This window comes from Sphingobium sp. AP50 (assembly GCF_900109095.1).
GTDB lineage: Bacteria > Pseudomonadota > Alphaproteobacteria > Sphingomonadales > Sphingomonadaceae > Sphingobium.
In genome coordinates, this window is the sequence record NZ_FNYZ01000012.1 from 115,344 (window position 1) to 173,014 (window position 57,671).

47 protein-coding genes (2 of these 47 cut by a window edge) are annotated in these 57,671 nt (G+C 58.4%); 27 read left to right on the top strand and 20 right to left on the bottom strand.

Translation table 11 applies throughout. The features are described 5' to 3' along the window. On the bottom strand, positions 1–1,658 hold the 5' portion of the coding sequence (locus BMY84_RS18385; protein WP_093085573.1) for an amidohydrolase family protein. It extends 460 nt beyond the left edge of the window; 1,658 of the gene's 2,118 nt are visible here — the first part of the coding sequence; its start codon is at positions 1,656–1,658; its stop codon lies beyond the left edge, outside the window. Between the two features lie 261 nt (positions 1,659–1,919). Between BMY84_RS18385 and BMY84_RS18390 the strand changes: the two genes are divergently transcribed. Then, positions 1,920–2,402, top strand: coding sequence for an Lrp/AsnC family transcriptional regulator (locus BMY84_RS18390; protein WP_093085574.1), 483 nt, complete (start codon positions 1,920–1,922; stop codon positions 2,400–2,402). A gap of 41 nt (positions 2,403–2,443) precedes the next feature. Here the strand turns inward: BMY84_RS18390 and BMY84_RS18395 are convergent, their stop codons facing one another. The 8 genes from BMY84_RS18395 to BMY84_RS29835 form a co-directional block, all read right to left on the bottom strand. After that, positions 2,444–3,955 (bottom strand): S10 family serine carboxypeptidase-like protein, encoded by a 1,512-nt coding sequence (locus BMY84_RS18395; RefSeq protein ID WP_256215308.1) that lies wholly within the window; start codon positions 3,953–3,955, stop codon positions 2,444–2,446. Further along, positions 3,952–5,553 carry a S10 family peptidase gene (locus tag BMY84_RS18400; RefSeq protein ID WP_177204071.1) on the bottom strand — a complete coding sequence of 534 codons (1,602 nt, stop codon included), beginning with the start codon at positions 5,551–5,553 and terminating at the stop codon, positions 3,952–3,954. Before BMY84_RS18400 ends, BMY84_RS18395 begins: the two co-directional genes overlap by 4 nt. 8 nt (positions 5,554–5,561) lie before the next feature. Next, positions 5,562–7,421, bottom strand: a complete 1,860-nt coding sequence (locus BMY84_RS18405) for a DUF885 domain-containing protein (RefSeq protein ID WP_093085579.1) — start codon at positions 7,419–7,421, stop codon at positions 5,562–5,564. A 28-nt stretch (positions 7,422–7,449) separates the two neighbouring features. Further along, on the bottom strand, positions 7,450–9,159 hold the full coding sequence (locus BMY84_RS18410) for a peptidase M61 (RefSeq protein ID WP_218146982.1): 1,710 nt from the start codon (positions 9,157–9,159) through the stop codon (positions 7,450–7,452). A gap of 52 nt (positions 9,160–9,211) precedes the next feature. Continuing rightward, positions 9,212–10,171 (bottom strand): ornithine cyclodeaminase family protein, encoded by a 960-nt coding sequence (locus tag BMY84_RS18415; protein WP_093085580.1) that lies wholly within the window; start codon positions 10,169–10,171, stop codon positions 9,212–9,214. A 3-nt stretch (positions 10,172–10,174) separates the two neighbouring features. Beyond that, positions 10,175–11,335: a pyridoxal phosphate-dependent aminotransferase gene (locus BMY84_RS18420; RefSeq protein ID WP_093085582.1), complete on the bottom strand. Its 1,161-nt coding sequence runs from the start codon at positions 11,333–11,335 to the stop codon at positions 10,175–10,177. A gap of 1,207 nt (positions 11,336–12,542) precedes the next feature. Beyond that, positions 12,543–13,484 carry an aldo/keto reductase gene (locus BMY84_RS18425; protein ID WP_093085583.1) on the bottom strand — a complete coding sequence of 314 codons (942 nt, stop codon included), beginning with the start codon at positions 13,482–13,484 and terminating at the stop codon, positions 12,543–12,545. An 80-nt stretch (positions 13,485–13,564) separates the two neighbouring features. After that, positions 13,565–13,750, bottom strand: a complete 186-nt coding sequence (locus BMY84_RS29835) for a hypothetical protein (protein ID WP_177204072.1) — start codon at positions 13,748–13,750, stop codon at positions 13,565–13,567. A gap of 157 nt (positions 13,751–13,907) precedes the next feature. Here BMY84_RS29835 and BMY84_RS18430 point away from each other — a divergent pair, with 157 nt between their 5' ends. From BMY84_RS18430 to BMY84_RS18485, 10 genes are all read left to right on the top strand, one after another. Further along, positions 13,908–14,879 (top strand): ChbG/HpnK family deacetylase, encoded by a 972-nt coding sequence (locus BMY84_RS18430; protein WP_177204073.1) that lies wholly within the window; start codon positions 13,908–13,910, stop codon positions 14,877–14,879. A 50-nt stretch (positions 14,880–14,929) separates the two neighbouring features. After that, positions 14,930–16,540, top strand: a complete 1,611-nt coding sequence (locus tag BMY84_RS18435; protein WP_093085586.1) for a carboxylesterase/lipase family protein — start codon at positions 14,930–14,932, stop codon at positions 16,538–16,540. A gap of 127 nt (positions 16,541–16,667) precedes the next feature. Further along, positions 16,668–17,609, top strand: coding sequence for a hypothetical protein (locus BMY84_RS18440; RefSeq protein WP_143075085.1), 942 nt, complete (start codon positions 16,668–16,670; stop codon positions 17,607–17,609). Between the two features lie 413 nt (positions 17,610–18,022). Continuing rightward, positions 18,023–20,863 carry a TonB-dependent receptor plug domain-containing protein gene (locus BMY84_RS18445; protein ID WP_177204075.1) on the top strand — a complete coding sequence of 947 codons (2,841 nt, stop codon included), beginning with the start codon at positions 18,023–18,025 and terminating at the stop codon, positions 20,861–20,863. A 4-nt stretch (positions 20,864–20,867) separates the two neighbouring features. After that, complete coding sequence (locus BMY84_RS18450) at positions 20,868–21,857, top strand: MBL fold metallo-hydrolase (RefSeq protein ID WP_093085591.1); 990 nt, start codon at positions 20,868–20,870, stop codon at positions 21,855–21,857. 218 nt (positions 21,858–22,075) lie between these two features. Then, positions 22,076–23,302: a lactonase family protein gene (locus BMY84_RS18455; protein WP_093085592.1), complete on the top strand. Its 1,227-nt coding sequence runs from the start codon at positions 22,076–22,078 to the stop codon at positions 23,300–23,302. A gap of 35 nt (positions 23,303–23,337) precedes the next feature. Beyond that, the gene (locus BMY84_RS18460) at positions 23,338–24,165 is read left to right on the top strand and encodes an NADPH-dependent oxidoreductase (RefSeq protein ID WP_218146983.1); all 828 of its coding nucleotides are present in this window, start codon (positions 23,338–23,340) and stop codon (positions 24,163–24,165) included. A gap of 243 nt (positions 24,166–24,408) precedes the next feature. Then, positions 24,409–25,464, top strand: a complete 1,056-nt coding sequence (locus tag BMY84_RS18465) for a lactonase family protein (protein ID WP_218146984.1) — start codon at positions 24,409–24,411, stop codon at positions 25,462–25,464. Between the two features lie 300 nt (positions 25,465–25,764). After that, a complete protein-coding gene (locus BMY84_RS18475; RefSeq protein ID WP_093085597.1) occupies positions 25,765–27,057 on the top strand; it encodes an MFS transporter in 1,293 nt (430 codons plus the stop codon). Positions 27,058–27,730: 673 nt separating this feature from the next. Next, positions 27,731–28,615, top strand: coding sequence for a LysR family transcriptional regulator (locus BMY84_RS18485; RefSeq protein WP_093085600.1), 885 nt, complete (start codon positions 27,731–27,733; stop codon positions 28,613–28,615). Between the two features lie 60 nt (positions 28,616–28,675). Here the strand turns inward: BMY84_RS18485 and BMY84_RS18490 are convergent, their stop codons facing one another. Further along, complete coding sequence (locus BMY84_RS18490; protein ID WP_093085601.1) at positions 28,676–30,397, bottom strand: UGSC family (seleno)protein; 1,722 nt, start codon at positions 30,395–30,397, stop codon at positions 28,676–28,678. Between the two features lie 45 nt (positions 30,398–30,442). Then, positions 30,443–31,360, bottom strand: a complete 918-nt coding sequence (locus BMY84_RS18495) for an NAD(P)/FAD-dependent oxidoreductase (protein ID WP_093085603.1) — start codon at positions 31,358–31,360, stop codon at positions 30,443–30,445. Between the two features lie 227 nt (positions 31,361–31,587). Here BMY84_RS18495 and BMY84_RS18500 point away from each other — a divergent pair, with 227 nt between their 5' ends. Together BMY84_RS18500 and BMY84_RS18505 are read left to right on the top strand one after the other, a co-directional pair. Beyond that, entirely contained in the window at positions 31,588–32,841 is a 1,254-nt protein-coding gene (locus BMY84_RS18500) for a LysR family transcriptional regulator (protein WP_177204076.1), read from the top strand. Between the two features lie 129 nt (positions 32,842–32,970). Further along, complete coding sequence (locus BMY84_RS18505; RefSeq protein WP_093085606.1) at positions 32,971–34,974, top strand: 3-hydroxyacyl-CoA dehydrogenase NAD-binding domain-containing protein; 2,004 nt, start codon at positions 32,971–32,973, stop codon at positions 34,972–34,974. Positions 34,975–35,021: 47 nt separating this feature from the next. Here the strand turns inward: BMY84_RS18505 and pcaF are convergent, their stop codons facing one another. From pcaF to BMY84_RS18535, 6 genes are read right to left on the bottom strand one after another with little or no spacing between them, the layout of a single operon-like run. Beyond that, complete coding sequence (gene pcaF, locus BMY84_RS18510; RefSeq protein WP_093085607.1) at positions 35,022–36,230, bottom strand: 3-oxoadipyl-CoA thiolase; 1,209 nt, start codon at positions 36,228–36,230, stop codon at positions 35,022–35,024. A 22-nt stretch (positions 36,231–36,252) separates the two neighbouring features. Next, positions 36,253–37,239: a thioredoxin-disulfide reductase gene (gene trxB, locus BMY84_RS18515; RefSeq protein WP_093085609.1), complete on the bottom strand. Its 987-nt coding sequence runs from the start codon at positions 37,237–37,239 to the stop codon at positions 36,253–36,255. Positions 37,240–37,254: 15 nt separating this feature from the next. Next, positions 37,255–38,463 carry a CaiB/BaiF CoA transferase family protein gene (locus tag BMY84_RS18520; RefSeq protein WP_093085610.1) on the bottom strand — a complete coding sequence of 403 codons (1,209 nt, stop codon included), beginning with the start codon at positions 38,461–38,463 and terminating at the stop codon, positions 37,255–37,257. Positions 38,464–38,474: 11 nt separating this feature from the next. Further along, complete coding sequence (locus tag BMY84_RS18525) at positions 38,475–39,644, bottom strand: CaiB/BaiF CoA transferase family protein (RefSeq protein ID WP_093085612.1); 1,170 nt, start codon at positions 39,642–39,644, stop codon at positions 38,475–38,477. A 7-nt stretch (positions 39,645–39,651) separates the two neighbouring features. Then, the gene (locus BMY84_RS18530; RefSeq protein ID WP_093085613.1) at positions 39,652–40,476 is read right to left on the bottom strand and encodes an enoyl-CoA hydratase/isomerase family protein; all 825 of its coding nucleotides are present in this window, start codon (positions 40,474–40,476) and stop codon (positions 39,652–39,654) included. Then, positions 40,476–41,723 (bottom strand): FAS1-like dehydratase domain-containing protein, encoded by a 1,248-nt coding sequence (locus tag BMY84_RS18535; RefSeq protein ID WP_093085615.1) that lies wholly within the window; start codon positions 41,721–41,723, stop codon positions 40,476–40,478. The genes BMY84_RS18530 and BMY84_RS18535 overlap by 1 nt, the downstream gene beginning before the upstream one ends. A 112-nt stretch (positions 41,724–41,835) precedes the next feature. On the opposite strand from BMY84_RS18535, the gene BMY84_RS18540 reads away from it, so the two are divergent. Next, positions 41,836–43,005 carry a lactonase family protein gene (locus BMY84_RS18540; RefSeq protein ID WP_177204077.1) on the top strand — a complete coding sequence of 390 codons (1,170 nt, stop codon included), beginning with the start codon at positions 41,836–41,838 and terminating at the stop codon, positions 43,003–43,005. A gap of 61 nt (positions 43,006–43,066) precedes the next feature. Further along, complete coding sequence (locus tag BMY84_RS18545; protein WP_093085618.1) at positions 43,067–43,738, top strand: GntR family transcriptional regulator; 672 nt, start codon at positions 43,067–43,069, stop codon at positions 43,736–43,738. Between the two features lie 4 nt (positions 43,739–43,742). Here the strand turns inward: BMY84_RS18545 and BMY84_RS18550 are convergent, their stop codons facing one another. Beyond that, complete coding sequence (locus tag BMY84_RS18550) at positions 43,743–45,167, bottom strand: MFS transporter (protein WP_218146985.1); 1,425 nt, start codon at positions 45,165–45,167, stop codon at positions 43,743–43,745. Positions 45,168–45,768: 601 nt separating this feature from the next. Between BMY84_RS18550 and BMY84_RS30510 the strand changes: the two genes are divergently transcribed. Further along, positions 45,769–45,891, top strand: coding sequence for a helix-turn-helix transcriptional regulator (locus BMY84_RS30510; protein WP_256215310.1), 123 nt, complete (start codon positions 45,769–45,771; stop codon positions 45,889–45,891). Here the strand turns inward: BMY84_RS30510 and BMY84_RS18560 are convergent. Continuing rightward, the gene (locus BMY84_RS18560; RefSeq protein WP_093085619.1) at positions 45,851–47,182 is read right to left on the bottom strand and encodes a tyrosine-type recombinase/integrase; all 1,332 of its coding nucleotides are present in this window, start codon (positions 47,180–47,182) and stop codon (positions 45,851–45,853) included. The two genes, BMY84_RS30510 and BMY84_RS18560, sit on opposite strands and share 41 nt — an antisense overlap. A gap of 733 nt (positions 47,183–47,915) precedes the next feature. On the opposite strand from BMY84_RS18560, the gene BMY84_RS18565 reads away from it, so the two are divergent. From BMY84_RS18565 to BMY84_RS18575, 3 genes are read left to right on the top strand one after another with little or no spacing between them, the layout of a single operon-like run. Continuing rightward, positions 47,916–48,302 carry a hypothetical protein gene (locus BMY84_RS18565; protein ID WP_143075086.1) on the top strand — a complete coding sequence of 129 codons (387 nt, stop codon included), beginning with the start codon at positions 47,916–47,918 and terminating at the stop codon, positions 48,300–48,302. Then, complete coding sequence (locus BMY84_RS18570) at positions 48,290–48,778, top strand: ImmA/IrrE family metallo-endopeptidase (protein WP_093085622.1); 489 nt, start codon at positions 48,290–48,292, stop codon at positions 48,776–48,778. The genes BMY84_RS18565 and BMY84_RS18570 overlap by 13 nt, the downstream gene beginning before the upstream one ends. A gap of 28 nt (positions 48,779–48,806) precedes the next feature. Further along, on the top strand, positions 48,807–49,922 hold the full coding sequence (locus BMY84_RS18575) for a beta family protein (RefSeq protein WP_177204078.1): 1,116 nt from the start codon (positions 48,807–48,809) through the stop codon (positions 49,920–49,922). On the opposite strand, the gene BMY84_RS18580 is transcribed toward BMY84_RS18575, so the two are convergent. Further along, positions 49,919–50,704 carry a sce7726 family protein gene (locus BMY84_RS18580; protein ID WP_177204079.1) on the bottom strand — a complete coding sequence of 262 codons (786 nt, stop codon included), beginning with the start codon at positions 50,702–50,704 and terminating at the stop codon, positions 49,919–49,921. The genes BMY84_RS18575 and BMY84_RS18580 overlap by 4 nt on opposite strands. A 409-nt stretch (positions 50,705–51,113) precedes the next feature. Between BMY84_RS18580 and BMY84_RS18585 the strand changes: the two genes are divergently transcribed. The 8 genes from BMY84_RS18585 to BMY84_RS18620 all read left to right on the top strand — a co-directional run. Next, the gene (locus BMY84_RS18585) at positions 51,114–51,815 is read left to right on the top strand and encodes a hypothetical protein (protein ID WP_143075088.1); all 702 of its coding nucleotides are present in this window, start codon (positions 51,114–51,116) and stop codon (positions 51,813–51,815) included. After that, a complete protein-coding gene (locus tag BMY84_RS18590) occupies positions 51,812–52,849 on the top strand; it encodes a hypothetical protein (protein ID WP_093085628.1) in 1,038 nt (345 codons plus the stop codon). The genes BMY84_RS18585 and BMY84_RS18590 overlap by 4 nt, the downstream gene beginning before the upstream one ends. A gap of 253 nt (positions 52,850–53,102) precedes the next feature. Continuing rightward, positions 53,103–54,209: a DUF262 domain-containing protein gene (locus tag BMY84_RS18595; protein ID WP_093085630.1), complete on the top strand. Its 1,107-nt coding sequence runs from the start codon at positions 53,103–53,105 to the stop codon at positions 54,207–54,209. Positions 54,210–54,214: 5 nt separating this feature from the next. Then, on the top strand, positions 54,215–54,859 hold the full coding sequence (locus tag BMY84_RS18600) for an MAE_28990/MAE_18760 family HEPN-like nuclease (RefSeq protein ID WP_093085631.1): 645 nt from the start codon (positions 54,215–54,217) through the stop codon (positions 54,857–54,859). Next, the gene (locus tag BMY84_RS18605) at positions 54,822–55,010 is read left to right on the top strand and encodes an excalibur calcium-binding domain-containing protein (protein WP_093085633.1); all 189 of its coding nucleotides are present in this window, start codon (positions 54,822–54,824) and stop codon (positions 55,008–55,010) included. Before BMY84_RS18600 ends, BMY84_RS18605 begins: the two co-directional genes overlap by 38 nt. A 157-nt stretch (positions 55,011–55,167) precedes the next feature. Continuing rightward, positions 55,168–55,899, top strand: a complete 732-nt coding sequence (locus BMY84_RS18610; RefSeq protein ID WP_143075089.1) for a GIY-YIG nuclease family protein — start codon at positions 55,168–55,170, stop codon at positions 55,897–55,899. Beyond that, positions 55,896–56,558, top strand: coding sequence for a hypothetical protein (locus BMY84_RS18615; protein WP_218146986.1), 663 nt, complete (start codon positions 55,896–55,898; stop codon positions 56,556–56,558). The genes BMY84_RS18610 and BMY84_RS18615 overlap by 4 nt, the downstream gene beginning before the upstream one ends. A 667-nt stretch (positions 56,559–57,225) precedes the next feature. Continuing rightward, on the top strand, positions 57,226–57,671 hold the start of the coding sequence (locus BMY84_RS18620; RefSeq protein ID WP_093085655.1) for a recombinase family protein. The gene runs 1,237 nt beyond the window's last position; the window shows 446 of its 1,683 coding nt (coding positions 1–446); the start codon lies at positions 57,226–57,228; its stop codon lies beyond the right edge, outside the window.

Below are 57,671 nucleotides of genomic sequence, written 5' to 3' on the forward strand. Positions count from 1 at the left end.
TTTTTGTCGACATAGCTACGCCGACGGAAGCGCTGCCAGCTGATCGGCATGTGCGAATAGAAATGCTCGGCAAAGCTCGGAATTTCTCCCGCATTGGACCGCATCAACATTTCCAGGATGACCAGCGTGGTGTCGAGAGCCGTGCCATGCGCCTTCATGAGATCGACCGTTCTGCGCACGCGCGGGGTATTGAGATCCAGCGCTCCGCCCCGCGCCATGGCAGTCAGGCGCAGCGGCGTACGGGTGTCTTCGCTCGGGTCGAGGATCCAGCCCAACATCAGCTGATTCATATGGGCAATGGCGTTATACCCGTCCTCAACGACACGATCGGGACTATCGAACGCCGGAACATGACCCGATACCCGCAGGCCCAACCGGTGCGCTTCCGCCGCGACCGGGCGGACCCAATCAGGGTTGAAGCTGTTGTAAATCTTGATTTCAGGATAGCCATGATCGGCGTACCAGTTCACGTCCTTGAGCGCATCTGGCAAGCTTTCAGGGATCACGCCGTAACGTGCGGAATAGGGACTGCGCCCTTCCATGAAGCCTGAAGGCGTGATGCGCGGCCAAGCCACCTTGCCTGCCTCAATTTCATCCAAGAGGGTTCGCATGAAGCCATTGTCATTGCCCATGTCGCGCGTTCCCGTCACGCCGACGGCCAGATAGAACAGACCCATGTCCAAAGTTGCGTGGGAATGCATGTCGTACAGGCCCGGATAGATGGTGCCGCCAGCCCCGTCGATGACCGTCTGGTCTGCCGGTGCCTGTGCGCTGCCCTGGGGTTCGACCCGCACGATCCGTTCACGCGAAACAACCACGGTCGATAGGCCAGACCGCTTGCCATCAACAGGATTGAAGACATGCACATTTGAGATTCGTACTGGCGTGTCGAAGTGATGCGCCAGCTTCTGTTGCAACTGACGGACGCGCTCGCCCTCCAGATCCTTCAGCAGGTCGTTCACAGCATCGTAATCGGCCTCCCGGCCGGTTCGGATCGCTCCGCCCCCACCCGCACCGACATCGTAGACGCCGAACAGCCCGCCATTGGAATCGAACAGAACATAGGTCGGCGCGAGTTGCACGCCGGTCAGGCGATAGATGCCGACCTTCACCATATTGGCGCCGGTGCCAACATTGGTGTCACGCACCTTTTCCACGCTGACCTTACCCCCGGGCAGGACCGAAAGGCTGTGACCTGGCGCGCTCAACGCCGCGCGGGCATAGACGGCCTTGGCGAACGGACTATCGTCATTGACAATGTAAAGCGCAGGCGCAGCCGATTTAACGGCGCCGGCATCAGCCTGACTCTTCCATTTGGCATTGCCATTGGTCCAGTTGAAGCTTTCTGCAACCGCCCCGCCCATCAGCGACGTCCCCGTGACCGTCCAACTGACCGGAATGCCGCCTGCACTCAGCCTGATGTCCTCCCGATGTTTGGGACCACGACCATTATTGTCGACCCGATAGTCGACCAGAATATGGTCGTCATCAATATCTGCCTTGACCGTGCCAATCACCTCCCCGGTGGCGAGGATCGACAAACTCTCCTGTGTCGCCGCATATGCCGTCAGCGTTGCCGCCGAACTGAGCAGTGCGAGCGCGAGAGCCGTGGCACGACCGATCACCTGTGTCGGGGCATAAACACGGTTAAGGCGCATCGTTCAGGATCCTTTTTCTCGGCGGACAGAACGATTGAAGCAACCGGCTGTGGCCATGACCACCCTTGGCTAGGCGAGGCGCATGGAAATGATTATTCAGATTTCGCTGCCCACGCTATTTCCGTGCATAAAAAATGCAAAGGGATGAGGAGGCTGGACGATGGCTATGAAGATAGAAAATTGCCAACCCAGGGCCATTATCTAGCGGATTTATGCCAATTATGCGTTACACAAGCATAGAAAAACAAGGATTGGCACGAAATGGCTGAAGAATTATCCGCGATAGATATTCGCATATTGGAGCAGATTCAGAAGGATGCCGGCCAATCCTCGGCCGAGCTTGCTGAGCGTGTCGGCCTCTCGCAGTCGCCCTGCTGGAGGCGGCTGCAACGGCTGCGCGAGGAAGGCTATATCAAGGGTCAAGTCGCGCTGCTTAACCGAAAGAGATTCGCCGACACGTTGCTGATTTTCGCCACGTTGAAAATGGGCTCGCTGACAGATGAAAAACGCGCGGAATTCTTTCGCAAGGTAGAGGTAACGCCAGAAATCATGGAATGCCATACCATCTTCGGCGAACGTGACATCATGTTGAAGATCGTGGCCCAATCGCTGGAATGGTATCAGCAATTTGTGTTTCGGGTGATCCTGAAACTCCCTGGCGTCCAGGATACTCATTCCCTCGTGACCATGATGCAAATCAAGGAGAGCACGGCCATCCCGGTTCGTCTGCGCAGCCCGGAATAAGAGGATGTGGGCGGGGGTGACGCACCCCCGCCCTAGCTGCTTTACCAGTCGCGCCGGATCATTGCCCGCACGTCATCGGCAAAGGCCTTTTGGCTCGCGTCGATAGTGTAGGAGATGTGTCCACCGCGGTAGGTGGCGGTCCGAACCCGATCCTTTGGCCATTGAGCCTCATTGACCAGCAGTTCCATCGCGCCGACGGTCGTCTGCGTGTCGGTCCATCCATTGCCTACCAAGAGGCGGAAGCGCGGGTTGCGCTCCATCAACGCGCTGATCGGCTTCTGATAAGGCCAATCGCCAAAGGGCGATTTGTTTACGCCCCAATCCCAGCCATTCAAGCCGCCGGGAAACTGGAAATAGGATAGATAATCGCCAATCGTACCCGCTTCTAAATCATTGGCTAGGTAGGTTTTGAAGTTAGTGACATAGGCGTTCATCACACTGTCGAACGGGTCGGCCCCGCCAACTGGCTTGGCGTAGCGCGCATCGTTGGTGTTAAGGACAAACCCCGGCCTTATTTTCTGCTGATAATCGACTTTGGATATTCGCAATCTGTTGGCCAGATACCAGTCGGCAGGAACGCCGGTAAACTCCGCCAACTTGGCCGCTACAACCCGTTGCCGGTCCATCGGCGCAGCCCCACCCAAGTAGAGGGTGGAGAGATAGTCCGCCGCAGCGAAATCACGAGCATCCGCCACAAAGGCGTCGAAGGTTCGACCGCGAACATCTGCTTTCCCCAGTTCCCAGGCGATCGCTGCCAGCGTCGGCAAGGATGCAGCATAGCTGATTAGGTTCGCCGGGCGCTGCGCATATTCAATGATGTTAACGGCCTGCCCCAGCAGGATTATCCCATCGACTGCTACGCCCTGCTCGAGCAACTGCCCCGCCGCTTCGGGCGCGCGCATTGTGCCATAACTTTCGCCAAGCAGGTAAATCGGCGCGCCTTCGCGTCCATGAGCTTTTCGCCATTGCAGAATCATTTGCGCCAATTGCCGTGAATCTGTGACGTTCGAAGCCTGGCTTTTGGGATCGACGCCTGGCGCGAACCGGCTGAAACCCGTTCCGGCCGGATCGAAGAAGACCAGGTCGGCCACGTCCAGCAGCGCGTTGGGGTTATCGACCATGCGGAAGGTAGAGGGTGATGCCTGGATATCATCTGGTACCGCCACACGCTTTGGACCCAGCGCGCCCACGTGGAGGGTTGAAGAGGATGAGATCGGTCCGCCATTAAAGGCGAACACCACCGGCCGGCTCGCCCCATCGACCTTTTTGCCCGCGGACCTCATGATATAGGATATGGCAACCAGCCTGGCTGCAGGGCCGCCGTCGGCCATCGTCGTGTCGAACCGCTCGACCACCGCCGAATAGTCGAGCTTGCGGCCGTTAAAAACGCCCTGATGACCCGTTATGATCGGAGCTGGCAGCTCAACCTGAGGCGGCGCCTTGAGCATGGTGCCGGCTGCCTCCGCAGCCTGAACGGGAGGCATGCTGATGGCGGACAAAGCAGCCATGGCCAGCGACAAGGCGGTCATCGCATTTAAAGGGGATTTCTTCACTTCTGTCGTCCTTTCGATGCGGTTCGGATGAATTCACGCAAGTCTTTTGCCATCTGCACACCGGCTTGGCCGACATAGGCCATATGGCCAGACCAATAGGCCTTGGCGATGACGCGGTCCTGCGGCAGCTGGCGCTGTGCGACGCCGAATTTAGCGCTGCCCACCGCACCGAACAGATCGAACCATCCCTCTATGGTCATCAGCTGCAAATCCGGGTTGCGACGCATAGCGGCAGCGATGTCCGCGCCTGGATCTGAGCCAGGTGCCGGGACCCCCGGCGCATACGGTGGGTTACGCCAAGGGAAATTGACGTTGAGGAAGTCGATATTCACATAATCATCGTCGATATCGATGCCCAGATCGTCGCGGATATAGTTATTAAAGGCACCGATAAAGGCTGCGCTATATTGCCCCATCGCCCCGTCATCTGCCACCGGATCGCCCAGCGACCCCGCCGTGGGTAGGACGTAGCGAGAATCATAATGGCCGATTGTCTTGCCCTGGTCCGCCAGCAGCGCGCTGCCAAAATCGCTGGGCATGATCCGCAGCCCCTTGGAAAGCAGATAATCGACCGAAAGGCCGGTGAAGCCGGCATGTTTCACCGCCAGCTGCGCCTTTTGCGTATCGGTCAGGCTGTCCCAACGGTTGAGCGCGGGCACCAGTTCATCCCGCGCGAAACGTTCTGCCTGGGCGATGAAGCTGTCGAACTCCCGGCCCTGCCGGTCGGCGCGAGCATGATACCAGGCGGTCGCCGCCATAGTGGTGAAGGTCGGCAGAAATTTGTCGTTGCCTTCAGGTCTGGCGAGGCCACCGTCGCCGCCGACCAGAATGACGCCATTCAGCGAGATACCTTTCAGCGTACCGTCCAGCACTCCGCCCATAAGACGACGCGAGAGCATGTTTGCACGATAGGTTCCATAGCTTTCGCCCAAAAGGAATTTTGGGCTGTTCCAACGATGATGGCGCCGTAGCCAAGATTGGATGAAGCGCGCGACGGATGCCGCATCTTCCTCCGCACCATAGAAATCCTCAGGCCGTCCTTCGCCCCAATAGCGGCTGAAACCCGTGCCGATGGGATCGATGAACACCAGGTCGGCTTCGCTGATCAGGCTGTTGGGATTATCAACCACATGGAAGGGCGGAACCTGCGATGGATTGACATCGGTAAAGTCGGCGCGGCGCGGGCCAATCACGCCCATATGCAGCCATGTCGATGCAGACCCTGGCCCGCCGTTGAAGATGAAGACAACCGGCCGCTGAGCGCCCGCCGGTGCTGGCGACTTGTAGGTAAATGAGAAGATCGAACCCTTGGGCGTGCCATTGGCATCGGAAATGACGATGTCTTCGGCCGTGACGCTATAGTGCATCTTTCGCCCATCAAAGACGCCGCTGCGCTCCACCACATAGCGGCGCGGCGCGATCGGCGCGCGACTGGCCTTGGATTCGATCTTCCATTGGCCAGCGCTGGGCGGCAATGGCGGGATAGCCATTACCGGGCTGTCTTTGGGCGGAGGGGGTCCGCTAGCCTCGACCGCGAGCGCGGGCAACGACGCCAACGTCACACCGGTCCATGCCGCCATCCATACCCGTTTCAACACGTTCACTTTCATTTCTTGTCACCCAATTGCGCCGTGCCTTCGCGGCCCGCCTTTACTTGTACAATCCAGCCTTTTACCGCCCTGCGCATTGCGACAGGTGGCATCGGGCCGGGACGCAGTATCGCATCGTGAAAGCCCCTTATGTCGAACTGCGGCCCCAGAATGCGCGACGCCTCGTCCCGCAAAGCCAATATCTCCAGATAGCCCCAATAATAGCCCAGCGCCTGTCCGGGCCAGTTCACGAAGCGGTTGACGGTCAAATCGGTAGTTAGATGCGCCTTCTGATAGGCGGCGCCCTGCTCATAAGACCAGCCTCTGTAATTGAGAGCGGTGTCAAGCACCAATCGAACGGCGCGCTCCAAACGGAACTGCATCCACGCCACCTTGCCATAATCATCGTTGGCATAGAGGCCCATCTCGTATGCAAGCTGCTCGGCATATAGCCCCCAGCCCTCAATATAGCTGGGGAGCAGGCCGCTTCCGGTCTTGTCGGGTCCGTCGCGCAATTCCTGCGCCGTAGCGAACTGGAGATGATGGCCCGGCAAAGCCTCATGGAAGGTGATGGACGATAGATTCCAGGAATCGATCCGGGCCGCACCTGCGAAACCCACGCTGTAGGTCGCGGGTCTGGAGCCGTCTGCAGCGGCCGGAATGTAGAACGCAGATGGCGTGGGAGGTCCGCCCAACGGCCCTTCCAGCCCACGCCTTATCGCCAAAGGACTTTTGGGAAGATAAAGAAAGTACTGCGGGAGCAGCGCTTCAACACGGGCTAGGTCATTCTTGGCCTTTGCCTCCACCAGGGCATAGCCGGCGTCGCTGTTGGGCACAGAGAGTCGGAGTTCGGAACGCAAATGCTGGCGTAGCGCCTCCAGATCGGCAAAGCCCATCCGGCTGGCCATCGCGCGCAATTCGCGTTCTACGCGTTCAATCTCCTGCTCGCCGCGAGCGAAAATAGCGTCGGGGGAAATACGCTCCGCCAGCGCTAACTCGATAAAGTCCTCATAGGCTTGTGCGCCCTTGGCCATTTGCCACATGCCGCTCGACCGGCCCTTGGGCGCAAGGCGCTCGATACGGGCGGCATAGCTACCATAGGCCGGGCAGACACAGCTCGATAGCAGCTGCGCCATGCGCGCAGAGAGCGCCTTGCGGGCCTCCTCGGTCATGGCCGCTGATGCGATTTTCTTGCGAAAGTCCGCCTCGATCGCATTTTCACCTTGCCCTGCGCAGGAGCCGCCTTCGCCCAGCGTCCGGCTCTGGGCGGCAGCGGCCTTGTAGCCTGCCTGTGTCAACACCACGCCGCGTGCTGCCCGCTCTTCCCCCTGCCCCGCAATACTGTCCAGAAGAGCAGGCAATGCCGCGATGCGTGCCAGATAATTTTCTGCGTCCCGCACGCTCGCAATCTTCTGGTTCCGTGCCATCAAGCGCGGCCCTTCGGTCACCGGCTCGAAGATGCTGCTGCCGATCGTGAAACCGTTGCGCATCACGCGCTCACGCAATATCCGGGTTTCCAGCGCGCGCTTGTAAATATCGCGACGGATCCGCATCGGCAGAGAAAGCTTAGCCGGATCAATAGTCTTCTCCAGCCGCTTGAGCGCAAAGCCCGCCTTGCGCGCATCCTGCGCCCGCCAGACATCCGTTACAGGCGTCCATTCGGCTTCCGAAGCGGACAGGGTCGCTTCCGTCCTTGCGGTGGGATCCACGGCCATGTCCGCCGTCCATCGCGCCTCGATAAGGGCGTTCAGTCGCAGATCCTCATGCGGCCGCGCCAACGCGGACGAGCCATGTGCAGCTGTTGCCAGCGTCATTGCCAGCGCGTTGGCCCGCCATGCCGTGCGGCTAAATTTAACGGCTCTCCTGATCAAAACCATGCCCCGTCTCTTTCCCCCAAACAGTCTGTTACAGCGCGCAGGTCTTGCGGTTGGAAGCGGGCAAAATCTCCCATTGCCAGGCGCTCACCGCTTCGCCCCTTGGCAGGTATGTCAAATCGCTTTCCTGCCCGTCCCGCCGGATGCGCAGCGTCAGCATCATGGTTTGATCACCTTGGAGCTGATCTTGGGGCACTGGCCGAACGATCTCGTCGCCATCGCGCAGGCCCGCCTGCGCCGCCGCCGATCCCGCTCGCAACCCACGCACGACGCGACGCGGTTCGGCCAAAACCGCCGTGTCGAAGCCCAGGTCGTAACGGCGCAGCGACTTGGAAATGCGCCGGAAACAGGGGCCAAAGGCATCGCTCGCCGGCAAGGGGGGCCGTCCATTCAGAAAGGCGTGAAAATCCTCGACAGCGCCGTGGCCCAACTCCGCTCCGAGCAGCATCTCCCAATCAGCATTGCCCAGTTTTTTGGATTTTCCCGCCACCAGCATAGCCAGCACCAGATCGTCCAGCGACCGCTCACCGCCGGATTTTTTGCGGACGCGGTCATCTAGATCGGCGAAATAGAGCATACCCCGGTCGTAGGGCAGAGTGCGGATACGCGTATCGGCCCAGAAGCGGCCTGGAACTTCGCTGTTGGGCACTTCACCAAGCGAACTGGTGTAATAGCGCCCGGCGTGAAAGTTCAAATCCTCCACAAATTGTTCCGGCCCGATCAGGCCGTAGCGCAGCGGCAGTCGACGCTGGTAGAATGTCGCCAATCCTTCCCCAAACCAGGAGGATTCAAGCCCGGCCGGCTGCTCGATAAAGGGCGAGAAAGTGTGGAACATCTCGTGCGCCAGTGTCATCTGGACCTGCGCAACATCGCTCCCCTGCCCGCCCGGCTGCCCAAAAGTTGTGACGAAACTGTGGTACAGGCCGACACCTCCGCCCGCATTGACCGGATTATAACGCAGAAACACGCCATAAGGCGGCGGTTTCTGCTGGCTGAAAAATCGCGCATACTGGCCGTAGAGTTTGCTGGTCCAGCCCATCACCGCCTGCGCATCGAAAGGTGGCTGGCCATGCCAGGCGGAGAAGAAGCCGCTTTTTGGCGCCGAATAGGGCCAGGCGGAAACCTTGCCGGCCATGTAGAAAGCCATACGCAACTGCGGGGCCTTTAGCGGTTCGGGCGCGGCGACATTGCCCGTACCATAGGAGCTGATGCCTCTCGCCCCCCGTGGAAGGTCGGAAAGATCCCACCGCACCTGCGTCCGCCAGGAGGTATCGCCAGGGGGCAGCATCAAAAAGATATTGCCCGCCGCCGATGTTCCCCCGCCGTCGTTGCTAAAAGCGAAGGGCGGCGCCGGCCCACGCGGCGGCAGCGAGGCCTGGGCTGGGACTGAGTAGCGCACGGTCAGCCCTCCTGATACCGGCCGGTCTGCGAACCACTGCCGCGTAGGGCCACCGATTTCCGCGTCTCGCGCGGCCTGAACCGGCAATTCGACATCGCGCGGCAAAAGCCTAAGCACACCGCGCGCGTCCCGCGCCTCCAGTCCTGATAGCACTGTTGCCACGCTGTCGACGTTACTCGACACCAGCGGCATCTGGAGCAGCGGCCCGATATTGTCCGCCTCCAGCCCCTCAAAGCTCAGTGTCACCGTGACCGACTGAACATCAACTTTCCCCGGCGCACTGCGCGGCGCCAGCGCAATCACTAGCGTCGCAGGGGGCGGTGTCGCGCTCGCTGCTGCCATAGACAATGCTAGGCCGGAGAAGATGAGCATTATATTTTCCCTTAATTCAATATTATGCCTGATCTTTCGCCAATTCCAAAAGGCAGCGTAGCGCCGCCAAATCCTGCACCACATGACCCAGCGACTTGTAGATGGTGACATCCCCACCATGCTCCCGCCCGGTCCGGATGCCTGCCAGCACCTGTCCTATCTCACCCCTGATATGCTGCTTATCGTCGATAAGGCCCGCCTTCGCAGCCTCCAGAAACTCTGCAGCGGCTACTCGAGCATAGGGCTCGCAATCGACATAATAGCGTGCCCGTGCCACCAGCGGCGGATCAGCCTCATAGGGACCGGCGTGGCTTGACCCGACCAGATTGATATGGGTCCCTGGCTTCACCCAGGCGTCCATCAGGATCGGCGTCGGTGATCCGGTGACAGTGGCGAGGATGTCCGCCTCCCCCACGGCCTGCTCGGCATCGGCTATCGCCACCACAGGCACAGCCAGGCGGGCGTCCAGTTCGGCAGCCACCTGCTGCGCCGTGGTAAAATCGCGACCCCAGATGGCGATCCGGTCGAGCGTCCGCAGTTCTGCAAGAACGCGGGCGTGCGATTGCGCCTGCGCGCCCGTGCCCATCACGGTCAGCCGAGCCGCATCCGGGCGAGCCAGTGCGTTAGTAGCGATGGCACTGGCCACCGCGGTGCGGATCAGCGTCACTTCATGCGCGTCGGCCATGCCGATCAACTCGCCACTCTCGCTGTCAAAGCCCAGCACCATGCCGCGATGGCGGGTGCGCTGTGAACCGGGTGATTGCGGGTAGGCGGTTATGACCTTCGCTCCGACCAACCCAAACAGCGGCAAAGAGCCGGGCATCAACGCGAACAGGCGTCCCGGCGCGACCGGGATGATGTTACGGAGGGGTTGATCACGCGCGTCGGTGGACAGGGCGATCATCGCCCGCGCCACCCAATGCGCGCATCTTGTCGGGGTCAGCTGCTGGGCAACATCTTGTTCATTGAAAATATGGGCCATGGTCTATCCTGCGATTGCTTCACGCTGACGAAGGGGAAGGTCGCGATAAGCGTTCAGTCCCTCAGTCAGGGCGTCCAGCGAGGAACGTAACTTTTCGACCGGCTTGGCGTGGCTCAACCGGACATGACCAGGCGTACCGAAATATTCGCCCGGCGCGACGATCACGCCGTTGCGCTGCGCCAGCCATAGCGAAAAAGCCTCTGTATCCTGCACGCCAACAAGCTTGGGAAAGGACACGCAGCCAAAGCGCGGATCAGGTCCTTCAACAAGCCCCGCCTCGCGCCACTGGTCGTAATAGCTCTTCACCACCGGCAACGCCGAAGCAATGACGCCCCGGCTATAGGCCACGAACGGCGCATCATTCTCCAACACCATCGCCGCGACAGCGTGCGAGAGGTTGGACACGGCATAGTCGAACTGGTTGCTGACCGCGCGAATGCGATCCATGATTTTGGGCTCTGCCACGATCCACCCACAGCGCAGGCTCGATAGCGAATAGAGTTTGGTCATCGAACTAATGGAGATAAACCGGTCCGATAGGGTGCAGCCCGCAACCGCTTTATCATCCGGGCCGTATCCCAGATATACCTCGTCCACCAAAGCGTGGATATTAGCCGTTTCCAACAACTGCGCCAACGACGCCATATCAGCTGCGTCGATCAGTGTGCCAGTCGGATTATGTAGGTTCGACAGGATCAGGAGCCGGGTGCGTGGCGTGATGCGCGCAGCAATATCATCCAGATCGATCCGGTAGTCGGGGGCGATCCGATCAAAGTATCGCACTCCCACACCTACCGTCCCGGCATGAAGCGCAAAAAGATCGAAACCGGGATTTTCCACCAGCACTTCGTCGCCCGCCTGCGTCAAGGCACGCAGAATCATGCCAATAGCGTTAGACGCCCCGGTAGTTGTTAAAATCTGTTCGCTGGAACAAGCATATCGCTGCTTGAGCTGAGCAATGACATAAGGATTGCCGCCGCTAAACGCACTGGTGTACCGATCTGTCAGCGATCCGCAGAAACCCGCGGCCACTATGTCGTGCACCAGTTTTACCGGCTCAGCGGGATGGCTGTCGAACATGGGGATAAGCAGGCCATCCGGCCGCGACCGCGCTTGCGCTAACGTCGCGCGCACCCACTCGCCATAATTGCTGAACTTCGCCAAAATAGTCTCCTGGTCGGTCCGATCCAGAACCGCATCTCCACTATTAGTTCATCCTCAGAGCAAATTTTTTGCCCGTGTTGCTCGCAGGATATCCTCCTGTGCATAAATTATGCGGATTTCGGCAGAGCCAGTTTGTGAGCGGTTCAATGCGGTGGGATATGCATGGCCCAGCCTCGGGCTGCAGACCCGAACGAAGCTTAACCAAAAAAGCTGCATCAACGGACCGATCAAAACGCCACCTGACGCGTCTGGCGAACAAATAATGGCTGCTAATTCAGCGCTATCTTCCGACAACTTGGATACGATCACTGCTTCTCAGCTGTGGTTGGGCGCGATCAGAGTCCAGCGTTCCCTAGACCGGCGATTTCGGCAAAGCATGTGCTCGGCTGTTGAAGAGAGTGACGATGGAGACCAAAGGAATGTGCCAGCTTTAACTGCTCCCGCTCGACAATGGCAACCTCTCTGGCGTGCTGTCGCTCTCGGGAGACGACGCGGAAGTTTCTTCGCCTCTCTGTGGAGAGAAGAGCGCCGACGCACTTTACAAGGAACTCTTTGCAAATACGAGCAAGTCTGAGACGCGCCTGCTCTACGTATTCGAGACGTGCGAAACTGGCTCAGATGTACACCTTCATTCCAAATGTGACTAGACGTTGAGCGACGGCAAACTGGTCACGTCTGAGTGCGTCGATTTCATTGATCTTACAAAGAATTGACAGTGCTTTCAGCACCTTAAGATCATCTACGACACCGGTGATTTCAAAGCCGACTTTCATGCAAGCAGGGCGTTCAACGGCGTAACGCCTTGGCAGAACTGCCGAAGAACAACCTCATCCAGCGTGTCGCATGTGGGGCGCATTCGCCCGCCTCTGGATAAAACCATGCTCTTGATAATGCGTGTTATCCCGAGCAAGGCGTTAGTCCCACATTAGACTTGGCTTCTTCGACGCCGCAAAGGCCGGAACGCCCCCGCTGCCGATAAGGCGCTAGAGCGGATCGCCAACCTTAAAAAGATCGAGGCTCATATCCGAAGTTCCAATCCCGAACACATGTTGACGATCCGCCAGGCTGAATTAGTTCGTCCACACCGACTGAACCGATCGGTTTGTTTGCGTACGTGACCTTAGCTTTACCCCGATTAGACCTTGGAATTTCCCTCCAATTCTAACAGAGGGCATTATCAGCTCAATCAACCACAGATTCACCGCGCTCAGGCGGCGACCGTAAGCATTTCCTCAACCTCGGCCTGCTCATGGGATGACAGCACCCAGCTTGCGGCGCGGGCGTTCGACACCACCTGTCTGGGCGAACTAACCCCCGCGATGACCGATGGAATGAAAGGGTGCGCCAGCAACCAGGCGAAAGCCAGCTCAAGCAGGCTATGCCCCCGCTCCTCGGCATAACGATTAAGTGCGACGACCGTTGCCAGATTGGCCGGCGAAAGAATTTCAGCCTGACTATCGACACTCTTATCACCGATCCGCGTGCCAGCAGGCAGCGGCGCGTCCGTCAGATACTTGCCAGTCAGCAGGCCATGATATAGCGGCCGAAACGGCAACAGACTGATCTCGAACTGCTTACAAGCGGTCAATACATCTGCGACCGGCTGGCGATGGAGCATGTTATATTCGGCTTGCGTCGATACGAAGCGCGGCAGACCATGTCTGCAAGCAATCTCGTTCATTTCGGCCAGTTGCGGCCCAGAAAGGTTCGAATTGCCAATCTCGCGAATCTTCCCTTCCGCGATCAGATCCTGAAGCTCGCCCAGCGTTTCCTCAACAGGGGTTGCAGGATCAGGGACATGCAACTGCATTAGGTCGATCCGGTCAGTCTGAAGCCGCCGCAACGAGGCTTCAGTGGCAGCACGGACATAGGATGCTCTTGCACCTTGCCGTTCATCATCGAGTACACGTCCAAATTTGGTGGCAATCACCACCTTGTCGCGACGCCCTTTAAGCGCCGCACCCAGCATCGTTTCACTGCTGGTTTTGGGTCGGCCATAGCTATCCGCCGTGTCGAAAAAAGTGATGCCTTCGTCCAAGGCTGCATGGACAATCTGTGTGGTCGCTGCGGCGTCAAGTTCACGACCGAAATTGTTACAGCCGATGCCAACGACCGTCACGTCCAGCGAACCGATGGATCGCGTGCGCATAGCGATATCCTCTCTGCGATGATTTTGCCTCTCCTCTCATGCCAAGCATGATGAAGCAAGAATATTGATAACATTTTTGTTCACATTTTTTCCTGAAAGGTTTGAGTATAATCAAATCTGAATGTCAGCTTCGGGATATATTGTTTTCGCGCGCCGAAAATCGGTGACAGATTATGGCGAACGGCCATTTGGACCAGACCCGGCGCCTGGAACAAGCGGACGGGATGGATAAACATGATAAATGGCGCGGCGACGAAGGCGGGCATCGGCCCGCCTTGCCGTCCCCACCGCGCGAAAACAGGTGAGGCGATGACAGGCTGGACTACGGACAGGCGCGATTTTGTACAGATGATGGTCGCAGGCGCGGCTACGCTTGCGGGACCGACGCTTAGCGCTTCCCCAATGCCCCTGCGCAACCGCAGGATGATCGTACGCGCAGACGATGTCGGCCAATCAAAAATCTGCAATCTTGGTACGTTTGAAGCGATCGAGCATGGCGTTGTCACCGCTGCCGACGTGATGCTCGATTCACCGGGCACCGAAGATGCGCTGGAGCGCCTCCGCGCCTATCCCTGGCTGTCGGTCGGCTGGCATATGCACATGTGGGGGGCGCCGGTGCTAGGCGCCAAGGAGGTGCCATCCCTGGTGGAAAAGGGCGGCGACTTCGACGGACGCTTCCGGCTTGACCTTCAGAAGGCTACTGATGTCGTCCATGAGGAAGCGGTGCGCGAGTTACGAGCGCAACTGCTGCGCTGCGCGAAGATACTGGGCCGGGTGCCCGATACTGGGGGCAAGGAGAATGTCTCGACCGTATGGGGACGTGCGGTCAAGCAGGTGGTGCAGGAATTTAGCATCGCTCATAATTTCACAGGCAGCGAACGTTTTGATCCCGGCTATTATGACAAGATCGGGCAAGCGCAGGCGCGTGGGGAGGAATGGGCCAAATATTATTCGGCCACGCCCCCCGCCCCGCTGACACCCGATCCGCAATGGGCCGACCGCAAGATCGTCGCGGCGGGCAGCGCACAGGCTTTTGGCGACTTGCTGACCGATTCGATCGGATCGGTGGAATCTAATTATGATCCGGTGCGCTTCTATACGGAGGATCGCGGCGGCATACTGCGCTACCCACCCGATGTTGTCACCTGGCAGGCTTGGCACCCGGGCTACATTGATTATTATGCCTATCGGCTGGGCGAACGTGCGAACCGTCCCCGCGCGCAGCAATTCGTGATCAGTCGGGTGCAGGATGTCGAGGCGCTCACAAGCCAGCGCCTGCGGGATTGGATCAAGACGAACCGGATCGAATTGATCAACTTTCGCGATGCGCTCTATGGGCGCGACGAATATCAAAATCACCTCAAGGCGATCGGCAGCGATCTGGCGATGATTTGAAACATGATCAGCGCAAAGATCGCCAACCCGTTGGGCATGAAGGAAAAGCGATGAAAGGCTTTTCGGTCATCATGATGGCAGCCATGACTATTGGCGCAACCGCACAAGCCTCCACGACTTTACCAGAAGCCATCCGTGTCGAAACCGGCATGATCAAAGGTGCAGTTGCGCGCGATCCTGCCGTGATGGCCTATCGTGGCCTGCCTTACGCCGCGCCTCCGGTCGGTGCGTTGCGTTGGCGCGCGCCCAGGCGCGCGTTGCCGTGGAAAGGCGTGCGCCCTGCCGGATTGCCCGGTACGACCTGCCCGCAACCCACATCGGAGGTCGTGGCGGGACTGCGGATAGGCGAAGATTGCCTTAACCTCGATGTCTGGACTGCCGCGCGGGGCGCGCGGGAACGCCGACCAGTCATGGTCTGGTTTCACGGGGGCGAACGCGGCTTCGGTTCAGGATCGCAGGCGCTCTTCGACGGCGCGGCGCTCGCCAGGAAAGGCGTTGTGCTGGTGACGGTGAATTATCGCGGCGGTCCGCTCGGCCTGCTGGCGACGCCCGACCTGTCGGCGGAAAACCCAGACCATGTGTCCGGAAATTATGCCTTGCTGGATAATATCGCGGCACTTCAATGGGTACAACGCAATATCGGGCAGTTCGGCGGCGATCCGCACAACGTTACCATCTTCGGCCAGTCCTTTGGCGCGGGAACCAGCCATTTCCTGTCGCTGTCGCCGCTGGCCAGAGGATTGTTCAAGCGCATGATCAATCAAAGTCACGCGCTCTATGCGCGCGACCCGAGCATGTTTCAGGCGGCAATGCGCTATCTGCCGCTGAAGGATGCCGAAGCCGATGGGCAGAAATATGTCGCTGCGACCGGTGCACACACACTTGCCGAGTTGCGCGCCATGCCTTGGCAGGCGCTGATCGCCGCCTATCAGAAGAGCAAGACCGATCTGCTCTGGTCCTACGCGCTGGACGGCAATGTCCTGCCGCGCGGATATGCGGAAACCTATGCGGCAGCCGCGCAGTCCGATGTCGATGAACTTGCCGGCGAGAATGCAGATGAAAGCGGCGCGGCGGCCGAAACCGCGTATGATCTGGTGACGGCGGGCAAAGCGCAGCGGCCCAACAACAATATCGCCCTGCTCGGCCGCACAGGATATCTGGATTATGTACGACGGAAGTTCGGTCCAATGACTGACGACTATCTGGCGCTCTATCCGGCCTCCGACGATCGGCAGGCCTTCACCTCGGCCAATGCGGCAATCCGCGAGAATGCACGGGTGTCGCAATGGATGTGGGCGGGCAGTTTCACCCACAGGCGCACCAAACCAGTCTATCTCTATTATTTCGACCATGCACCGCCGGGGCCGAAGCAGTCCGTGACGGGCGCTTATCACGGCGCGGAACTGGGCTATGTGTTCGCCAACGCCGACCCTGCCTGGGATGCACAGGACCGGCGAGTTGCCGACCTTCTTTCATCCTATTGGACCAACTTCGCGAAGACCGGCGATCCCAACGGTCCGGGCTTGCCATACTGGCCAGCCTATGATCCGCGAAAGCAGCAGACGATGGAGCTGGGCCAGCATTTCGCACCCATCCCCCTGGCCGATCCGCACAAGATCACTTTCTGGCAGCATTTCTATGCGACCCAGCCTGCCCGCTAGTTCCCTCTTACTCGCCGCAGCGGCGCTGCTTGTCGGAGCAGGGGCGCCCGAAGAGACCCCGCGCAACATCGTGGATGTTCGGGCCGTACTGGCCGGCGCGCCCATCACGACGCTGCATGCCGGCGATATGACGGTAACGATCGCGCTGCCGGATGCCGTGCACGGTTTCTATCGCGGCACGCGGTTCGATTGGGCGGGGATGATCGTCGAAGCGCGGCGACAGGGGCATCGCTTCTACGGCCCCTGGTTCGATGGCATCGCGCCCAATATTCGTGACTTCATCGACGATGGCCACCGGCTGATCGCCGGTCCACAGACCGCCGCGACAGGCCCTGCCGAAGAATTTATTGACCCGATACCCGGCTATAACGAAGCGCCGGTCGGTGGAACCTTTCTGAAGATCGGCGTCGGTCGTCTGCGCAAGACTGACGCTTTGCGCTATAGCCGCTTTCGCAGCTATGCCATCGTCGACAATGGTAGTTGGCGGGTGCGGCGTACAGCACAAACGGTGACGTTCCGGCAAATGATCGCGCCCGACGCAAGCGGCTACGGCTATATTTATGAGAAGATGGTGCGTGTGCGATCAGGTGGCCGGCTCGAGATCGGGCATCGGCTAGTGAACATCGGCAACAGGCCTATATCTACCCAGGTCTACAACCATAATTTCACGCGGTTCGACGATCGCGACATCGGGCCGGGCGTAAGCATAGATTTACCTTATCCCCTTCCGGAATCTACGGCGACGCCGCATCTTGCATCGGTAAAAGGTTCCACATTAAGCTACCTGGCACCGCTTGCGGCCGGTGATCATGTCACTTTGTCTCCAAATAGCGTCACTGCCGATCCAGGCACCAGCGGTTTCACCATCGCCGGCCCCGGTGGCATGAAGCTTCGTGCTGCATCTGACACGCCCATCATTCGCGCCCAAATCTGGTCGATCCGCCGCGTAGTTGCAGTGGAGCCGTTCATCGCGATCCAACTGCCTGCTGGCGTCGAAAAGCGTTGGGTCTGGCGCTACAATCTCTCCGCGAATGGACAACATCGATCGAAAAATCATAGCGAAAATTGATCGTCACGATCAACAAATATTGTTTTTAATAATATTAATTGAGAGTCATACCGTTAAAGATCCTGAACGAAATGGACAATAAGTTCCCTATATCGTTCTTCGATCAATATCAGATTGAAATAATAATCATTCGATAATTTCTGCCGTAAACAGAACAATAAAATGACGATTATAATATCGTGATTTGTTTAGAATTAGGAGGGGTTATAATGGACGATACCAATCGTCAGAGCGATCTCGTTATCAATACGGACCGCCCCAAAGCAGAAACATCATTTCGTTTAGCCAGTTTCCTCCGTAGGTCGGCCCTGGTTAGCGCCAGCAGTGCAGCCCTGGGTCTTTCGACCCTAGCGTTTGCCCAGAACGCTCCTTCCACCAGCGCTGAGGATACTGCCGCTCCCCCGGCCTCCACAATGACCGGAACGGTCAGTACCGACGCAACGTCGACTGGCGACATTATCGTCACCGGAACACGCTTGACCAGTGGCGGCTTTACCGCGCCAACCCCGGTGCAGGTACTCGACAGCAAGGCGTTGCAGGCTGTAGCAAGCCCCAACGTGTTTGATGCTGTCAAGCAACTACCTGCGCTGTCCGGCAGCCGGGGCAGCACCGTCGGCAATAGCAGCACCAGTTCAGGCGACAATGGCCTGTCGACGCTTGCGACGCGCGGCCTCGCTTCCATCCGGACGTTGACCTTGGTCAATGGCCAGCGCGTGACCCCAGCAAATATCAATGGCGTCGTAGATGTTAGCTTAATTCCCCAGCTGCTGATCGATCGCGTCGATGTAGTGACGGGCGGTGCATCAGCCTCCTATGGCTCGGATGCTGTCGGTGGCGTCGTGAATTTCATTTTGAAGGACAAGTTCACGGGCTTTGAGGCGAACGCCCAGGGCGGCATCACCAACTATAACGACGATCAGAATATCCTGGTGCAGGCCGCCTATGGCGCCAGCCTGATGGATGATCGCCTGCACCTGGTGGTGAGCGGCGAATATTATGATAATGAGGGGGTGCCGGCGCGCGATCCGGGCGTCAACGGCGGCCCCAATGGGCGCAAGGGTTATCCGCTGGCGCAGGTCGTGACACGCACCATCGCTGCCACGCCCGCTGGCCAGCCGGAATATTTCTTCTACAAGAATGCACAGGTGAACAATTATTCGAGTGGCGGCCTGATTACTGCAGGTCCCCTTGCTGGAACCGCCTTCGGGCCAGGAGGTACGCCTTACGCTTTCCAGCTTGGTACAGGCTGCATCGGTGCCTATTGTGACGGCGGCGACAATAGCGCCAACCTGCTGAACACCGCCAATTATGACTCGGCGCTTCGTCGCTTCACTGGCTATGGCCGGGTCGCCTTCGACCTTTCTCCCGATGTCGAGATTTTCACCTCGCTTGCCTATGCTGACGTGAAAGCATCGACCCAGACCGTTGCGGGCGCCGCGCAGCAGGGTAATCTCACCATACAGTGTGACAACGCCTTCCTGCCAGCTTCGATCAAGACAGCATGCGGCACTGCCGGCATCACCAATTTCAAATATGGCGTCGCCAACACCATCTTTCCTGACAATCTGACTGTCGACACCGGCCGCAAGCAACTGCGCATCACCGCCGGGCTGAACGCCAAGGATGTGTCTCTGTTTGGCAAGCCCTGGACCATCGCCGCCGGCTTCGAACATGGTGAAACCAAGATCGCCATCGACCTTAACAATGTTTTCCTGACCCCGCGCTATCTGGCAGCGATCGATGCAGTGCAATTGGGCAACGGCCAGATCGTGTGCCGCAACACCACCGCACGCGCAGCCGGCTGCGTCCCGCTCAACATCATCGGCATTAACCCAGTCAATCAGGCGGCGCTGGACTATGTGATGCCGGATGCCGGGCCGCGTTCGCGCAGCTCGATCAAGCAGGATGTGTTCAACTTCTCGATGAGCGGATCGCCTTTCTCCAACTGGGCTGGCGACGTTTCGCTGGCCTTTGGCGGGGAATATCGCAGACAGTCTTACAGCACGACCGCCGACTGGTATGGTGCTGGTCTTAGCGACGCTGCACCGATAAGCAAGATGTATCCGGCTGACCCCGTCCTGCTGACGACCGGTAACAATTGGTTCAATGGCAATTTCAACGGCGGCAAGGGCTCGTACAGTGTCTGGGAAGTATTCGGTGAACTGGGCTTGCCGATCTTCGACAGCGATACTGTGGGTAAGCTCGATTTCAACGCAGCAGGGCGTTACACCCATTATTCGACCGCCGGCGGCGCTTTCACCTGGAAGCTGGGCGGCGTGTGGGATACGCCTCTGGACGGACTGCGCCTGCGCGGTAATGTGTCGCGCGACATTCGCGCGCCCAATCTCAGCGAATTGTCGCCACCGCCGATCGCGCTCAGTTCCACAGTCACCAACCGACTCACTGGTGCGAGTGTCGGCGTCAACGCCTCGATCATCGGCAATCCAGACCTGAAGCCGGAGAAGTCGCTCAACTTCGAAATCGGCGGGGTGTATCGGCCCCATTGGTTGCCTGGCCTGAACCTGTCGGTGGACTATTATAATATCGACATCGAGGGTGCGATCCAAACGCTGACGGCGGTGCAGACGGTGGACCTGTGCCAGATCAGCGGCAATGCGGACGCCTGTTCGCAGATCAAGTTGACCGGTACGCTCGGTACGCCTGATGCGCCCTATGTCATCCGCAAGCCGATGAATCTTGCCTCCATCAAAACGGACGGCATAGACTTTTCGGCAAGCTATCGGATCGCCTTGGGCGGTGACACGTCGCTGGAACTGGCGGCGGACGCGACGCGCATACTGCACTTCGATCAGGATCTTGGCATTCCCAATGTTGCGGTGATCCATGCGGCCGGAGGCAACTCCAACCTTGGCAGCGGCTTTACCAATGGTGACATTGGCGTTGCGCCGAAATGGAAGGGCCTGCTGCGGCAGACCATCAACAGCGGCAAGCTCAGCCTCTCTCTCATTGAACGCTTCGTGAGCGCCGGCAAGATCAACCCCAGCTGGATCGAATGCGATCCTGGCTCCTGCCCCGTGCCTACGATCCAGAACCCGACCATCGACGACAACCACATCCCTGGCGCGGTCTATTTCGATATCGGTGGCAAATATGAGATCAACGACGCGATCAATGCCTATTTCAAGGTGGACAATGTCTTTGACAAGGATCCGCCGGCTTATGGCCATCCGTCGCTCTACGACTATCTGGGCCGGGTCTATCGCGTCGGCGTACGCGTGAAGTTTGGCCATTAAGGCGATGTCTGTCGTCCGCTGGATGATGGCATTGGGCATGGCGGCGGCGGCTTCGACCGCCGCCGCACAAGCGCTGTGGGACAGCGGCAATGTGCCGCAGCCCCATCTCGCCAAGGCCCGCGCGCTGGCGGCGCAATCGAAGGGCTGGCGCAATCCGGGGCTGGGCGTCTGCTATTGGGACGACGCCCAGCCCGCCGCCAACATGGCGCGCGAGGAGCCGGCGCGGAAGCTGTTCGACAATCTCTATTTCATCGGCAGCGGGCAGGACAGCGTGTGGGCAATCGATACGCCCGATGGCATCATCCTGCTCGATGCGATGAGCAATTCCAAAGATGTCGATACCTATGTCCTCCCGGGGCTGAAGGCAGTTGGGCTAGATCCCGCCCGACTGAAGATGCTGATCATTTCGCACGGCCACGCCGATCATTTCGGCGGCGCACAATATCTGAAGGATCGCTTCGGCGTTCGTATCATCATGTCGGCCATCGACTGGGATTTTTCGCAAACCCAAAAACTGCGGCCCAATCAGTCCCCGCCGCCCGCCCGCGACTTGACGGTATCAGACGGAGAGACAATCCGCTTCGGCGGCGTAGCGCTCAAGACCTTCATCTCGCCGGGGCACACTCCCGGATCACTGTCGATGCTGATCCCTGTCACCGACCAGGGCAAGCCGCGCACGCTGCTTTATGTCAGTGGAGTCAGCAACAAGAACCTGTCGCCGGAATTGCATGCGGCTTTCGACCAGTCCTATGCGCGGCTGATCGATATCGCCGCACGAACCAAGGTGGACGGCTATATCGCGCCGCACGCCAGTTTCGACGACGCAATCTACAAAATGGAATGGATGCGCGCCAATCCGATTGCACCAAACCCTTTCCTGAATGGCACGGCTGAAACGCTGCTGTTCCTGAAGGAAGTGCGCGAATGCAATCTCAATTCGGCCGATCTGCATCGGGCGATGCCGGGGCGGCGGACGCCGAGAGTGGGCGATTGAGCGGCGTTCACTCTTAAGAAATGCCGATAGTGACCATCGGATAATATTGCTTTTTTTTGGCCAGACCGAATGGCAAACGGACCTTAGATCAATGATTAAATTATTCAAATAACTATATATTTTTTCAACCAACAATATCGGCTTCATCCTTGATCCCATCTTTTTCCTATCGATGCCGGATCGGAAGATCGCCATTTTATGCTTAGGCGGAGTAGCCAATGTCATCGCAATTAAACAATAGAGACAGGAACAGCGCGCGCCGGATCGCTATTTTCAACAGTGTGGGCGATGTCGTGACGCGGTGGGATCTGGACGTGGAGGCTGCTACGCTGGAACAACGCGCGTCGCTCACCATGCCGTCAGTCGTACAATATGCCTGGGCGCATCCTTCGGGCCGCTATCTCTATGTAGCGACCACAGATTCTGAACGCGGCAGCATGACGATCACGGGCAGCAACCACCAGCTGGTTGCGCTAAAGGTTGATGAAGAAAGAGGTCTGGCCCTCCATGGCGAGGCGCAACCGCTGCGCCAGCGCCCTGTCCATAACAGCGTCGATCATACTGGTCGCTATGCTCTCACCTGTTATACCGCGCCTTCGCATGTGACGGTACATCCAATCCTCAAAGACGGCACACTGGGCGCGGAAATCGCGCAGCAGAATGATCTGGGCCTTGGCCATTTCTGCCACCAGATATTGCCGACACCGTCGAATGACAGCGTAGTGATGGCCTTTCGCGGCCACAATCCCTCTCCAGCCAAGCCGGACGGTGATCCGGGGGTGCTCAAGGTTCTGGATTTCGCCGACGGACAACTGACCTCACGGCAGAATGTGACAGCCTTCGGGCGGGAGGGCTATGGTTACGGCCCCCGCCATATCGCTTATCATCCGAACCAACGCTGGGTCTATGTCGTGGTGGAGTTGCAGAACCAGTTGCATATGCATTTGCTGGAGGATGACCGCCTATCCCCCGATCCACTTTTCATGACCTCGTTGACGCAGGAACCGGTGGTGCCGGGCATCGTGCAGGTGGGCGGCGCGGTGCATGTCCATCCACGCGGTCATGTCGTCTATGCCAGCAACCGGATCAGCGCCAAGACGCATCCTATCGGCGCCTTCCCATACGAAGTGGGCGACAATTCGATCGCCGTCTATGCAATCGATCAGAAGACAGGCGAACCACGCGCGATCCAGTTCGCCGATCCACACGGCTTTCATGTACGCTGTTTCACCATCGATCCCAGCGGCACGCTGCTGATCGCAGCCACGCTGACGGCAATGTCGGTCGGCGAAGGTGACGCGCAGGAGGTGACGCCGGCGGGCTTATGCCTGTTCCGGATCGAGGAGGATGGCCGACTGACCTTCCTGCGCCGCTATAATGTCGATCTGCCGCCCGGCGTGCAGCAGATGTGGGTGCGCGCGGTCGAACTCGCCGACGAACACTGAACCATATTCTGACGCTTGAAGGACGGCATAACCCGATGAGTGAATTTTCGCCCCATATCTCGCCGCTGCACAAGCGCTATCGTCAGGATCTCGCGATGCCCGAAAGCTGGAACGAGACGCTTGACATTATTCTGTCGCACCGGTCCGTGCGCGGCTATTTGCCCGATGCGCTGGCCCCCGACGTTCTGCCGGCGATCATCGCAGCCGCCTCTTCGGCCGCGACATCATCCAACCTGCAAAGCTGGAGCGTGATCGCGGTGGAGGATCCCGCGCGCAAGGCCCGGCTCTCAGCGATCGCCCATAATCAGAAACATGTCATTGATGCGCCGATATTCCTGGTCTGGTTGGTCGATCTAAACCGGTCGCACAAGATCGCCGAACTGCATGGCGAGGCGTCGGAAGGCCTGTCCTATCTGGAAACCTTTCTGGTGGGCGTGGTCGATGCTACTTTGGCGGCACAAAATGCGATGATCGCGGCTGAATCCTTTGGTCTTGGCAGCATCTTCATCGGCGGCATGCGCAACGATCCTCTGGCGGTCGCCGCCGAACTTGACCTGCCCCCGAACGTGTTTGCGCTGTTCGGGCAATGCATAGGCAAGCCAGACCCCGCGCGCCCGTCCGATGTAAAGCCGCGCCTGCCCAAAGAAGCAGTTTTATTCCGTGAACAATATGGCTTCGACGAAAAGGCCATGGCAGCGGTACAAGCCTATGATGCGCGCGCCCGAGAGTTTCAGCGCGAACAAGGCATGCGCGAACAGGACTGGACTCGCCAGATCAGCAAGCGCGTCAACAGCGAGGCTTCATTGGACGGCCGTCATGTCATGCGACAAGTGTTGATGCAGTTGGGGTTCGGACTGAAATAGACAGCTGGGGCTACAGGGTTCGGGGCTTCCCAACCAGAATAAAAGCATAGATAAAACTTATCGTGACAATCAAAAATTATTGCTTTCCATAATTTTGCGCGAACGGCATAATTTTGGAATGCTGCATGTCACAAGTAGCTAGCAGGCTAGTCAATGCCCGCTCAACAACCAAAAAATACCGACAAACGGAGAGAGCGCTATGAGTGGGAACGTGGACGTGACTACAACCGCATGGAGCCACTTGTGAGCACCGGCGGAACCTTCGTCTATGTCTCGCAGCACGCAAGTCGGCAGATCTCTGTCTTGCAGATGGAACCGGAAACTGGCGCGCTGACACATATTCAAGATGTGCCGACCGGTCGAGTTCAGCCGATGGCCGTCAGTCCTGACCAACGCTTCCTCTATGCCTCCTTGAGGGAGGAGCCCTTTTCCATAGCCAATTTCGCGATTGACCGGGCAACAGGCAGGCTCTCCCATCTTGGCGATACGCCCGGCTATGAGAGCATGGTCAATATTGCGCTTGATCGGACCGGACGCTATCTATTTGGTGCGAACAATCCATCCAAGGTTCTGCGCACCGGGATCATCAGCGTCGCGCCCGTCGGGCCACAAGGCTTTGTCCAGGCGAGCTATGATATCGTCCGCACGCCACCCAAGCTGCATTCGGTCCAGCCCGATCCGACTAACCGTTTCATCCTCGGAGCGAGTTGCGATGGAAATGCGATCGTACGTTACGCGTTCGATCCGATCACGGGGACCCTCGATCTCGACCCGTTGTCACCAATTCTGGTGGAGCCTGGTCGAGGGCCGCGCCACATGCGCTTTCACCCAAACAACAGATATCTGTATGTCGTAAACGAGTATGACGCATCGGTCTGCGCATTTCGCTACAATCCTCATTCGGGTATGCTCGCTGAAATCCAGGTGATCGACGCCAAACCCGAGGGCTATGAGCCGGGTGATCGCCGCGGAAAAGGCATATCGGCTGCGGGCGCCGACCTCCACTTAACGCCTGATGGCAGGTGGCTCTATGTCTCGGTGCGCGGATCGCTCACTATGGCGGTGTTTGCGGTTGACCATAGCTGTGGGTTGCTGAAGGCGGCAGGTCACTTCCCAATGCCCGCAGAGCCGCGCGGCTTCGGGATCGATCCATCCGGACGGTTCCTGTTCGCTGCCGGTGATGTTTCAAGCAACCTTATCGCACATCGCATCAATCCGGTGACCGGCGCTCTCACACAGATTGCAGAATATGCTCTGGGAGATGGGCCCAACTGGGTCGAATGTGTGCGACTGCCCTGACCGCGGAAGGGAAGCACGCAATGCTCACCCGTTTGATCGACGAGCAATGCGAAGATGGCCTTGCGACCTGTACGAAGGCACGAGACCATAGCGTGCTTGAATGCGCATTTGAGGTGTCGCTTACGCTTAACGTCGTGCGGCCACCTATCGCAAAAATGAGCAAGACCTTTCAAGTCACAGCTAACGCCGCGGCCGCAAGTCCGCGGTTGGATACTCACGTATTGGCCGAGATACCCGCAGTTGTCGAAGAACGGGTATAAATATGTTCGGCGCTGGCAATGTTTTCATCAGGAGCCGTAAATGTCCAATTTGATCGCCACGGGCGCTGAGCGCCCCCTCGATCCCGATCAGAGTATGTCGTCAGCCATACGCTGGACGATTATGCTGCTGCTGGGCGTTGGCGTGTTAATCAGCAACATTGATCGATCGACGATGTCATCGGCGATTGCTGCGGAAAGCTTCAGAGCATATTTTGCGCTGTCCAGCATCGATAAGGGCTGGCTGAACTCGGCGTTCTTCTGGTCATACGGCATATTCCAAATTCCCGCTGGCTATATTGTCGATCGCTATGGCGTCAAATGGCCCTATGCTATCTGCTTCGCACTTTGGTGCCTGGCCGCGGCCGCGACCGGCATGATGGAAACGCTCGTCGGACTGGTTGTCATGCGCTTCCTGATCGGCGTGGCTGAATCCATGGCTATTCCAGCCAGTTTCCGCTGGCTACGCAACAATTTCAGCGAGCAGCAGAGTGGGACTGCAACCGGCTTCATCACCGCAGGCAACAAATTTGGTCCGGCGATCGGAGCGCCGATCGCAATCTGGCTGATCGATAACTACAGCTGGCGCGACATGTTCATCGCGACCGGTCTGGTCGGCTTGCTGTGGTTGATTCCATGGCTGATGATGGTTCGGAACGACTTTCCTTCCGAAGGGGCGCGCGTGACCCAAAGGCGTATCACGGCCTCGGTTCCCTTCTCGAGCATTCTTTCAAGTCCGGTTGTATGGGGGTCGATGATCGTCAACTTCTGCTACAGCTATTTCACGTTCTTCTGCATGCAATGGATGCCCGACTATCTTCACAATCATCGCGGCCTGTCTTTGGAAGTGTCTGGCATTTATACCTTTTTCAGCTTCATTGGCATTGCCGTCGTCAGCGTGGCTTCGGGCTGGGTCGCCGACCGGCTGATCGCCAGCGGACGTGACGCCGTTCTCACGCGCAAGGCTTTCACAATTGCAGGATTTCTCGGCGCATGCTCCGTCCTGCTCGGCGTGCGGGCAGAGTCGCTCGACATGGCTCTGTTTTGGAATATTTTCTCACTGACGAGCCTGGGCCTCGCAACGGCTAACCATATAGCGTTGGGGAGGATCACGTTGATCCCCAAACCCGCAGTAGGCCGGGTAACCGGAGTGCAGCAATTCGCCACTAGCTTCGCGGGCGGCCTGGCCGGAGCACTCACTGGATGGCTCTTGCACATCAGCAATAACAATTATGAGTTGCCGATGCTGACTGTCTTGATTTTCCTGATCATCGGAGCAGCCGCAACATGGATACTCATGCGGCCGAAATGGTCGCCCAAGGTCTTGGACATCTGACGGATGGATGATCCCGACTAAGCATTAAGCGCCGCTGGCAAGGCTTGGAAGTTGTAACGTTGAGGAGGATTTGGGCTTCGCCGTAGCGACAAAGGTAGATCCCGATCCTCCCGTTTAAACTGACGCTAGCGGCTGATAGGCCGTTTCCGGTGACATCATGACGCCTTTAACATGTGCTGGCGAAAACGATCGCAGGGCTAGATTTGCATGGCCCGAGCCATGTTGCTTACATCACCATGCTCAAAGTCAACGGGTGATGAAGAGGTGTTGCGGCGCAGCTGAAAATCAAGCCTCTCTCCAGTGCCGCGATACGCTGATAGAAGTCATCCCTCAGGTCCAGACTCCTATCGGCTTGGAAAGACGAGATCACCTACGGCAGCGCCAGACGCTTCTGCCGACCTTCTGCGCCGTTAGGTCAGAAAGCAAAATGTGGGATGTCTTCAGTATCATTGGACGCTCGCTTGCCACACTCATCCTGCGGTCCCTGGACAGTGGCGTTGAAGCCGATAAAGATATCGCTGGTCATCAAACCGAGTGCTTACGGCGCCCTGCTCAGATTGTGGCCATTGACCGCCAAAATATGAGTCGTTGGTGGTGGCCGACACAGATTGGCCTACATTATGAAAAGCGGTATTTCTTGATCGCAACCATCATATTTGGCTATTAACATAATATGATAACCGAGCTCAAAACGTTCGTCGCGATTGCCCGCTATGGCACTTTTTCGCAGGCAGCCGACCGTGTCGGCCTGACCCAAGCGGCTGTGAGTGGGCAGATTAAGCGACTGGAAGAACATCTCGGCGTCTCGCTGTTTGACCGGACCGGGCGATCTGCCACACTCAATGCGGATGGCGCGCGCATCCTGCCACGCGCGCAGACCATTTTGAACCTGTTCGATGTGCTCGGCGATCCAGATACGGACGCGGAAACAGGCACGCTGCGGATCGGCGCGATCTCTTCGGTTCAGTCCTCAATGCTGGCGCGCGCGCTGCTGGACTTCCGCGAACGCTATCCCAAATATGGTGTGCATGTGCTGCCCGGGCTATCCATGCACATGATAGACCAGGTGGATTCGGGGGAGTTGGACATGGCGATCCTGATTCGTCCGTCGTTCAACCTGCCGCCGGAACTGGGCTGGCACACGCTGCGGCGCGAACCCTATGTGTTGATCGCGCCTGCCGCTTGCGAAGGGGACGACTGGCAGGAGTTGATTCAGACCCAGCCCTTCCTGCGCTATCACCGGCTGTCGGTTGGTGGGCGACAGGTTGATCGTTTTCTGCGGACCATGCCCTTTGCCGTACATCCCGTTATGGAGGCATCGTTGCAGGCGATGCTGACGATGGTCCAGAATGGCTTGGGCGTCGCGTTGATCCCGGTATCGGAAGCGCATTTCCCCCTGCCTGACAAGATCCGTGCGCTGTCCCTGGGCGACCATAAATTGTTCCGAGAGATCGGCTTTGTACGATCCCGTCTAGGACAGCCGCAGCCAGCGCTCGACCATCTGTCGGACTGCCTCTCCAATGCCGCCGAAGAAGCCCCCGCTACGGGCTGCGACTGAGCGCCCCTTCATCAAAATACAGCGCCCCGCCCTCCCCATGGGGCAGCGGGGCGCGCCATATTATTTCGGCTGGATCATCGCATCCCAGTCCGCCGGCAAGTCGATCTTCTTTGCCGTGGGATAGCCATGGCTCTGGTTCTGGACATAACCGCGGCTCTGGTTGCGACCAGGATCGCCGGCGAGCACGATGCCGATGCCCTCAGGCTTCACGAATACTGGCACCAGTCGCTCCAGATCATCCGATTCCACATAGGCGTCGGAAACCATGCCATCGGCATGCAATTCTTTCAGATCAAAGCTGGTATAACCCAATTCCCATGCGTGGCGGTACAGCGTGCTGACTTTAATTTTCGTATTGTCATATATATATTGCTGCACGTCAGCCTTTGACAGGCCTTCACGCGCGAGGATGCTGGCAACGCCGGGGCTCATCAGAAGAAGCGGGAAATTCTTCGCCTTCTTGATACCTGTATGTGCCCAGCCCGCACAGGTGCCGCCGAAAATCTCGACCAGCCGATCCAGATGCTCCTTGGCGGTTTCACCGGCGGTATAGATGGGAATGGTCGAGCACATCACGCTCTGCACGGTCACGACATTGTCCTCGCGGCTAAAACCGAAGCTCTGCGAGAAGGACTGCCAGCCGATGTCGCTCACTGCATCTTCATTCTCGGCCGCCGCGACATTCATGCCGAGCCCGATCGTCGCCTTGTCGGTCTCATCCGGCGAGAACCGCAGGCCGACCAGGTTCCGCAAGAACATACGCGCAAAGCGGCCGATGCTCGTGTTGGACTGGCGGCCGACGCGCATGACGGCAGTGCCAAAGTTGAAGTCGAGCTGCTTAACAATAGGGCCGCTGACGATCACCATAGGCTCCAGCCCCGGTGTCGCGCCGAAATCACGGGCGTAGAAATTGGGTTCCGACATGGCTTCGACGATGCCGATCAGGATCGGCATATATTCCGGGCGGCACCCCGACATGACGCCATTGACCGCCGTCGCCCAGACCGTAGCTTCACGATTGGCAGGCTGGATGACTCCCAGCACTTCGCCCGGATTGCGATCAGTGAAGCGCAGGAAGGCCTCCACCCGTTCAACGGTCGGCGGCGTCACCGGCAGGCCGTCGGTCCAGTGGTTCTGGAGATAATATTCCTGTACCTCGTCGAACGTGCCGGTGAACACGACGTCCCGCGCCTCAGGCTCCACCACCTCGTCCTCGACGACCACTGTCTTGGTCAGTTCGCGGATGATATTGGGCACCAGCGTATCGGCGACATTCTTCTTCAGTTCGTCCGCGCTCTGGGTCATGATGACGCCGGGAAATTCGGATACGCCAAGATCCGCCATGCCCTCGCCGCGAGCATTGGCCGCCGCCTGGCGGAGGAAAGAGGTGGCAACGATCGTCGTCGCAGGCACACCTGCCTTTTCTGCGACGAAACTCGCGCGGACCACGGCCGGGGTGCAGGTGCCGCAGCTACCGATGCCGGTTATGACTCCATCGACGCCATATTCGCGCAGCTTGTCCGGCAGCACCGGCAGCGCTTCTTTGCCATGCTTGGGGCCATGGATATTGCCGAATTCTTCAGGCCCAACAAACTTGATGCCCGGATAGCGCTCACTCATCTCCGCCTCAATCACGGGAATCATCTCGTCATGGCGGAAGCCGTAATGCGAGAGGTGTGCGATCGTCGCCTTCGACAGATCGGAAATGCGCGGCTTGGCGTCTATTTCCTTTACCGTCGAACGGCCAAGCGGCCAGAGAACTTGATAGACGGGTTCAGTCATTGTTTGTCTCGCTTCTGCTGAATGGAAAACGAAGTGTGCCCCTGGTCAGGCCACGGGTACGTCGGAAAGGATCGCGGCGACGACTGCATGGGCGTCGGCATCGGCATCGACTAACGCCCCGCCAAAGCCGGTGCGAACGGCGCCGATCGCCCAGGCGCCGGGCTGGCTCGTGCGCAGGCCGTCGGTGACGATAACGGCGCCTTGATCATCGCGTGCAAAGTCTGGCGGCAGAAAGTCAGCAACCGGCTCGAGCCCGACGAAAGCAAAGATGGCGCTGCTCGGCAGGTCGGAAACGCTACCCTGCCCGTCCACGGTCCGGACCGCCGTCATCCCTTCGGACGGGCTACCGACGATTTCAGAAACACGGACGCAGGAGATCACCTCGATGGCAGGATGCGCGACGACCGCCTCGACAAATTCGGCGCGAGCGCGAGGGCTTTCGCCACGCATCAGGATCGTGACATGGCCGGCATAGGCGGCAAGCGCGACCGCTTCCTGAAAGGCAGCGTCGCCACCTCCGACGATCACTGCCGGCTTCCCGTGGATCAGCGGGCCATCGCAATCAGCGCAGGAGGATACTCCGCGCCCTTCATAGTCTGCTTCGCCTGGCACACCGAGCTTGCGCAGTCGCGCGCCGCTGGCGATGATCAGGTGGCGACCAACCAGTGCCTCGCCATCGGCTTGCACCTCCCATCCGCCGTCTACTGCACGGACCGTGCCGACTTGGGCCGACACATTCTGTGCGCCGCTGTCCATGACGTCCATCGCCAGATTGCCTGTCAACTCGGGACCACAGGGCGGTTCGCCCTGTGGTACTGGATGGAGTTCGTTGATGCTCATGATAAGGCCACCGGGAAACATCGCCTCGACTGTGGCGACTTTCAGCCCTTGTTCGCCGGCCTTTTTGGCCGCCTTCAGACCGGCATAGCCCTGCCCGATGATGATGGCGTCATAAGTTGGCATCCTCTCTCTCCCGATCTTTTGGAACTGTGGATGCCGTCATATCAGCCATATACGGAAACGGCCTCTGCCGATCGCTGAACCCAAGATCGAAATTTGTGATATTTGATTTTTATAGCAAATCGGGAATTTGGCATCGCGCATCCAGAAATTCGTATATTTTCGGCAATATTCTGCCATATCGCGCTATCGAAAATAAGCGTTAGAGGCGTATTCCAATGATGGATCGCATGAACGAGCCGACCCTGACCGGCCCTGAGCTGGAAAACGCGGTGGTGCGGCAGTTGCACAATGTCCGCGTCTTCCTGATTATCATGACTGCTGGCAGCATTGTCGCCGCCGCCCGGCGGATGAATAAGGCGCCCTCCGCCGTGACGCGATCGCTCCAGGAACTGGAACGCTGCATTGGGCGAACATTGTGCGAGCGCAACGCGCAGGGCGTCGTCCCCACGCCGCACGGCCGACTGACGCTGACCCGTGCGGAACGCATCGCTGATGAACTAGGGCGCGCCGCCGCCGAACTGGCTCGCGACCGCAGCCGGAGCAGCTCCGCCTCACCCAGCGCCCTCACCGATTTCCTGTTCAACGGGCGAAAGCTGGCGCTGCTCGTCCAGATCGGCGACGCTGGCACGCTGTCCGCCGCGGCCGAGCAATCGGGCATCCGCCAGTCCGGCGCCAGCATGGCCCTGTCGCGCATGGAGGCGATGTTGGGCCTCATCCTGTTCCATCGCGGCAAACATGGCCTTTCGGCAACGCAAACGGCCAAGCGCCTGATGCTGCATGCCAGGCGCGTCTTTTCCGAGTCGCGCCACCTTGCCGCGGAACTTTCCGACGAGGCGGGCGTGCTACGCGGATCGATCGTACTTGGCACCTCGCCGCTGGGACGCACCCATATCCTGCCCATGGCAGTCGCCGCCAGTCTGCGCCGTCATCCCGACATTCGCATTACCATGATCGAATCGGCCATCGGACAATTGCTGGCTTCGCTGCGTGCCGGACAGATCGACGCAGTGGTCGGCGTTCCCCGCCGAGAGGAGGAGAATAGCGGATTGACGATAGAGCCGCTGTTCCGCGATTCCATGGCCGTCATCGCCCGCGCCGACCATCCCCTTGCGGCGCGTCAGCTGTCGCATGCCGATCTGCGGGATGCCAGCTGGCTTCTACCCTGGCCTCATTCCCCCAGCCGTCAGTTGTTCGACCACGGCATCCGTACCCTTGGGTTGGAACCACCTGCTGCATCGGTTGAATCCGCCGATCTCGCCACAATCCGCCAATTGCTGCTAGCGACGGATCTGCTCGCGCTGGTCTCTGCCCGACAGATGCGGTTCGAACTGCGTTCGGGTCTGGCCGTGGAACTGTCCACGCCGCTGCCTGTCATCGCACGCGATGTCGCCCTGATCACACGCAAGCAAGCGCTGCTTTCCCCCGCCGCCGATGCGGTAATGGCCGCGATCCGCGATCAAGTCCGCGACGAAGAGGATTGAAAAAGCGACATCACCATTATCAAAGATATTGATATCAATATTGTTAACATTTAAGCAGGTCTCGTGATCGACGCTCCAGCTTTGTCCGGCGAGTCCCAACATCTCTTAACCCCTACCTAAGGTGGCTTCGTGACCTGCTCCCATTATTCAATCGAAGACGGGATCGCCGTCCTCACTATCGACAATCCGCCCGTCAACGCGCTGTCACAAGCCATACGGCAGGCCATCATCGACGCGGTTGCGAGCACCGCCGCCGACCCGAAAGCCAGCGCCCTGCTGATCACTTGCGCAGGCAAGACCTTCTGCGCGGGGGCGGACATCCGCGAATTCGACCAGCCGCCGCTCGAACCGCATCTACCTGACGTGATCGAGGCGATGCTGGCCAGTCCCAAACCCGTCTGCTGCGCCCTGCACGGCACGGTTCTGGGTGGTGGTCTGGAAATCGCAATGGCCGCGCATGGCCGGGTGGCGGCACCGGAAACGAAGCTCGGCCTGCCCGAGGTCAAGCTGGGTCTGATGCCCGGCGCGCGCGGGACGCAGCTTCTGGCCCGGCTCGTCGGCGTCGAAAAGGCACTGGCCATGGCATGCAGCGGCGATCCGATCGATGCGACCGAAGCGCTTACCGCCGGACTTATCGATATATTGGCGACCGGCGATCCGATTGATGCAGCGAAGGACTGGCTGAACCAAAATGACGCCGCGCGGCCGACCAACGAACGGCCAATCCCACTGATCGATCCAGCCGTCATCGACGCCTATCTGACCGCCAATGCGCGCAAATTTCGCGGTCTCGACGCCCCCCCGGCGATTGCCCGCGCAATCCGCGCAGCGATGGATCTACCCTATCAGGAAGCCGCAGCGTTAGAGCGCGCGCTCTTTCTGAAACTGCGCGCCGGCCCACAGTCGCGGGCACTGCGTCACTTGTTCCAGGCCGAGCGCGCCACCGCAAAGCTGCCGGAACTCGAAGGCGTCACCCCGCGTCCCATCGATCGCGTAGGCGTGATCGGCGCTGGCACGATGGGCACAGGCATCGCCATCAACTTCCTGCTGGCCGGTATCCCGGTTACGCTGGTCGAGCAAAATGAAGCAGCGCTTGGACGGGGCGTGGCGACCATTGGCAAGACCATCGATGGCAATGTCGCCAGCGCTCGCACCAACCGCGACGCCGCCGATCAGGCGGGGGCGCTGCTGACCGCCAGCCTCGACTATGCCGCCCTTTCGGACGCGGACCTAATCATCGAAGCCGCGTTCGAGACGATGGACGTCAAGACCGCGATCTTTACACGTCTGGGTGATGTGGCGCGGCCCGGCGCAATCCTGGCGACCAACACTTCCTATCTCGACGTGGACGCCATCGCCGCCGCTGGCGGACGACCCGCCGACACGGTCGGCCTGCACTTTTTTTCCCCCGCCAATATCATGAAGCTGCTCGAAATCGTGCGCGGCGCGGAGACTGCCTCCGATGTTCTGGCGACGGCGCTGGCGCTGGCGAAGCGGATAGGCAAGGTGCCGGTCGTCGCGGGCAACGCCTATGGCTTCATCGGCAACCGCATGTTGGCGGTGCGGCGGCGCGAGGCGGAAGGGATGATCACGCAAGGCGCATCGCCTTACGTCATCGACCGCGTGCTGGAAGGCTTCGGCATGCCGATGGGGCCGTTCCGGATCGGTGATCTCGCCGGTCTCGACCTCGGCTGGTCGGCGGAAACCTCGACCGGGTCGACTATCCGGGAGCGTTTGTGCGAGGCCGGTCGGCATGGCCAAAAGACCAATGCGGGCTTCTACGACTATGACGAGAGGCGCCGCCCCAGTCCCTCGCCTGTGGCAGAGGACATCATCGCAAGCTTCGCCCGCGATAAGGGTATCGCCCAGCGCGCCTTCGGCGCGGATGAGATATTGGCGCGTCTGCTCTGGCCAATGGTGGATGAAGGCGCGGCGTTGCTCAGCGAAGGCATCGCCCGCAGCGCCAGCGATATCGATATGGTGTGGCTGACCGGCTATGGCTGGCCATCCTGGACCGGTGGGCCGATGTTCCATGCCGCCGAGACGGGCTATGCGAAGGTGGTCGGGGAGTTGGAGGCGCTGGGTTACGAGCCCAGCGCGAAACTGCGCGCACTTGCAGCAGAGCAGGGATGAAGGAAGGAGTCCTGCACCTGCGGGCAAGCGCCCGCAGGTGCAGGTAATCAGACCCGCTCTACCGCGAGCGCGATGCCCTGCCCGACGCCGATGCACATGGTGCAGAGCGCTCGCTTGCTGCCGCTGCGCGCCAGTTCCTCCACCGCTGTCATCACAAGGCGCGTGCCGGACATGCCCAGCGGATGGCCCAGCGCAATCGCGCCACCATTGGGGTTGACGTGCGCGGCATCGTCAGGAAGGCCGAGTAGGCGCAACACGGCCAGCCCCTGACTGGCGAAGGCCTCGTTCAACTCGATGATGTCGAACGCGCCGATCGAAAGACCCAGACGTTCCATCAGCTTGAAACCGGCCGGAGCAGGGCCGATCCCCATGATTCGGGGCGGGACGCCGGCGGTTGCTGTCCCCAGCACCCGCGCCCGGGGTGTCAGGCCATGGCGATCGACCGCCGCCGCGCTGGCTAGTATCAGCGCCGCCGCCCCATCGTTCACGCCCGAGGCATTGCCTGCCGTCACCGTGCCATCTGCCCGCACAACCGGTTTGAGCTTCGTCAGCGCATCGAGACTGGTTTCGCGCGGATGCTCGTCGCGCACGATCAGGACCGGATCGCCCTTACGCTGGCGGATTTGGACCGGCACGATTTCCGCGTCAAACCGCCCATCCGCCATCGCCCGCGCCGCGCGCCGCTGGCTTTCGCAAGCGAAGCGATCCTGGTCGGCACGACTGATGGCAAAGTCTGTCGCCACATTCTCCGCCGTTTCTGGCATCGAATCCACGCCAAACCGGTCTTTCATGACCTCGTTGACGAAACGCCAGCCGATCGTCGTGTCATGGATGGCATTGGCCCGGCTGAAGGGCGTTTGCGCCTTGGGCATGACGAAGGGCGCGCGGCTCATACTTTCGACGCCGCCTGCCACGATCAGTTGCGCTTCACCTGCCTTAATGGCGCGCGCGGCGATGCCTACAGCGTCCATTCCAGACCCACATAAGCGATTGATGGTGGTGCCGGGCGCCTGGTCGCCCAGCCCACTCAGAAGCGCCGCCATGCGCGCGACATTGCGATTATCCTCGCCTGCCTGATTGGCGCACCCCAGGATCACCTCGTCCAGCAGGCTCCAATCGACGCCTTGATTGCGTTCCCGCAGCGCAGCCAGCGTAATCGCCGCCAGATCGTCGGGCCTGACGCCCGACAGCGCACCGCCATAACGACCGATCGGCGTACGAATGGCATCGCAAATATAGGCTTGGGCATCCGCCATAGCTCTTCTCCCGGCTCGCTGTTCAGGCGTCGAGCGACGCTATTTCTGCGCCAAGAGTCTCGCCCTGCGCATCTAGATAGCGCTCGGCGTCAAGCGCAGCCTGACAGCCGCTCGCCGCGCTGGTCACGGCTTGGCGGTAGATATGGTCCTGCACATCGCCAGCGGCGAACACACCCGGAATGCTCGTTTGCGTCGCCATGCCGCTTCGGCCGCCCCGCGTCACGATATAGCCATTCTCCAGATCGAGCTGGCCGTCGAACATCTCCGTGTTGGGCTTGTGGCCAATGGCGATGAAAACCCCGGAGACCGGCAGTTCCTCATCCGGACCACCATCAGTGCTGACGATGCGCAACGCATTCACGCCTTGTGCGTCACCCAGCACTTCGTCCAGCCTGCTGCTCCAACGGATCGTCACGTTGCCGGTGGCCGCTCGCTCGAATAGCCGGTCCTGTAATATCTTCTCGCCCCGGAACCGGTCGCGTCGGTGGATGATCGTCACATGGCTGGCGATGTTGGAGAGATAGAGCGCTTCCTCCACCGCCGTATTGCCTCCGCCGACCACCGCGACCGGCTTGCCGCGATAGAAAAAGCCGTCGCACGTCGCGCAGGCGGACACGCCCTTGCCGGCAAAGGCTTCTTCGGATGGCAGGCCGAGATATTGCGCGGTCGCCCCGGTCGCGATGATCAGCGCGTCGCAGCTATAGGTGCCAGCATCGCCCGTGAGCAGGAAAGGCCGCTGCTTCAGGTCCACGCTGGCTATATGGTCATAGACGATCTCGGTGTTGAAGCGCTCAGCGTGGCGCTGAAAACGCTCCATCAGCTCCGGCCCCTGCACGCCGTCGGCGTCGGCTGGCCAGTTGTCGACCTCAGTCGTGGTGGTCAGTTGCCCACCCTGCCACAAGCCGGTGATCAGCACCGGTTTGAGATTGGCGCGGGCGGCATAGACGGCGGCGGTAAAACCGGCAGGGCCGGAACCCAGGATGAGTAATGGCACATGGCGAATGGTCATGGCTTCGGGCACTCCTCAATAGATGATCCGCGCCTCGACCAGCCGCGCGATCTCGTCGTCGGGCAGGTTCAGCAGGCTACGGAACACGGTGTCATTATGCTCGCCCAGCCGCGGCGCAGTGCCGCGAATACAGGTCGGTGTCTCCGACAGGCGATAGGGCGCGGTGATGGTCTTGCGGCGGCCAAGCACCGGATGATCGACCTCCTGCACCTGACCGCGCGCAACGATATGCGGGTCGGTAAACAGATCTTCCGCCTTGAAACTCGGGGTCGCTGCAACGCCTTCCGCCTGAAGCAGGCGCATCACTTCGACATAGGACTTGTCGACGGTCCAGCCCGCAATCAACGCGTTCAGTCGCTTCTCGCCTGCCCTGCGGCCCAGGGCAGTCGCGAAGTCTGGGTCGGAACCCCAATCCGGGTTGCCCATCGCACGAACCATCCCGTGCCATTCGGTGTCGGAACCGACTGCGATTGACACCCATTCATCCGAACCCGCACAGCGATAGACGCTATGCGGCGCCATGATGGTATGGCTGTTACCATGGCGATGAGGGGACCGGCCATTCATCGCATAGTCCATCATCTGGTCGCCGACCATCGAGTTGATGACCTCGCAGGAGGAGGAGTCGATATATTGGCCCTTGCCGGTTTCCTGCCGGAATTTGAGTGCCACAATCGCCGCGAACACCGCCGCTGTACCGGCCCGCGCGTCGCCACCCGAATTGGTCATGGTGTTGGGTTTTTTCTCGGCATAGCCGGTCAGGTGCGACACGCCGCCAACGCTGGTGAAGCAGGGGTTATAGGCCGCATAACGCCTGAGCGGCCCGGTGCCGCCGAAGCCAGACAGCGACAGCATGATGATATCCGGTTTCACCTTGACCAGTTCGGCATAGTCGAGACCCAGCTTCTTCATGACGCCAGGACGCATGTTCTCCAGCACTAGATCCGCAGTCGCGACCAGCTGCTTCGCCAGTTCCTGTCCCTCATCGGTGGACAGGTTGATGGACACGCTCTTCTTGCCCAGATTGATCTCGAAGAAATTGCTGTTGGCTTCAAGATTGTCGGCCGCGCCATGGCCGTGCTGGGCGCGTTGCTCATCGGGCCGGGCGCGGGTCTCGATCTTGATGACTTCAGCGCCAAGCGAAGCCAGTTGCATCGTACACCAGGGACCGGCCATGACGTGGCCGAAATCGATGACGCGGATGCCTTGCAGTGCGGATTGCATATCGTTTCCCTTCACGCCGCGCTGACCAGCGACAGGCCATCCAGCACTTCGCGCGTATGCTGACCAAGCAGTGGCGCGGATCGTTTAGGCGCCAATGTCACGTTGGACGGTCGGGTCGGCTGCGCGACATATTCCAGCGGCCCGGCGACCGGATGATCGATGGTGACGAAATGGCCGCGTTCGCGAAACTGTTCGAGCTTGAACACGCCTTCGGCGGTCAGAATGGGGGCTGCGGCAGATCCTTCACGCTGGATCGCATGGAACAGTTCATCCTGCGTGACGGTCCGGGACCAAGCGTTGATGCGCTGGCGCAACTCGGCATAATTGTCCGACCGGCCCCGCTGCGTATCGAAGGGCGGTTCCTTACCCCAGGCAGGGCTGCCCATCGCGCGCCACAACCCTTCCCACTGCTGCTGCGATGAAAGGATCACGACGGCGAACTCGCCGCCAGCGCATTCGACCAGACTCTCAAGCAGCCGCCCTTTGCCTGTACGATTGGGATTGACGCCATCGTCGGCCAGCCGGCGCAATTGCGAACGTTCCAGCGTCATCATCGCATGCTGGATGGAGACATCGACATGCTGTCCGGTCCCACCCGCGTCGCGCCAAAACAAGGCCGCCAGCGTCGCAGTCGCGCCCGCCATGCCGCCGTCATACAACCCCAGATAGCCCGGCCCCTGACAGGGGGGGACGTCAAGATTGATCGCCCACATCGGCAGCAGATAGCCCTGCCCCGAAGCATGATAGAGGTTGAGATGATAGGCCTTATAATCCCGATACGGACCGACCTGTCCGAAGGGCGTAATGGAGGTGACGATAAGATTGGGGTTCAGCGCGCTTAGTTCCTCGTAGCCAAGACCCAGCTTTTCGAGCTCACCCGGCATCCGGTCCTCGATAAGCACATCGGCGGTGCGCAATAATTCGCGCAGAGCCAGCCGGCCCTCTTCTGTCTCGATATCTAGTTCGACCGAGCGCTTGTTGGTGTTGAGATAAAGAAAAGTGCCGGATGCTTCGGGATTGGGCACATCATCCTTGAACGGACCGATATAGCGTGCATCATCGCCCCGGCCCGGCTTTTCGATCTTGATGACATCCGCGCCGAAATCCGCGAGCAGCTTGCCGCAATAAGGGCCAGCGACGAAATCGGCGAGTTCGATGATCCTGGCGTTCAGTCCGTCCATAGCGGCCTCATCCTTTCTGGCTGGCCCGCGCGGCGCGGGCGCGCTCGCGTGCGGCGAAAAATTCCCGCACCGATTCCTGGTGGTCGGCTGACGAGTAACAAAAGGCCTGCGCCTGACTGGCGATCATGTTGATCTCGTCAAAACCCAGATCGAGCGACCGGTTGAGGATCGACTTGGCCATCGCCTGCGCAGTGGCGGGATGATCGGTGAACATCGTCAGATAGGCGATGGCGTTCTTGATCAGGGCATCCGCCGGCACGACGCGATCGACCAGGCCGATCTCCAGCGCCTCCGCTGCATCCAGCGTTCGCCCGGAAAAGAGCAATTCCTTTGCCTTCGCTATGCCGACGCGGCGCGGGATGTGGAAGAAGCCGCCGCCGTCCGACACTAGCCCCCGCCGCACGAAGTTCGCCGCCACCTGCGCGCTTTCGGCTAGGAAGACGAAGTCGCACGTCAGCGCGACGTCGAGGCCCAGACCAAATGCCGGGCCGTTGACCGCCGCAAGCGTCGGCTTGCCGAGGTGGAAGAGTTTGGCGAGGCTTTCATGAAAGTCCTTCTGCCGCCACCAGCCCAGTTCTCCGGCACGAGCACCCTGATCAAGCCGATCCTGCATCCCTTTGATATCGCCGCCGGAGCAGAAGGCATCGCCCGCACCGGTCAGCACCAGACCGCGGATCGACTGATCTTCCGCAATCGCATCCATCGCGACCTTGAGATCGGTGCGCAACGCATCGTCGATTGCATTGCGCACCTTCGGACGGTTTAATGTCAGAATACCGATCGTACCGTCACGGCGGAAGGCCAGCGTCGCCAGTTCTGGAAAATCGGCCATCAGTCTTCCCTCGACGGCAGTTTGACGTGAACGGTGGAATTGGTGTGGATGTCGCCATCCTGATTTTCCGCCCAGACGAACAGCTCGACCAGTCGCTGTCCCTTGTCGTCGATAAATTTGCGCTGCACGCGCCCCTTCACCCAGGTCGAATCGCCGAAGAAGTTGAAGCGTCGATCCTGGCTGTCCATCGACACGACGAAACCGTCGTCGCCCATCCAGTCGGTGACGATATGGACCAGCGTCATCTCATTATGGATACCGCCGGCATTAGCGAGCGGCGAGCCGAACATCTGCGCGGCGCGATCCGAATAATGCCAGTCGCGACGGAAGCGATGCTCGCCGGTCAGATCGTCGATCGGATGGGTGGACAGATGGTTGCGCATCGCCGCCCATTTGATTGCGAAAGCATAGACATAGCAGCTTACGACCGTGCGGGCCGACGCATCGCAAACGTCATATATGCCCTTGGCCAGCGGCGCCAGTTCCTCACCCTCGACCACTTCCTCCCAATAGCGCACCTTGCTCCCGCGTCGCTTGACGCCGGCCAGTTGCGCATCGAAATCCTCGTGGATTTCCTTGAGTTCAGCTTCGGAATAACGCTGATAATCCTTGCCGGCATATTTGGTGCCGACCTTGCTCTCCTTGCCGCTATCCCCCTCTTTGGGCTTCCGCTTGGAAGGAGGCGTGGCCAGGTAGATATTCCTCCCGGTCGCTGTCGCGATATGCTCGCCACGCTGGTTGATGAAATAGCGCGGCACGCTCTCGATGAACATGCGATAGGGTTTGCCTTTTACCTTCTTCTCCACGAAGCCGGCATATTTGTCGTAGCAGTGGAACTCGTCACCGGGGCGGAAGGGGGCATGATATTCATGCAGATTACCCGCCGCCAGCCGCGCGACACCCGGCAGGCGCAGCCGCCCGCCAAAAGAAGACCCAAAAGAGATGCAGCTTTCATAGAGCGGCGGCGCAATGATGCCGCCCCAGCGCGAATTCTGCGCATAGGTCCGGTTGCGCCATATCGGATTAGGATCGCCGATCGCATCTGCAAAATGACGGATCAGATCCTCCGTCACCAGCGCGTTGAGAATGCCGCGCTCATACTCATTGTCCATGATGCTATGGATCGGAACGGGCAGCTTCAGCTCGCCCTTGCCGGCGTTGAATTCGGCGATTTTACGATCGAGCTTCTCATTCCACTCCTGGTCCGAGAGATGATCCCAGTCGTTCGCCACCGCTGCCTCGGCCATGCCGCGCTTCCTCTCTTGTCTTGCTCGCTTCTGTCATCTGCCCTATTGTTCGATAACAAGATTGTCAACAATATCTCTCTCAATCTTGCCGATGTTGAATTGGAAATTGAAGATGACCCTGTTGGAAGACGATGGACTCCCGCCCCACAAGGCATGGCCGTTACTGTTCGTGGGCACGCATCGCCGCGCGCATCGCGCCGATCCGGAAGACATAGCCTTCGGCATCTACGCTTTTCGCATCGATCCATCTGGAGGTGCAGATTCCATGATGCCTTGCGGGATGACGCACGCGGCCCAGCCCGGTTGGATCAGCGTGCATCCTGCCGGCAAGTTCCTTTATGTAGTGAACGAAGTGCGCACCCTCGATGGACGCGATGGCGGCGCAGTCAGCGCCTTCGCCATCGACCGCGAAAATGGCGCACTCTCCCTGCTGGTCAGCCGCCCGCTGCCGCCAATGCCTTGCCATTGCACGGTCGACGCCAGCGGCCGTTTCCTGATCGTAGCGACTTTCGGCGGCGGGTCGGTGCATCTGTTCCCGATCGAGCCGGATGGCGGCATCGGCCAGGAATGCGACCGGCACATCCATAGCGGATCGAGCCTGCACCCGCAGCGTCAGACGCATCCCCATGCCCACGCCGTCCTGCTCTCCCCGGACAACCGTTTCGTTCTCGTGCCGGATCTGGGCACCGACAGCCTGCTGATCTATGGACTGGACAGCGGCAACGGTCGACTAATCCCCCGCCCGGAAAAAGCTGTAAAACTCCCCCCGCTGTCGGGTCCGCGCCATGGCGTATTTGCGCCGGACGCGCGCCACTTCTACCTGATCAACGAGATGAGCGCGACGCTGACCGTATATGACTGGCAGGCCAAGGAGGGGCGCCTCGTCTCCATACAAGCGGTTGATCTGCTGCCGCCCGATTTTGACGGGCTGCGATCCGGCGCAGCCATCGAAATTCATCCGTCGGGCCGTTTCCTCTATGCGACAACACGCAGTCATGGGTCCAGCGGGATGCCGTCGAAGCCGGGTCAGGATCTACTGATCTGGCTCCACATCGATCTTTACAGCGGCCTGCTGACGCTTGGTGACAGACTGGATTCGGGTGGCGGCATTCCCCGTAGCATCGCCCTTTCGCCCGACACGCGCCAACTGCATGTCGCACATCAATGTTCGGGCAATCTCATCGCATTCAACCTGATAGACGGCGTCCCATCACCCACAGGTCAAGTGACAAAAACCCCCGTCCCTGTCTGCATGGCCTTCGCGCCATCCCCCGCTGACTAGGCATTGGCAACCGGAAAACAATATCGTAACCAAAATCGGACGAAAAACGAATGGACTGGCATTGAACAAGAAGCCAAAACAATTGTCCCGTGACGAAGTGGTCGAGGCGGTGCGGGAAAAGATTCTAAACGGCGAACTCGTGCCCGGACAAAGGCTCGTCGAAGCGGAACTGTGCGACTATCTGAACGCCAGTCGCGGCACGGTCCGCACTGCACTGATGGACCTCACCCATGATGGCCTTATCGAACGCATCGCCAATCGCGGCGCGCGCGTACGCATCATCAGCCTGGAGGAAGCGCTCCAGATCGTGCAGGTCCGTATGGTGGTGGAGGCGCTTTGCGTGTCACTCGCGGCGGAACGGATCACCGACAAGGAAGTCGGTGACATGCGTGCTCTGGCCGAAGGCCTGAAGGATTGCGCCGAAAAGTCCGACATCGAAGGTTTTGCCCGGCATACCCACGCCATCTTCGAAACCTATGTGCGAATCGCCAACCAGCCGGTCGCAGCCGACGTGCTGCTCCGATTGCGCGCGCAGAGCACACGCCACCGCTTCCGCCTCACCTATCGTGCCGGGCGATCGAAGATATCCCTACCCTTCTGGCTCGATATCGTGGAGGCGATCTGCAATCGCCAACCGCAGGCAGCTCACGATGCGCTATGCCGATTGGTGAGCAATATCGAGGATTCGATGAGAGCCGTCGCTGAAGAACCCGCACCCCTGGGTCGCCGCTAAAGCCTCAGCGCAACTCTTTTCCCTCATCGGGATGAAGTTGCGAAAAGGGAATTAGCGATACCGCCGACAGAAGCCCGATCGCGAAGAAGGTTGCAGAAAAGTCGCCCTGCGCCAGATGGACGGCATCGCCACCATGCCATCGGGAAAAGATGCCGAGAAGCGTCGCTGCGAACACCACGCCGATCGCCGACGCCGTTTGCTGCGCCATAGCCACCAACGCGGTGGCGTGGGCCATGCGCTCGGGCGGGACATCTACGAAGCCGATCGTATTGAGCGACACCAGACAGAGTGAACTGGTCAACCCGCCCACGAAGAATATTCCGAACATAATCGAATGCGGCATGGTCGGAACCAGCAATCCGTAGGCGCCAAGCATCAGCGCCGCCATCAGGTTGGCGCCCAGGAACAGGCTGCGAAAGCTGACCCGCCGCATCGCCCGCTTCATAAAGAGCCGCGTGCCCAGTGCCCCGGCTGCAACGCCGGAGGACATCAGGCCTGCATCAAGCGGTTTCATACCAAACCCCAGTTGCAGCATTAGCGGCACCAGAAAGGGCACAGCGGTGTTGGCCAGTCGCATCGGGAAAGCGCCAACGACGTTTATGCGGAACGTCTTGATCGTCAGAATGCGCAGATCGATGACGGGTGCAGCCACGCGCAGACTATAGCGGATATAGAGCAACAGCGACACAACGCCCGTCCCGATAAACGCATAGGAGGTCCAAGAGCTGACAAGGCCCCGACTGACTGCCTCGATTCCCCCAAGCGTTGCGCCAAGGCCGATGCCCATCAACGCAAAGCCCCTACTGTCGAAGGGGCGCCGTTTGGCTTCGCCGGTATCGGCATCGACGAACGCTATCGCAAGCAAGATGGCGATCAAGCCCAACGGAATATTCACCAGAAAGATCCAGCGCCACGACGCGATCGATATGATCGCACCGCCGATAAGGGGACCTAGCAGGCGGCCAATCGTCGGCGGCAACGTGAACCAGACCATCGCCGCCATCAGTTCAGATGCGGGCACCGTGCGTAAAAGGATCAATCGTCCGACTGGTACCATCAGTGCCGCGCCAAAGCCCTGCAACACGCGACAGATGATCAGCAACGTGGCTGATTGCGCCATCCCACATAGAGCCGATGCGCCGGAAAAGATCAGGATGGCGCTGCAGAACATGCGTTTGGCACCAAAGCGATCCACCAGCCAGGCGCTGATCGGCAGAAACACTGCAAGACTTACCGCATATGCAGCGATCACGAGATTGAGCTGAAGCGGGACCACGCCTAGCGACCTTGCCATGTCAGGCAGGGCCACACTGGTAGCCATCATGTCGACATTTTGGAGGAACATCGGCGCTGCGATGATGAGCGGGATAAATTTCCGTGTGGCTGCCATCAATTGGAGCCGTCGATTTTCAGGGCTGTCGATGCCCAATCTGCCCTATCGGTCATAACGCCCCAATTCAGCTCACATTTTTGTTACCATTCTTGTAAACGTTTTTATCCTCTATCGTGCGCGGCGCGCACTCGCAACAACTCTGTCGCGAATTTGAAATCGTAACTACCATCATTTCTGCCCGTCGCTGTGCTCGCAGGACCCTGAGCGCTGCGATTCACCGATAGTATGAGCCCAAAAAAGCCTCTTTTCTGACAACAACAAGACAAGAAGTGGATCAGCGCGGTACTGTGGGTCCTGATGGGATGAACAACCAAGCCAACCGCACGACAAACGATAGCGCCGTTGTTCTAGCTAAGAGCGGCGGGGGGGCCAGCAGTGCAATTCCGTTCCCCCACACCGTTCGGTCAGTCAGCCTAAAGTCATTGCTGCGCAATGTAGATTGCGGCATAATCAACTTCGGCGGGCAGACCTTCTGAACGAAGGTTCGCCATGAAGTCTGATATATCTGAATGCTCTTTTGACGCGACGATCGCTTCGGAAGCAAGCACGACCCACGGGAAAGATCGCCGGACAGACCGGCTCCTGCGGAAACCTGAGGTTACCGCAAAAACCGGGCTGTCCGTGTCGGCTGTATCGGTTGGAAACAGCCGGCCGCTTCCCTCGCCGCCGTCGCATCGGATTGCGCTCCGTCGCTTGGTATGAAAGCGACATCGAGGAGTTTATTGCTGATCCTCTAGGCTACCGTTCAGGTACCGGCTGACCACATCCTGCGCTGGGTCGAAACCACATGTTATGAGGTCCGCCCAAATCTGGATGAGCGTCCCCCGCGGTTTGCGATAGCGAGATCGGTTGTACGACCATTCCGATGCGGACACCCCTGGCGGAACATGGGCGAGGACCAGATCGATCACCATCCGGTCTCCGTCCCGCTCGAGCTCGGCCGCCCGCTCATTCATGATAGTCGAAAATGACGATCTCCAGCCGTGGGGCACCATCACATTCTTGTATCGCCCTCCTCCCATGCGTTTGTACATGGTGCTTAGAGCCGCATCGGACATCGGCTTTCGCCATGATTTCGAATTAGGAAAGAGGAGTGCGAAGCCGCCCGTCAGCGGCCGCAGTGCGCGGAGCACTTCAACGGCCTGATGTGGCAGTGGCACGTCATGTCCGAAAGCTGGATTGCCTTTGTCCTCGACGTCGAGCTTCATACGGCTTGCAGGGATACGCCAGATGGGTGCATTCGGTATTGCGTCGGGATTATCCCAATTAATACCTTCGAATTCGTTCCAGAGTGCGGTTCGCAACACCCCTACCCGGACCAGGGTCAGCGCCAGAAGACGGGAAGCAAGCTTGACGGTCAGGCTCGACGTAGATCGATCCACGGCCTTCTGAAATTCGAGGGTATCAGGCACTTCTGTAAGTGCCGGCTGCTTTGATCCTCGGCGCGCCGGCTTGAGCGCATCCTTTATCTCGTCGATCTCCAGCAGGATCGCATGTTCGACGAGCCCCTCTCCCTTCGCGCGCCGGAAGACACTTTTTATGTAGCCACGGACGCGTTTGGCGGTTTCGATGGAGCCCCTTGCCTCGATCTTCCGGAGTGCCCGCAGAATGGGCGCGCTCTCGATCTGGCCGATCGGAAGATTACCGAACAGGGGATAGAGGTCGCGTTCAAATCGGTTGCGGACCCGCTTGGCGTTCGAAGCCGACCAGATTGGCTCCTGGTCGGCCAGCCATTCTTCGGCAAGCTTCCTGAAGGTTATCTTCGCGGCCTCAATCCTGGCGATCTTGGCCTTCTGCTTCTCCATCGCCGGATCCTTACCTTCAGAGACGAGCTTGCGTGCCTCGTGATGGGCCTCCCGTGCCGCGACGAGTCCCATCTCGGGATAGCGGCCAAGGGTGAGCGTCTTTTCCTTGGGTCCGATGCGATATCGGTACCGCCAGAATTTTCCGCCGGCTGAGGTGACGTGGAGAAAAAGCCCTTGAGAATCGGCAAGGCGGTAATCGCTTGCCTGAGGCTTGGCATTCTTAATTTCGACGATGGTAAGCGACATGAGATTATACCCTCAAATCGGCCCGCCATGCCCGCAATTATGCCCACAGATTCGCTGAACTGTCCTGGTCTGTCCTGGTCTGTCCTGACCTGTCCTGACCTGTCCTGACCTGTCCTGAACAGCAAAAACGCTGAGAAACCCCAATATTTCAGAGGTTTATTATAGCATCAGAACTGTCTTGAAAGCAATATTTGGTGGGCCCGGCAGCACACGAACTCGCAACCTAGCTGAAACGACTGTTTGGTCGTCGGGAAGTCTCAGTTTTCTCATCGCAAATGGCCTGATCCTAAACTACCGCCCCCGCCTCTCCTTTTGAAATCGAATGCGCACCCCAATTCAGTAATGCTCCAACATCACAGAGCCTCCGGCGATCTGTCGGCGAGTGTGGCAAAACCGTCGTTCTCGGTTCGCCATAAAGGACGGCTTTTGGCCGATAGCGGTCTGTCCTCATTAAAATGGCTTACCGGACAAAGCCGACATTAGGATAGCGCTCGCAGAAATCGGCACTATCATCGACAGAATAACGCTTTGAACCCAGTTATTGGCACAGGCGCCAGAGCATCATCCGCACCCGTGCGTCGTAGCAGTCAAGCGCGAGAATATTGTTACAAAGTCACAGGGGTTCCGAACGCCGCGCAACGGATCGACGCCAGCATCTCGACAAAGCGATTGTCGGGTCTTATCGAGAGATATGCGGTGGGTAAAACGAACCATTTTGGTGGCAAATGTCCTTATGTTTGGACTTCTGCTATTACTGCTCGACCTTCAGGGCGCGTCGTTAATTCGGCCGGGGGATTGGGAATATAAGGACCTGATTGCGGTTCTCCTTACTGTTGTTTCATTGATAGTGACCTTTATTGGATTTATCGTCGCCGTTGCCGCTATCTGGGGCTTCCAGACGCTGCGCAATATAGCAGAGCAGATTTCGGTTGAGACATCGAAGACTGGGAGCGACAGCTATCTTAAATCGGAGAATTTTACCCAGCGAGTGGACGCCGCCATTACTGCAGCGATGGAAGCCCGCGCGCGGGATGCGGTTCAAGATGCCTTGGGTGCGTCGATCGTGAAATCCGACGCCGCCCCGGAACATCAAGTGCGAGATGAAGAATGGCGCGACTGAGCATCCCCCAACTGCCCCCCTATGCGGCGGAAGCTATCGCTCGACATCAGGTGGAAGCTCCGGTCAAACTGGGAGCCATTGCCAATGACCTGGGCGTTAAGGTGGTGATCAGCGATCTGCCTCTCGCTGTGTCGGGAATGCTTGTCCTCGATAAGGATGATCGCCAGACTTGGACCATCAAAGTCAATCGGCACGAGCATCGTAATCGGCAGCGTTTCACAATTGCCCATGAAATTGCACATTACGTTCTCCATCGAGATGTCATAGGCAATGAGTTGGTAGACGATACATTTTATCGGAGCGGCCTGTCAGAGCGGCGCGAATATGAGGCAAATGCCTTGGCAGCCGAGATCTTAATGCCGTGGCATCTAATCACCCAGCTTATGCGCAACGGCGAAAGGGATGTTGATAAACTTGCAGAAGCATTGCAGGTTTCTCCAGCGGCCATGAATATCCGCTTGGGCGTGCTTACCTGAAGCCGCGATCTGTTGGAGAGAGTTCATTTTGTCTACTGCAAAATACTTTCCGAGCCTGACTATTCGACAAAGCGAGGCCGAAGCGCTGCGCAGGTTGGCGGAACCGATTAAGGACTCGATCTTCCCGATTGCTCGCGTCCAAGCGTGGCCCCATCCGAAAAAAGGGGAAGGCGGTCCCATTCAAAGGTCGACCGATCATATGGCGGAAGCCTATGGAGAGCGTCGGATCGGTATGGACCTCGCACTACCAGCCCCGCCGTCTGACAAAATTTACAAAACCCAGGACCGTGCTGACTGGGCCGCACTGGGTCGTTCAGAGGTAGCTGCACTTCACAACCCGGCAAATGGATATGAGGCTTGGTGTTCGTTCATTCGAAGCGACGAGCGTCGTATCCCTGTGGTGCAATGGAACGACAACCCCGCTTTGTTAAAGGCCCAGGTTCAGCAGCTCGCTGCGCTGAACCGGGGGCTGATTTTTCGATTCCGTCGATCGCGAGGTTGGAATCTAACGCAAGCTGCCGCGCTTGCCGACCTTCCTTTGGGCCAGCATCATCTGTTGATGATTTACGACTACGAGCAGATTGGCTTATCCGACGATCTCACCTCCATCGGCGTTATGGCTCAAAGCGCGATCCTCGCTTCCAACTCACATATTTCGGGCGGGTCACGTGCTCATGTTTTTAAGGCTTCGAGTTTCCCAAGCGAATTCACTTCCACTGGCGCAGAATATGCTTGTCTGACGATTCGGGAGCGACAACTTTACAACATGCTGAAATCAAGCCCGCCTATCGTCGCGGCCGGGATTGATTTGCTATACGGCGATCATGCCGCCATTTTCGCGTCCGACAGGGACCCTGCGTTTCGCGGCGTTCCTCGCGTCGATTACCCGATGCCTGGTGAATGGATTTATCATCGTCGACGCGAAGGCTTTCACAACGCTGCAGTCCGAGTGCGAGAGGATCTGAAGTGGGATGATTCGAACTTGTGCTGGGGCGCGCAGCGGATCAGGGAAGCTGCCACCGGCAAAATGGAAGGCCTAAATGCGGCGGGTAGGTGGACTACAATTCGAATGAATATTCATATGCATGTTCAGGCGCAATCGGCGGGCGCCTCATTAACCACAGACGAGCCTTGGGTCGACTAGTCCGCCAGCAAAGCTCTCAATTCATCCGGCATCGGCCCAAAGCTCTTGCCAACGTGGCTATAGACTGCCGCGTCGGACCAGCCACGCGACGCTGGCGGCGAGACTTGAACTACATTGCCATCCTTGATGGCGTCCGCCTCTTGGCCCCAGCGCCTGAGAAAGGAAAGATCACTGGGTCGGATTTTACGCCGCCGAGCCGCTCGCCACAGTGCCCGACTATTCGGCCCGTAGCGCTCAGCAAAAAATGCGAGAACGGCCTGCTTCTTCTTCTCTACGGTCAACTCGGCTGCTTCGGCCACCACTTCGCATCGCCGGAGCCGACCATGTATTGCGAGCCGAGATTGAAGATCCTTCACGGGAACGAGTGAGAGCAATGCATTGGCGTCGAATGTAGGTGAGCGCGTTGCTTTTCGCACTACACGGAGCGGATTAGCGCAATCGAATCCGACCATTTCGAATATGCCAACATGGGGTTCCACTCGCGACATAATCGCGTTGATATGCCGCGTCGCCGCGACAACGGTCACAAAATCAGCATGGCGCGCATAAACCTCAAGCTGCCCGTCAAGTCGGACAAGCGTGTCGCGGTCGGTTTTGATCTCGTAGCAGTGCAGATCATTTCGATCGCACACGGCAACGTCCGCCCGAACCTTGTAATTGTCGAGAATGAGTTCAGCCGTCAATGATGATTGGCTGGACAGCTCCCCCGTCGAGCGCAGAAAATCGAGAAGCGCAGCTTTTGCCTTAGGCTCTGCGCGATCATCTCCCACACGTCTCGTCACGTCATTCCCCCAGCCACAGCGAACTAGTGCGATCTGGCCGCTAAAGTGCGGCGCATAAAGCGTAACCCAAGCGCCAGCAAGGAAGAACAGCTTTGTTTTTCAGGGGAAGCCGGCACAACCATCACTGAAAATTCTTGAGGGCAAACATCGTCCCTTGGGGCCGACGTTGACCCCATTGGGGAACGGCAGCTTAAAAAAAGCCGCTCGCCCGGCTGAACGACCGACATGAGGCGCAACTGATGGGCCGCTTTGCGCCTCCTTCCGGTCATAAACATCCCGCGATGCTCATCCTGAGACCGGCCAGTCAGCTTTATAGTCGCGCAAGCGCACCGCGAAAGGCCGTGACAGCAACAGTATGGTTCGGCATGACCGGTGAAAAGGGCGTGCAGTCAGAAATTTCGGAGTTGTAATGAACTGGCAGATGGCCATGCGACGTCAGGCGGTGGTTGCCTGGCGTGATGAGCAGATAATGACCGCCTACAGCCTGTTCAGCGCCAAGGTGCAGGAAGCGCGTGCCTCATTTGAACAAGCACTCGTCGAACATGCTCGCCTGTATGACACGGTTTGGGATCCGACCGGCTTCGCGGAGCCCCGTATCGATGCGCAGCTACGCAAGATCTTGCCTAAAGCATTAGCGGACTTTGTCGATGACGCGGCAACCGGGCTTGCCGACATCGCGCCTGAATTCGGGGAACTGGCTAAGGCACTGCGACACAGCCATACGCTTTCTCTGCCGCACGCCAAGCAGGTCGAACTTGCCGCAGCGCCCGCCACAGCCGTCCTCGTTCCCCGTCCTCCTTTGGTAAGCGACCAAGCTGCCTTGCCCGACGCTTCCGATGAGCGCTGGACGATCACGAAGCACATGGAAAGGCTTGCCGGTTCTGCTGGCCAAGTCGTGAAACGGGGAGCGGAGATCGTTCAAAAGCAGGCCGACGTCCTTGCCGATACCTTACAGGACAAGGCCGGCCTGCGTGAACGCGTAAGGATCGCCGCTCAAAAACGGATCGCGTCACATTGGATGAGCGAAGCCGGAGATCCCCTACCGGTTTTGGCACAGCTGATCCGCATCATCGATACTACCACTGAAACCGCAAGGATGAGCATGCTATGATCACCGCGTCGATCGGAGATGTCCTGCTGCGCGAGGTTCCCAAGCATCTTGTTTCCGGAGTCGACAGTGGCGCCCTTAAACTGTTTGGATCTGTAATACGCGACGCATCGACCGGCCAGATCGCCGGTTTCCTGCAAGAAGCAGCGCCGCTCGCAAAGCTCCTGTCGAATCCCTTATTGGGCGTGTCAGAGCTCGGGCTGAACGTCGGTCAGATTGTGCAAGGCGAATTCCTGCTGCAGGGGCTTGGCCGCGTAGAACGGGGCATGGCGACTTTGTCGCAGTTGAACTCCATCAATCTCGCGCTCAGCGCAGCAGGCATCGGGGTGTCCATAGCTGGTTTCGCAATTCTGGCCCACCGGATCGGCCGCGTGCAGAAGTCCGTCGATTGCCTCGCCGCGAAAATCGATCTGATCGGCACAAAGATAGATCAGGTCAGGCAGGACCTGATTGATGCAGATCTCGCGGAACTCAAGGCCCTCGCTAAATCGCTCGATGAGGGATGGTCGCTCGCGAGTAACGATCGGGCAGAGCGGCAATGGCACGATGTGGCCAAGGGGGCGCTCAGCCAGCAGGTACGATTTGAATTGCGTGCCGAGCATATCCTCCGCTTGAATCCTGATTATGCGCTAGCTGACGCGATGTTCGACGCTGTCGCCTTTGCCAACAGCCTGCGGGTGGCAGCTTTTGCCGCTTGCAACGAGAGCATTGCCGCTCATGAAGCGGCCGCCGACGGGGCGAGGACCATCGAACGCCTTACGGGGGGTATCGGTGCTGCAGATATTGTCCGATCAAGCCTTGCCGAAGCCAGCGTAGAGGTTGGTACGCCTGAATGGGACACGGCGTTCTTGGCCGCAAAGGATGATGCCGGACCCAAGGTGCGGCAAATCCGGCATCGTGAGGCCGCGATTGCGACCCGCACCGCACCCCTTCCCTTGTTGGAAGCGCGGGGCATCACCCCGCGTGACTGGCTTGCTGCCGCGCGCGAAGAAACCGAAGCTCCTATTCTCCTGCTGCTGCCCCCGGCTGGGGACTGACTTGGCCGGCTGGTTTAAGCCTCACACCCAATCGTGGAGGCCAAAGGCTGCGCATGGATAGGCTGCGCGCGGTAAACAACAATTTTTAGCAGCTTGATCCGAAAAATCGCCCGGCAAGGCTTCGTCCATGTCGGTCGTTCGTGAAGGTCTTATAGCAGACATAATTTCTCCCTTTTCCCGACCTTCTCGTTGGGCATGTAGCCTAAGGTGTGCCAATGTCGGTTCGACTGAATCTTCAAAAGTGGGAATTTACATGACACTGGCAAATGAAATCGAAAGAGCCAGGAAGAAAGTCGTTACTGACGGGTATGAGATGTCATTGGGTGAAGTCGTCAATCTCTACCGAGACAATGAACTCGTCATAGATCCGGTGTTCCAACGCTTATTTCGTTGGGATGATGGGCGAAAAACCAGATTTATAGAGTCGGTTATTCTTGGAATTCCAATTCCTCCTATTTTTGTTTATCAAAACAAAGATGGAATATGGGAATTAGTGGACGGTTTGCAGAGAGTTTCGACTATCCTGCAACTTACTGGAGATCTCCAGGGAGCGCGCGCTCAGGAACTCGGCGAATTGGTCCTCAATGGCACTCGATTTCTTCCTAGCCTTAACGGCAAACGTTGGATGGAATCCGCTCAGGATGCCGGAGATGGCTTGGGCCAAGCGCTTCAAATTGAAATCAAGCGTTCCAGAATTCGTGTTGAAATCCTCAAGTCTGAGAGCGATGTGTCAGCGAAGTTCGAACTATTTCAGAGGTTGAATACTGGCGGTGCCAAGCTGTCAGAGCAGGAAGTTCGAAATAGTATGGCTGTATCACTCAATAAATCATTTTACGATTGGATGATAATACAGTCAAATAATCCACATTTTAAAAACACCACGTCTCAGACGCCTGCGGCGCTAGATGCTCAAGAGGGTGTTGAGCTTGCTCTACGATTTTTGGCATTTAGAAATATTGCATATCAATCTGGACTTGATGTTCATGAGTACCTGGATGAAGCTCTCATCGAACTCGCCGGCAACCCCAATTTCGATATGGCATCGGAGGGCTTGGTCTTCGAGCGAACCTTCAAAATTCTTAATAACGCCCTTGGCTCATCAGCCTTCAAGAAATGGGATGGAAATGCCTTTAAGGGCATGTTCTTGATGTCGGTCTATGAAGTAATGTCGACCGGCGTATCGTACAATCTCGATGCGATCGAAGCAATGCAACCGCAGCAACAAGAATCTTTCATTCAAAGTAAAGCTCAGGGTTTGTGGGCAAACCAAGCTTTCACACAGAACTCTGGTGCGGGAGTCCGCGGTACTACGAGGCTATCTAAGTTGCTGCCCATCGCAGCTGATCTTTTGAAGCCCTAAAAGGCATGGCGGACGTAAGGACGTTAGATCAGTTTCAGGATGCCCTCGACAAAGAAATGAGTTGGAGGGTAAAGGAAATTGGCGTGTTTAACGTCGCTTCCCGGAAAAATGGTTCTGAGAATAAGTCTTTCATTCGAGCAGGTGTCGCACTGACCTATGCGCATTGGGAAGGGTTTATTAAAAAATCGTCTGAAATATATTTAAAGTACGTCGACTACAAAAGTCTTTCTTATCGGGATTTGAAAAGCTGCTTCGCCGTCTTCGGGCTGAAAAGCCGTTTAGCCACTCTCGTCGATTCGAAGAAATCGGTTACAAATATCGACGCTTTTGAATTTATCATCGGCGAACTCGACAGCATAGCAAAGCTGGACTTGGCCTCAGCAATAAATACCCAGTCAAACCTTTCTTCCAAGGTTTTTTGCAACATCGCGAACTCGTTGGCTATAGACACAGTGCCTTACGATACGCGCTTCAATTTGATCGACAAAAAGCTTGTAGACCAACGAAACGCGATTGCACATGGTGAGCACCTCACTCTTAGCGGGGCCGATTTTAGCATTCTGGTCACGGAAGTGCTCGATTTGATGCGGCTATACAAAACCGATCTTCAGAATGCAGCAAGCCTCGAGTCTTACAAGCGCTCTGCTTAAGCGGCAGACACCGCAGCCAGCCGCATCGTGGTCGTATCGCAATTGCCGGGACGCCAGCGCAGCAGGCGCAGCACCTATATATCGCGGCCAACCCGGCTATGGCGCGCACATGGATGGTGACAATGACGGTATAGCCTGCGAACCTTCCTAAAATGACTAGACCGGCCGCAAAGCGCCCCTTTTTGCCGTTTAGCGGTTCTTGTCCACCTTCCATAAGCGTACATCTGTTCAGGTTGCGCTGCCAACCCGGCAGAGTTACGATCGGATCGTAGAGTATCTAGTCTGGCCTTGCCTTAATGGGGGACTTTGTGAATAGCCGGGAGATTGCCGATCGGGCGGACCTAGCCCAGTTCATAGCCGCCTCTGGCGGCGGTCCCCATTATGTTTACGTGCTGCGTGTTCCGGATGGAGAGCCAAAACATGGTGGCTTAGGCACGCCCTTCTATGTCGGTATTGGGCAGGGCGCGCGATTGTTCGCTCACGAGGAAGAGGCTCGTGACCCGTTGCGTTATAGTGCCAAGGTCGAGACCATCCGGTCGATATGGGCCAAGGGCGGCGAGGTTGTCCGCACCATCGACAGCGTACACATAGTCGAGCCCTGGGACCGGGAGGAGGAGTTGATCAACTCGATTGGTCGTCTGGCGGAGGGCGCAGGGCCGCTGACAAACGCCCAGACCTATGCTCGCTCAGTCAAGCTCAATGGCATCGAGGTTCGCAAATATGCGGCAGATCATGCAGAGTCAGGTGACGCGAACGCGATTCCCGCAAAGTTTAAGCTCCGTCACACCCGTTTGATGGCAGGGCCTAGAGAGCCGCTGTCCCGTACTAGCGTTTTCGGAAAGATATACACGGTTGTCGAAGCCAACCCTGGCGTCACGGGTGAGGATCTGATTGGCTTGTTAAAAGCCGTCGATTTTTCGGGTAACAAGTCGGCATACACTCAAGGAGGACAAGTTTCCTCATCGTGGTTGGTGGGTTACATCGAAGGCGGATATTTTCGCGGTGATCGCCATCACCTTCAGGATTATAAGGCACAGTGACTGCGACCGCATGTATGGCGGCGCTGCGCGAGTACTTATCGGCCGATGTTGCGCTGGCCAACTCGCCGGGCAAGGTCCTGTATAGCTCGGCTGCGACTCTCGATCCGTTTCCGATATATTTTCTTGGGACAAATCCCGGTGGTGCGCTGCCCAGCACTCTGGCTCAGTCCCTCGACGACATTACAAACGGATCAAACGAGTATCTGGATTACTCCTGGGAATGCCGACCACTAGGCCAAGCCAAGCTCCAGAAGCAGGTTACTAGGTTCTTGTCAGGTCTCGGTTTTGAGTCTCGCAACGTTCCTGCCAGCAATATCGTGATGACCCGATCGCGCGGAATTACGTCGCACCACGACATGGACGGCGATGCGCGGCGATGCTGGCCGCTTCATCAAATCATATTGGAAAGCGTTCAGCCTCGAGCGATTCTTGCTTTTGGGAGCGGCCTTGAAAAGTCAGCGTTCGCCTATCTTCGTGCCTTCCTTAAGCCCGATGAGGTTGAGAGCATTCCCGCTGAACAGCCCGGCTTTACCTGCCATGCCTTCAAAGCCAGCTTGGGGACGAGAACCACCAACGTCGTTGTTGTGCCGCATCTGACGCGGTATTCGCCTTACAAGAAGCCGGCCATCATGGAATGGGTCAAGGCAAGGCTGGCCTGAACGAAACATCGTTATTAGCTATACTGTTAGCGGCTGCAAAAGCTTTTTTAGGCGCTTGCCGTCGATAAAATTGAGTTATTCAATGTCGGCTATCTCTCAGTCTATCATCGTAACCAGTCGTTCTCCTTACGGCCAAAAGGCGCCCTTCGGACGTTAGGCGCTTCGTGGAGAGCACCCCACCGGTCGCATGGGCAGAATAGGATGGAGCTTACCGGATATGTGTCTGAGAACGATCGTAGTGTATGGCCCCAGAATCGCTTGCAGACCGAGTGCTAATAGGTGATTATCCGTTTTGGCGGGCAGACCCGATTTGGGAACGCCCATGTTAAGACGATATCAACTACGCCTCCCGGGCATTGCAGCGCTGCCGCCGTATTTTGAGCCGGATTTTAGTTACGGCTTAAATGGCACCGTGCAATCACGAAATGTTCACGATTTACCCCTTGCCATCTGCTTGAAAGATGGCGACGATGGCTGACGCTGATCAGCCCAAGGGGCAGAGGCTATATTGCCGCAGACTGGGATATCGAACCGATAATCCTGCTCTGGATAGCCATGACCCACGTATGATCGCGCTGGTTCGGTTGCTCGCACGCCATGCTGCACGATGTGCGTATTCCGATTTTCTCAAGGAGTCCGAGGAAGGCTCCTGAAATGGAGAATGAGTGTGAGGGTTGCCTTATACGCGCGCTATTCGGGTGATAATCAGCGAGAAGCATCCATCTTCGATCAACTCCGGATTTGCCGGCTCCATGCGGAGAAAATGGGTTGGGATATCGTCGAAGAATATACGGATCCCAAAATTTCCGGGGCCTCGATGTTCCTGCGCCCTGGTATTCAAGCACTGATTTCTGACGCTGGTTGCCGGCGATTTGATGTCGTCCTAGCCGAAGCCATGGACCGGTTGTCGCGCGATCAGGAGGATATGGCCGGCATCTACAAGCGAATGACGTTTTCCGACATCAAGATCATCACTTTGTCGGAAGGTGAAGTCAGCCCCCTTCATGTCGGCCTTAAAGGAACAATGAATGCCCTGTTCCTGAAGGATCTGGCTGACAAGGTAAGACGAGGCCTCCGCGGACGCGTTGAGCTCGGAAAATCAGGCGGAGGCAA

Excerpts from the sequence above, each read along its gene's own strand:
- BMY84_RS18435 (WP_093085586.1), top strand. The coding sequence starts at position 14,930 with ATGAAAGGCTTTTCGGTCATCATGATGGCAGCCATGACTATTGGCGCA.
- BMY84_RS18440 (WP_143075085.1), top strand. The coding sequence starts at position 16,668 with ATGACGGTAACGATCGCGCTGCCGGATGCCGTGCACGGTTTCTATCGC.
- trxB (WP_093085609.1), bottom strand. The coding sequence starts at position 37,239 with ATGACCATTCGCCATGTGCCATTACTCATCCTGGGTTCCGGCCCTGCC.
- BMY84_RS18430 (WP_177204073.1), top strand. The coding sequence starts at position 13,908 with ATGATCGTACGCGCAGACGATGTCGGCCAATCAAAAATCTGCAATCTT.
- BMY84_RS18485 (WP_093085600.1), top strand. The coding sequence starts at position 27,731 with ATGATAACCGAGCTCAAAACGTTCGTCGCGATTGCCCGCTATGGCACT.
- BMY84_RS18525 (WP_093085612.1), bottom strand. The coding sequence starts at position 39,644 with ATGGACGGACTGAACGCCAGGATCATCGAACTCGCCGATTTCGTCGCT.
- BMY84_RS18570 (WP_093085622.1), top strand. The coding sequence starts at position 48,290 with ATGGCGCGACTGAGCATCCCCCAACTGCCCCCCTATGCGGCGGAAGCT.
- BMY84_RS18600 (WP_093085631.1), top strand. The coding sequence starts at position 54,215 with ATGGCGGACGTAAGGACGTTAGATCAGTTTCAGGATGCCCTCGACAAA.
- BMY84_RS18445 (WP_177204075.1), top strand. The coding sequence starts at position 18,023 with ATGACCGGAACGGTCAGTACCGACGCAACGTCGACTGGCGACATTATC.
- BMY84_RS18565 (WP_143075086.1), top strand. The coding sequence starts at position 47,916 with ATGTTTGGACTTCTGCTATTACTGCTCGACCTTCAGGGCGCGTCGTTA.
- BMY84_RS18460 (WP_218146983.1), top strand. The coding sequence starts at position 23,338 with ATGAGTGAATTTTCGCCCCATATCTCGCCGCTGCACAAGCGCTATCGT.
- BMY84_RS18590 (WP_093085628.1), top strand. The coding sequence starts at position 51,812 with ATGATCACCGCGTCGATCGGAGATGTCCTGCTGCGCGAGGTTCCCAAG.
- BMY84_RS18585 (WP_143075088.1), top strand. The coding sequence starts at position 51,114 with ATGAACTGGCAGATGGCCATGCGACGTCAGGCGGTGGTTGCCTGGCGT.
- BMY84_RS18605 (WP_093085633.1), top strand. The coding sequence starts at position 54,822 with ATGCAGCAAGCCTCGAGTCTTACAAGCGCTCTGCTTAAGCGGCAGACA.
- BMY84_RS18520 (WP_093085610.1), bottom strand. The coding sequence starts at position 38,463 with ATGCAATCCGCACTGCAAGGCATCCGCGTCATCGATTTCGGCCACGTC.
- BMY84_RS29835 (WP_177204072.1), bottom strand. The coding sequence starts at position 13,750 with ATGCCCGCCTTCGTCGCCGCGCCATTTATCATGTTTATCCATCCCGTC.
- BMY84_RS18405 (WP_093085579.1), bottom strand. The coding sequence starts at position 7,421 with ATGGTTTTGATCAGGAGAGCCGTTAAATTTAGCCGCACGGCATGGCGG.
- BMY84_RS18595 (WP_093085630.1), top strand. The coding sequence starts at position 53,103 with ATGACACTGGCAAATGAAATCGAAAGAGCCAGGAAGAAAGTCGTTACT.
- BMY84_RS18475 (WP_093085597.1), top strand. The coding sequence starts at position 25,765 with ATGTCCAATTTGATCGCCACGGGCGCTGAGCGCCCCCTCGATCCCGAT.
- BMY84_RS18415 (WP_093085580.1), bottom strand. The coding sequence starts at position 10,171 with ATGGCCCATATTTTCAATGAACAAGATGTTGCCCAGCAGCTGACCCCG.
- BMY84_RS18500 (WP_177204076.1), top strand. The coding sequence starts at position 31,588 with ATGAACGAGCCGACCCTGACCGGCCCTGAGCTGGAAAACGCGGTGGTG.
- BMY84_RS18455 (WP_093085592.1), top strand. The coding sequence starts at position 22,076 with ATGTCATCGCAATTAAACAATAGAGACAGGAACAGCGCGCGCCGGATC.
- BMY84_RS18410 (WP_218146982.1), bottom strand. The coding sequence starts at position 9,159 with ATGGCAGCAGCGAGCGCGACACCGCCCCCTGCGACGCTAGTGATTGCG.
- BMY84_RS18390 (WP_093085574.1), top strand. The coding sequence starts at position 1,920 with ATGGCTGAAGAATTATCCGCGATAGATATTCGCATATTGGAGCAGATT.
- BMY84_RS18560 (WP_093085619.1), bottom strand. The coding sequence starts at position 47,182 with ATGTCGCTTACCATCGTCGAAATTAAGAATGCCAAGCCTCAGGCAAGC.
- BMY84_RS18540 (WP_177204077.1), top strand. The coding sequence starts at position 41,836 with ATGACCCTGTTGGAAGACGATGGACTCCCGCCCCACAAGGCATGGCCG.
- BMY84_RS18535 (WP_093085615.1), bottom strand. The coding sequence starts at position 41,723 with ATGGCCGAGGCAGCGGTGGCGAACGACTGGGATCATCTCTCGGACCAG.
- BMY84_RS18450 (WP_093085591.1), top strand. The coding sequence starts at position 20,868 with ATGTCTGTCGTCCGCTGGATGATGGCATTGGGCATGGCGGCGGCGGCT.
- BMY84_RS18425 (WP_093085583.1), bottom strand. The coding sequence starts at position 13,484 with ATGCGCACGCGATCCATCGGTTCGCTGGACGTGACGGTCGTTGGCATC.
- BMY84_RS18490 (WP_093085601.1), bottom strand. The coding sequence starts at position 30,397 with ATGACTGAACCCGTCTATCAAGTTCTCTGGCCGCTTGGCCGTTCGACG.
- BMY84_RS18495 (WP_093085603.1), bottom strand. The coding sequence starts at position 31,360 with ATGCCAACTTATGACGCCATCATCATCGGGCAGGGCTATGCCGGTCTG.
- pcaF (WP_093085607.1), bottom strand. The coding sequence starts at position 36,230 with ATGGCGGATGCCCAAGCCTATATTTGCGATGCCATTCGTACGCCGATC.
- BMY84_RS18530 (WP_093085613.1), bottom strand. The coding sequence starts at position 40,476 with ATGGCCGATTTTCCAGAACTGGCGACGCTGGCCTTCCGCCGTGACGGT.